This window comes from Pseudidiomarina taiwanensis (assembly GCF_003987435.1).
GTDB lineage: Bacteria > Pseudomonadota > Gammaproteobacteria > Enterobacterales > Alteromonadaceae > Pseudidiomarina > Pseudidiomarina taiwanensis.
Map to the genome: position 1 here is coordinate 114,528 of NZ_PIQG01000003.1, position 56,524 is coordinate 171,051.

Here is a 56,524-nt window from a genome sequence, read left to right on the forward strand (position 1 = left end):
CGGTTATTTATTCAATAAACCCCTAACCCCACCCAAATATTCACCGTTATCAGTGATTATATTTGATATTTCTCGAATCCACACTATAATCACCAATTATGGTGAACAATACTCAAGCAATCACAATCTTATGGCCAAAAAAGTAACCACTTCAGATATGCCAAGTACTGACTTTATCGATAGCGCAGAGATACTTGGGAAACTGATCAGAGCCAAGCGCACAGAACTCGGTATTAAACTAGCCGACTGCGCAGCGCTATGTGGGATCGGTATTAACACCTTGTCACGAATTGAAAATGGTAACGCAAATTGCACCTTGGCTGCGGTTTTCTCTGTACTGAATGGGCTGGGTATCAAACTGACATCGAAAGCGCTAACGCCGACAGCAAGCTCCTCATCAGGCGAGGAATGGATTTAAACAATGGCGAACACCAATGCATACCAACTGAATGTAAGTTACGGCGATGAAATCATAGGCACGTTGGCACTGGATCGCGTCACAAACCTATTAAAGCTCAGCTATTCGCCACAGTGGCAGCAAAACGGTTTTGCCATTTCCCCTCATTTGCCGCTGAACAATCGGCATGCGCCAGAGGTCGCCTACAACTATCTTGATAACGCCTTACCTGAGGGTGAAGCACGCAAGCTGCTGGCTGAAAACTTGGGGGTTTCAGAAAAAAACGTGTACTCGCAAGTACGTGCTATTGGTAACGATTTAGCCGGAGCGGTGACTTTTAAACCGGCACAAGAAAATCAGGTAGAAGAGTCACAACCCCTCTTTAGGGCTCTTGAAGATGCAGAACTCATTAAAAGGCTCGATAACAAGGAAGAGTTTGGTCTGCTGACATGGGATGACAAACCTCGGCTTAGCGTTGCGGGTGTGCAAGACAAGCTGAATGTATTTATTGATGCAGCTGGGCAAATTGGATTTGGCGACGGTTCTTTGTGTTCCACCCATATCCTGAAGTTTGAAAAGAAAAACTGCGCCAACCTCGTATTGAACGAGTTCTTCTGTATGAAGCTTTCCAGTGCGATTGGCTTACCTACTGCCAATGTAACGTTTAGACGTTTTGGCCCTCATCCGGCACTTATCGTTGAACGCTTTGATCGCAAATATGTGAGTGACAAAAACAAAGTGTTAAGGCGACATGTGATCGATGGCTGCCAAGCTCTCAACTTATCAAGAGATCACAAATATGAACGCAACCTTGGTGATGGGCGAGATGTTCAGCACATTCGGGATGGGGCCAGTTTAGAGAAACTGTTTGCATTTTGTCAGGGCATGTCTTCACCCGTTGAAAGCACACAATGGCTGATCCACTGGCAATTATTCAATCTAATGATCAGCAATTACGACAGTCACGGCAAAAATGTCTCGATGTATTTCGATAAACATAATGTGCGATTTACGCCTGCTTATGATTTGGTGAATATCGCCCTGTTCCCACAATTTAAGCATGTGTTAGCAATGGCAATTGGGGATGAATTTGAGCCAAAGGACATTCATGCCTATCAACTGGCGGACTTTGCTGAAACGTGCAACATCGACAAAAGGTTATTGTCGAGACTATTGATTCGACTCGCGGATAGAGTACTGAGCCAACTTTCTGGTCGTGTTTTTATCAACGACCTGAAAGAACAAGCGTATGTCACGGTCGAGGACATCCCGTATTTTGAGGCATTACGTGACAACATTGTCGCAAGAACTGAATACTTAAAAGCACAGGCAGCAGATATTCCTACTATCACTGTGTAAAGAAGTGAGATTAGCGGCGGTCACCGGCAGAAGTTATGCTTAGCACGACAGCCATTGTCGTGCTACCCCTTTACTCTAACTCCCTAACGTTTGATCTCATCGTGAAGGAGTCACTATGAAACGCCCACAACCCTCTCTTAATGATTTGCTCGGTATGTATCTTGAGCGCTATGTGCATGTGAAGGTTTTCCCGGAAGAATATGATTACGGTTACGATTCTCGTGCGGAAGCCAGTGATCGTAAACAGGGGATTAACCCGATGGCGCAAGACTATACCACGCGCGTGAATGCCCGCCGCGAGCAACTTGGAGTAACGCCCCTTGCCGAAGATGGCACGGCTGCCGATAACAGCAGCAAGCAAGTGGCTGCAAAGCTTGCGCAAGAGCTGTTGCTTAAAACGCAAGATGAGTTACCAAGCTATGTTGGCAAAACCCTAACCGAGCTGGATATCGCCAAGATTTGCGCCGCCGATGACGATTGTCACAGCACCTATGCTGAAATTGCCTCCGCCGCAGTCGCTGCAGCGCAAGCAGGTCAGCCATTTGCTGATGCCATTCGTGAAGAAATCATTCAACGCTTCGGGCGCAATATTGCCGAGCCACGCACCCTTTTCACCCTCGGCGACACACTTGCGAAAGCCGTTGCTTTAAAGCTGACCAATGCATTCTTACCTGAGTTGGTTCCTTTGGAAAATTAAACTTCCCAAACCCGCTTGACCCGTCTATAACTTCATAGTTTATCGTCACTAACGATCGGTCCCTGTGAACCGGCTATGGAGTTCTCTGTGTATCGTATTTCTGAGCTTGCTGAAAAAGTCGGCTTGTCGCGCTCGACCTTGCTGTATTACGAGAAGCAGGGGCTGTTACAAGGCAAGCGCCAAGAAAATGGTTATCGGGTTTACTCTGAGAAAGATTTACAACGCTTGCTGTTGTTGCAGCAATTGCAAGCCGGTGGTCTGACGTTAAAGGAATGCCGAGCTTGCCTAGATAGTAAAATCAAGCGCTCTCTGCTGCAGCAACGACTTGAGCAATTAAACCATGAGCTGGAACAAAAACAACGTGCGCGTGATCTACTGGCGGCGTTACTTGGAGAAGCTTCGCTACGCAGCTGGCATGAATCGATCGATCAATTGGCTCCAGACGCACATCTGGATTGGTTAAAACAGCAAGGATTTAGTGAAAAACAAGCCTTGCATTTGAAATGGTTGTCGAAAGATATGAACGAACATGAACAGTATATGGCCGACTTTATGACGGTATTTCGCGGGTTAGAGCGCTGGGGGCCAGGCTCTGATGACGATACCTTAAAAGCCTTGTCGCTGGTACCGAGTCAGCCAAACCAGGTGATCGATATTGGTTGTGGCAAGGGCTTCTCAACTAGCGTGTTAGCGCAGCACACTCAAGCACACATTACTGCGGTCGATAATGAGCAAAGTGCTCTTGATGCGCTCGGTCAACGTCTTACCGATGAAAACCGAGCAGACCGAGTGACGCTAAGCTGTGCCAGTATGACCGAGCTACCCTTTGCACCAGCAAGTTTTGATCTTATCTGGGCCGAAGCGTCCGCTTATGTGATGGGGGTTGAGCAGGCATTACAACAGTGGCGCCCTTTACTTAAGCCCAATGGTTACATGGTGATAAGTGACTTAGTCTGGTTAAGCGATAACCCAAGCGCGACGGCGCAAGCGTTTTGGAAGGGTGAATATCCTGATATGCAAACGGTTGCTACACGACTGACTCAAATGGAACAAGCGGGCTTTAAGCTCATCGATCACTTCACCCTAAGCGAGCAGGCTTGGCGTGATTACTACCAACCACTCAAGGTACGCGTCGCTGAGCTTAAATCGAGCATGCCTGATTCAGCAGCTCTTGCGGACATCGAGCATGAGATAGGTATTTATGAAGATCACCTCGGCGAATTCGGCTACCACATGTTTGTGTTACAAAAAGGGTGATCAGCCTCGTATCCGAAACTCACTGGCTGTATCACAATCAGCGAAACTGATGCGGTTAGGGTAATCAATATATCGCCATAGTCTCGGCTTGCAAACCAATTACGGCTTCTCTTCGTACTAAGAGGCAACTTAATTTGGAGTAATGCAGATGTTTGGATTGTTTAAGTCGAACCCGACCAAGAAAATGCGTAAAGAGCTCGAGCGCTTGCAAGAAAAAGCGATGCAAATGCAGCGTAATGGCGATATTCGCGGCAGCTCATTTGTCAGCCAAGAAGCCGATGAGCTATGGCAGAAAATCCAAGCGATTGAGGCGCAGCAGAAGGCTCAAGCGAAATCGCTTAAGCGCTGATCCCGTCTATTTTTTCAGCCCCAATAAAAACCGGCTCGCGGCCTGCGATACAAATGGTGTAACCGCGCACTTGCACACGATGTCCTAAAGTGTCAAACAAGGCTTCAGCTAGCACCTCTGCTTTTTCTTCGAGTTGCTGCTTCGCCCGCTCGAGTGAATGGCCGCTGGTGGCCAAGTCGATACGCGAAAAGCGGTTCAACACCATGCGCGACAGACCTTGTAAACGCTCTGCCGGAGCGATGTGATCTTGGCTTAAATGGACGATGGCATGGGTGGGGTAGAAGCTCGCCTTTAAAATGTCTTGATAGCGGTCGCTCAGTTTTTTTGCAACGTCATCACTTAAGAGCCCAAGACTACGCAGCAAGGTCTCGACAAAAGCATAGCTTGAGTAATGATAATCATAGCTGGCTTTATCAAGCTCCAAACACTTGCTGTTCATCACCCGATTGAGTCGATCAATAAACAGCGAAAACTTGCTGTACCCCATAGTTTCAGAAAGTTTGCTATAGGACGTATTCTCAAGCGCTGTTGCAATTTGCCGTTTTAAATCTTCAAAAAAATGGTTCCGCATCGCATGTCCTCCATGTTACGGAACGATTTTAATCAGCGAATGTGACAATTTGTGTCGCGCTTAGCTTAAATTGAAAGGTATTGTCGATCACTGTAACCATTTTCTCTATTCTTAATCGAGAAACACCAAAGGTGCGAGCCAAATCGCCACTAAAGTCAGCAACACCATACCGATTAAATTGAGCATCGCCCCGGCGCGGACCATATCCGGTATCTTTAATTTACCCGAAGCGAACACAATGGCGTTCGGCGGGGTTGCGACGGGCAGCATAAAGGCACAACTAGCGGCCAGAGTAATCGGAACACATAGCAACAGCGGCGATACCCCAAGCTCGAGTGCGACAGCTGCGACTACAGGTAAGAAGGTTGCTGCAGTGGCGACGTTTGAGGTCAGCTCGGTTAAGAAGATCACTAAGCCAGTTGCTGCTAGCACTAAGGCAATCACCCCAAGTGCACCAAGTGGCATGAGGCTGCTGCCAAGCCATTGCGCCAAGCCGGAATCGGATACGGCTGCCGCTAAGCTCAAGCCCCCTCCGAAAAGAATGAGCACGCCCCAGGGCAGGCCTTGCACATTCTCCCAGGTGAGAAGCTGGTGTTGTTTGTCACTGCCACTAGGAAGGAGGAACAACAATAGAGCAGCTGCCATCACAATCCCGGTATCGGTGAGGAAGTCGATGCCAAACCAAGCAGAAATCGGCCGGCGTAGAATCCAGAAGGTCACGACCAACAAAAAGACTGCAGCAACGCGAGCTTCGGCTTTGCTCATGGGGCCAAGATCAGCAATCATTTTCTTAATATGATCGTTTACTTCGGAGTTTTCAGGTATCTCAACCTTATAGCTGATATGCGTCAACGAGTACCACGCTAATGGCAGCATCACCAGCATCACCGGCACCCCAACCAGCATCCAGTTGGCAAAGGTGATGTGAATATCATAGTTTTCGACCAAGAACGCAGCCAGAAGCGCATTGGGTGGGGTACCAATCAAGGTTGCCAAACCACCTATAGTCGCAGCATAAGCAAGCCCTAATAGCATGGCTTTTTGAAATGACTTCACTTGCTGGTCGGTAAGATGGCTGTTCTCTTCAGCGATCATATTAGCGACGGATAGCGCAATCGGCAGCAGCATCATGGTGGTTGAGGTGTTAGTCATCCACATCGAAAGCAATGCAGCAACCACCATAAAACCAGCAATCAGAAACTTCCCATCGGTACCTGTGAGCGACAGAATTGTGAGCGCAATACGCTTGTGTAATTGCCACTTTTCGATGGCAATCGCCAAAATAAAGGCGCCGAGGAATAGATAAATAATGGGGTTGGCATAATGGCGCGTGGTCTCGGCTATGGATGCGACCTCCAAAAATGGAAACATCACCATAGGTAAAAAAGCTGTCGCCGGGACTGAGACCGCTTCAGTCGCCCACCAAGCCGCCATCCATAAACCGACCGCAGCAACGCGCCAAGCGCTTGGGTCCATGATGGTTTGGCTACTGTCGAACAGCATCATTAAAAAGAATATGGCTGGCCCGAGCAACAGGCCAACGTTTTGATAATGCGCCCTTTCTAGGCCGCGTGAGTCGACTTCTTGCATTGTTATGCTCGCTTTAAGTTAGCTATAAACTCTAATTAAAACCGTGCACGTACGTCAATGTAGAAACTGCGAATTTGGTTATCAGTCATTGATTTTGCCAAATCACTCATAGCTGTATAGTCATGAGTAGTGATCACTAGTTCTATTTTGCTACGTACGTTATCGGTATCCAACATAATGTATAGAGTGATATCTATATGACGCCAAACAGTCTTGAGAATGATGTCCGAACTGATGACCAATAAGTGTTATATCGGTATCGATGTCGCCTGTGGGCGCAACAAGCCGTTGCCGATTTGTGTGGGCGTGCGTGAGCAGGGCAGATTTGTCCCCTTGCCCTTGCTCGATTTGCCCTTTAAGCCACCGCGTGGCCGCGGTAACTTGGCGACCTTGGTCGCCGCTGAAAATGAGGCTTATGCTGCTGAAGTTCGGGAGTATATCGAGCAGGTTTGTCAGTTTTATGCGCTCCAGCCTGCGGTGATTGCACTCGACTCGCCGCTCCAACCTCGTGCAGATACATTAGACTTTCGCCTCGCCGAACGGGCCTTGCTCGACGCAGGTATCCGTTGCTATAAAACCCCATCCGCCAGTGAGTTTTCTCGCATCATCGAGAAGGGGCAGCCCCTCGTCGCTGCGGGCGGTCCCGCCACCAAAGTTCCACACCCGATGCAACTGTTCATGTTGGCCGGATTCGCGATAGCAAAGGCTTTGCGCGATGTGGCCGAAGTCATCGAAGTTTTTCCGCAAGCAACCATTCGCACTCTTTGGCCCGACGCCCCACACAAATCAGGGGAGGGGCAGCCCCTCCTTCAGTTAGCCAGGATCGCACAACTATCGGGGTGGCCAGCTGAGGATGATGATCGTGAAATACTGACGCGAATTAGTGCTGGTCGCCTACATGATAAAGTCGACGCATATAGTGCCGCGTGGGTCGCAAGTTTGCCTGAATCTCAGTGCGAGGTTTATGGATCGGTGGCGGATGAGGATGCGATTTGGGTGCCGCGGGTTTCCGTTTAGCCGAGCAAGGTCAAAACCAACTTCCGTGGTCCCCCATGGTCGCGATGCTCGCATAGATAAATACCCTGCCAGGTGCCGAGGTTGAGGTGGCCGTTGGTCACGGGGATGGTGACGCTGGAGCCTAAGATACTTGATTTTAAATGGGCTGGCATATCATCAGGCCCTTCATAAGTGTGCCGGTAATACGGAGCGTTTTCCGGCACCATCTGGTTGAAGTGGCTCTCGAAATCTTGGCGTACGGTTGGGTCGGCGTTTTCGTTAATGGTAAGCGATGCTGAGCTGTGCTTAATAAACACGTGAAGGACGCCAGTCTCATTACTGGTCAGCTCCATCATGCCGCGCTGAACGTCTTCAGTGATCAGATGAAAACCGCGCGGTTTGGCGTCGATGGTAATTTGAGTCTGGCGCATCCTGGTTCCTTATTTAGTTCTTTGCTGCAAAATCACTCGCGCTATGTCTTTCCGCTAATTGTTTATCTTCATCGCCCCAAGTCTTATTCACAATGCGACCGCGCTGCACTGCTGGACGCTCCGCGAGTTGCTTAGCCCAGCGTAAGACATGGGGGTATTCTTGCGCGTTAATAAACTCCGCAGCGTCGTACACTTGATTGGTGACTAGGGCACCATACCAGGGCCAAATTGCCATATCCGCAATCGTATAGTCATCACCTAGCATATAAGTTTTATCCGCCAAATGTTGATTTAACACGTCGAGCTGGCGCTTGATTTCCATCGTGTAGCGGTTGATGGGGTACTCGTATTTTTCCGGCGCATAGGCATAAAAGTGACCAAAGCCGCCGCCGAGAATCGGCGCGCTGGCCATTTGCCAGAATAGCCAATTTAGGCATTCAGTTCGGCCATGGTGGTCGGTTGGAATAAATTTTTGAAATTTGTCGGCGAGATACAGCAGCATGGAGCCAGACTCAAAAATTCGGGTTGGTGGCTGCGTGCTGTGGTCCATCAATGCGGGGATCTTCGAGTTAGGATTCACTGCGACAAAGCCGCTGCCGAACTGATCACCTTCTAGAATATTAATCAGCCAAGCGTCATATTCTGCTTCTTTTACGCCCGCTTCGAGTAGCTCCTCGAACATCACGGTCACCTTCACCCCGTTCGGCGTGCCCAAGGAATATAGTTGAAATGGATGTTTGCCAATTGGGAGTTCCTTTTCAAACTGCGCGCCTGCTGTGGGGCGGTTAATATTGGCAAATTTGCCGCCGTTATTCGGGTCCCACGTCCAAACTTTAGGTGGGGTGTAGGTGTTATCGGACATTTAAAGCCTCCAAGAGTGCTTTTGACTGAACAATACATGAATAAATGGATGATTGAAGTTTCGCATTTTTGCAGGGCTGGGACAAAGGTCTGCAGGGTTTTCAGTAGGTCCAGGAAAATAATTGATACCTTAAGGTTGCATAATGATACCTAAAGGTTATATGATGACACCCATAGGTATCAAATATTGTTATTCACTAATTGAGAGAAATTAAAAATGGCCAAATGGAATCCCGAAGCACAGCATACGTCTTTAAAGTACAATGCTTACATCTATTTACTCCAAGGGCTTTTCTTCAGCGCTTTGCTCGGAAACTCGCTTGCTGAAAACTATGCACTTGATCTTGGTTGGTTAGTCGACGGTGTGGTGATCACTTTAGTCGCGGTGTTCATTTACTTTACGGCTCGATTAGCACGAAATAATCACCGTTGCTCGGGTGGTTGGCGTGAGATGTTGGGGCTGTACGACGACGAATATATGCGGGACGTGGTCCGAACGGCTAATAGTTGTGCATTATTAGCCTTGTTGGTGACCATTTTTATGGGATTACTTCTTGGCGGTGCAGACAAATTAGGATTTGAGCAAAACTGGCTCTCACTTGGGCGTTTTACCATGCTACAAATAGCTATTGGATCAATCACTTGGGCGATGACAATATTAGTAAGTTTGCGCGATGGAGCTGAGGAATGAGTGCACCAGTAACCAATTCGATTGCGCTTTTGCGGGCGCAAAAGGGGCTATCACAACAAGAGTTGGCCGATGCGATCGGGGTATCGCGCAAAACAATCAGCACAGTTGAGACTCGAAGATTTGTGCCCTCGGTCGTTATCGCCCTGCAGTTGGCGCGCTATTTTGGGGTTACCGTCGAAGAGATATTTTCACTTGATGAGGATGCTTAGGCGTCCTCTGTTTCTTGCCACAGTGGGCTGTCTTTTTTCTGTAGTATCAGTAGTTGTAAGTCCAGTGCGGCAGCGATTCGAAGCAGGGTATCGATGCGCCCTTCACCGTAATTTTCGAATTTAGAGATAACAGCTTGAGTGGTTTGCACGCGCTGCGCGAGCTCAGTTTGCGACCATTTGAGGTGCTGCCGAGCTTGTTTAATGGCGTGGGCGATATCTAAGCTTTGATTCAGTCGCATAGGTTATTTTTTTATATTTAAACGAATATAATCAATATATATCTAAATAAATATATTTCAAGTTTTCTGTTTTATAGAACGCGATCTAGCGGCAGTAGGCTGAAAAATTCCAGTAAAATTCGTTCCAGCAAGGTCGAATCGGGCTCTTTAGTGAGAGTTTCGATAGAGCCATCGGCATTTTGCCGAAGCCATTGTAGGTGACCATCTTCATCAAGCTTGAGCCGAAACGCATAGTTGGGGACGATATCTTCAATTTGTTGTTCGAGATATTGTGCTATCTCGGGGTGTTCGATGACAAATCCCATCTCGGTGTTGTAGTGAATCGAGCGCGGGTCGAAATTAAAGCTACCGATAAACAAGCGTTGGCCATCAACGATAAAGGTTTTTGCATGCAGACTTGATCCGGAGCTGCCCATCCAGCTACTGATTTGCTCTTGATCGGTTTCACCGTTGACGTCATCTTCGTCGTTTTCACTTTCCGCAACGGGATTCCCTTGTTCGCGGAGTTCGACTAACTCAATACCTCTTTCGAGGAGGGGCTTGCGATACTTTTTATACCCAGCATGAACAATCGCGACATCGGTTGCTTTAAAGCTATTGGTGTAGATTTTAACGGACACACCTTGCTCGACCATTTGTGCGAACGCCTCCACTCCAGATTGGCCGGGAATAAAATACGGTGAAACCAGAACGAGACGGGTTTCGGGCATACCGAGGACTTTTTGTAACTGCGGTAAAATGGCTTGAGCTTCATCTTCTGCAGCAAATATTTTGAGTGGATCATCGCTCACTAAGTCAGTTTTAGCCCATGTCCACGGGTAGTTGCCGCTTAAAATATCTTGCACTTCGGTACTCTGTGCGAGCTGCCAGCGATAATCGCTGCTGTAAGGATTTTGATTCGCGAGCAATAAGCGCCGCTTTAAGTCTTCCAATCTGCGCGGACTTGGCGCTTGAATCAATTGTGTGATCGGATAGCTTGCTGCGCTTTCCCAGTATCGGTCAAAGTCCTGCGATGTTTCTTGCACTATGGGACCGACTGCCATGACATCGAGATCAGCGAATATCGTCCCCCCATTGGCTGCGAAATATTCATCCGCGATGTTGCGGCCGCCGGTAATCGCCACCTGGTTATCAACGATAAATGCCTTGTTGTGCATCCGTCGATGTACTCGTTTGGCGTCGGTGATGAAATCTAGAATCTTATATTTACGCTGGTAAAAGGGGTTGAACAGCCTTACTTCTACCTGCGGATATTGAGCGAGTGCGTACAGCTCCTCGTCAAGACCGTGGGTGCCATTATCGTCGAGCAATAAACGAATTCTTACATTCCGCCGTGCTGCGTCCTCTAAAGCACCAAGTAATAAACGTCCAGTGATGTCATCGCGCCAAATATAATATTGTAGGTCGAGACTTTTCTCGGCCTGCTGAATAAGGTGCAGGCGCGTTGCAAATGCGTTGACGGGTTCTGCTAGCAAGGATACACCACTGAGTGGTGCGTTACTGGCGATTGCGCTTTGCAGCGCTTGACCTAACTGGGTTTGCTTCGCTTGCTCTTGGCTGATCGCTTGGCTCGATTGCCGCGCCTCTAATTTCGGCAAAGTCGAACAACCACTCACGCCAAAGCTGAATGTTATCAATACGCATAGCGTAATTAAATGTCGGACGTTACTGTACATAAACGAAGTATGCACCGCCCCCGCCCCCCGCGCAAACCCGAAAATATGAGGAGGGGCAGCCCCTCTGTTTTTGAATTTTTTTGGCTTTACTTATCAGATGGTTGGGGTATCTTGGCTCAATAAATATACAAAAAATCAGCAGGGGCTGCCCCTTTTTGTTAAAGGGAGGGGCTGCCCCTCGTTGCGACAGGGTGTGACGCGATGTTTGAGGTCATCATAATTGGCAGTGGGTTTGCTGGGCAGTGTGCGGCGGCGCACTTGCAGCGGCTGGGGATAGAGAATTACCGTATTCTCGAGCGCCGCGACTTTATGGGCGGAACCTGGTGCCAAAATGCCTACCCCGGTGCCGCGGTTGATGTGCAATCGCCGTTATACTCATTTTCATTCGCCCCCTATGTTTGGACGCAAATGTTCGCGGAACAAAAGGAGCTCGAAGGCTATACAAATTATGTCATCGAGCGCTTTAAGCTGCGTGAAAAGACCGAACTAAATGCTGACGTGAGCGAGCTGCGGTGGTTGGCGAACGAACAATGTTGGCAGGTGAGCACCCGCAAAGGGCAAGACTTTAAAGCACGGTTTGTGATCAACGCCAGTGGCCCTCTAAGTCAGGCAGTGATTCCCGAGTTTAACGGGCAGCAAAGTTTCCAAGGCGAGCAATTCCATACCAACGCTTGGCGTCATGATGTTGATCTAAAAGATAAAAAAGTCGCAATTATCGGTAGTGGTGCAAGTGCCGCGCAGGTGATTCCGGCGATTATTGATCGGGTCAAATCCTTACATGTTTTTCAGCGCACGCCACACTGGGTGATTCCCCGCCCTGATTATAAATTTAACCGTTTCGAGCGCTGGTTGCTGGGCTTTAAACCCCTTTACCACCTGCTTCGAAAGGCAATTTATTGGGCGCTCGAGCTGCGCATTGTCGGCTTTAAATATTCTGACTGGATGCGTAAGGTTATTGCTGAAAACAAAGCTAAAAAATTCCTACAAACAGCGATTAAAGACCCTGAACTTAGACAAAAGCTTACCCCAGATTTCACCATTGGTTGTAAGCGCGTCATCATTTCGAGCACTTTGTATCCAGCCCTCAGCCAACCCCATTGCCATGTACATGGCAAAGAAGATGGCATTGCGGGAATCACTCCAACCGGGATCAAAACGACCACGGGTCAGCATATTGACGCTGATGTGATTGTTTACGCCACGGGTTATGCGACCACCGATGGACTTATTCCGTACCCTGTAATTGGCGAAAATGAGCAGACGCTTGAAGCAACTTGGGCGGAATATCCTCGTGCATATCTCGGCACTATGGTGCCGAACTTCCCGAATTTATTCCTAATGACTGGACCGAATACGGGTATCGGTCACACGTCAGCTATTTTCATTATCGAAGCGCAGATGGAATACATCGATCGCTGTTTGAAAGCAGTGCGCGAGAAGCAGGCACAAACTATTGCAGTCACGACCGAAGCAGAAGCGGAATACACCGATCATATTCATCAAGAAATGCTGAAAACCGTGTGGCATAAGGGCGGATGTAACTCCTGGTACAAGAGTAAAAGCGGCAAGGTGATCGCTATTTATCCTGGGTTTAGCTTTATTTATCGCTGGCTGGCGAAGCGCTTCAAGCCAGCTCATCATTTATTCAATGGAGTGAGACATGAGCGCTAAGTTAGGGTTAAAACTTTATGATGCTGTGATGGCTTTTGAGGCCAAATTATATGGTTTCAAAAAGGCCCAAGTGCAAACCAAAGACCTAAAGCTTAGTTATTATATTCGCAGCCCACGTGGTGCCAAACAGACCCTTTTATTGTTGCACGGCTACACCGCAAGTAAGGAACTCTGGCTGCGTTTTGCTAAGCAATTCAATAAGATGACGGATAATCGCTTCCAAATCATTATCCCTGACTTGGGCGGTCATGGTGAGAGTGATTACGACCCTGAGCGCTCGTATACGCCGAAAGCGCAGGTCGAGCGTCTGTGCGATTTGCTTGATGCGCTTTCAATAAAACAGGTGAGTGTCGCGGGCAATTCGATGGGTGGACTTATCGCCGCGAATTTCGCGCTATTTGAAGCAGAGCGGGTGGAGCAGGTGATTGCAATTGATCCTGCCGGGGTGAAAACTCCAGAACCGAGTGAAGTTCAGAAGCTTTTTGAGCAGGGTAAGTCGCCCTTTTTGATTCATTCAGAGGAAGACTTCCGCCGGTTTTATCCATTGACCATGGCGCGTCCACCTTGGATGCCTGATATGTTTTTGCGCGGTATGGCGCTTCGCTATCAAGCACGGCGCGAGGCCTACGTTAAAATTTTCCAGGACTTCTTCGCTAACGACCAGTTAGATAAGCGTTTAACGGACATTACTTGCCCGACCATGGTTATTTGGGGCGAGCAAGACCGCATTATTGATGTTAGCGGGGCAAAGCGCTGGCGAGAATTACTTACAAAGGAGGGGCTGCCCCTCCCTCGCGTTGAAATATTTTCCGGCTTTGGCCATATGCCAATGGTCGAGGCTCCAGCCAAGACTGCCGCGGTCTGTAGGGATTTTCTCGAGAGCTAAATCAGAGGGGCTGCCCCTCTTATTCGAATGGGCTGCCCCTCCTGTTTTAGGGGCTGCCCCCCTTGGTGCGGTCACTGGTTGTCGCGCGGGCTTGGCCATCCGCGCTGCGGGTCATATTAGGGTTGGTTTTCTCTTCGTGCTCCATCAGCACTAAAGTGAGATAAATCTTGGTGGGTAACGACAATACAATACCTACTGCACTCATCGCAGCGCCGATGATAAATCCTTGATGACCAATACTGTCGCTACTAAAGGTGATCACCAGCACAATATGCCCCAGCACCAGTAATGTGATGCCGAGGATCATCGCAGTTTTAAGCAGTTTAACTTGTGTCGCTTCAGTCATTAGTTCTCGTTGCATTCCAGTTCAGGGCTTGCCAGCGGCCATCGCGAAAGAGCATCACCCCAGTGTTTAAAAAGGTCGTCCGAGTAGTTTCTGAGCCCGAACTGTCGTGCGCAACCAAGGTAAAGTTCACTACTTTCAAACCATCAGCTAGGTCCTTCACCTCATAATCTTCCGCCGTGTACCAAGCTTGCAGGGGCGGCTCGAGCACTTTGGCGTCGGCCATGCCAGCCATCAACTGGGCTTTACCAAAGCGAGTGCCACTGGAGCTGGTGTAGGTCAGCTCATCCGCCCAGAAAGCATCATGGATGCTGGCGTCGTTGATACTCGCACCCCAGAGAAAATGGTCAATGGTCGCAGTCACTGAGTTCGCATCGTGGTCATCGGCAACGGCTACACCGCCACTTAGCAACAAAACCAACCCAAACAACAAACGTTTCATATCAACTCCTGAATAACTTATGGATACTTTAGCGTATCCTTAAATAAAAGCTTTGACCCAGATCAGGAAAGCACCAGAGCCAATGCAAGGACTAATAAACTTAAATGAATCAAGGTGACTTGCACACCGAGTACCGCACCCCACTGCCCGGGTGTTGCCACAGGTTGACGCAACTGCCACAGCCGTCGGCTAATGGGCACCAACAGCAGTAGCGGCAGTAGCGCCGACAACGCAACTGCGGGCAGCCAGCCAAACCAAACCGCCGTCATCAGCAGGTCTGCGGCAATAATATAGCCGAATAACCAGACTCCACGTGCGAACGGGAAGCTGTAGCGAATGGCTAAATGTCTCCGCCCGACTTGGCGATCGGCCTCGATATCCGGGAATTGGTTTAACAACAGCAAATTACTCACGAGCAAGCCGACATAGCTGCCAATAGCCCACGCGCCAGCATCGATGAAGCCTTGAAAAACCCAGATGGCGCCGACCACCATACAAATGCCGAAGCCCAAGCCGGGGGCAGCCCAACAGAGCCAGGCAAAACGATTAAAGTAGTTGGTGTAAAAATAAATCAGAACACAGCCAAGCAGGCCAAGCCAAATTAATTCCGAACCAAACTCTAGCGTTAAACTCAGCCCAACACCTATCACCACCACCAAGCTCGCCAGCGCAAGCCAAAGAGCTGATCTCGCCAGTTCAGGGTGACGCTCTAGGGTGCCACTGCCCCCGCTAAATTCGGTTCGTTGTGTTAAACCATCGAGCCCTGAGCGATGATCGAAATACTCGTTAAATACGTTGACGCTGATGTGAGCAGAAAAGGCAATCAGCACGACCTGCACCAGAAGCTCTAGCTCAAGCGCAACGGATTGAGCGCTATAACAGGCTGCAACAAGCAGGCAAACCAAGGTTAGGGTTAAAAATTTGGCACGGGCAATAGCCGCAAGGGCGGCGAGGCGCTGAAAAAAACTCATAGTTGTTTATTATTTCTTTTTTTGCCTATAGTTAGAGCTACTTGTAGCGCATATCGCACAACAAATCACCTCTTACCTGATTTGAAGGAATACGTATGTCATTTAAAAAACAAATACTCGGACTTATCGGCTGGTTACTTGCGTCGGTGCTAGTCTCCGTAATTGGTGGTTTAGGCTCGCTGAATGCACCGGTATTTTATCGTGAGCTGAACTTACCGAGTTGGGCTCCTGATGCTTGGTTGTTTGGCCCGGTTTGGACCAGTCTCTATACCTTGATGGCGATCGCCGCATGGTTAGTATGGCGCCAGGGTGGCTGGGAAAATGCCAAGCGTGCGCTTAACCTTAACGTAGCGCAATTAGCGGTGAACGCACTCTGGAGCTGGTTGTTTTTTGCGTGGTACCTCGGTGGTGTCGCCTTTGCTGAAATCATCGTGCTGTGGTTACTTATTGCCGCAACCATTCAGGCCTACTGGAAGCACCATAAAGTTGCCGCTATTTTACTCCTGCCATACTTAGCTTGGGTCACCTTCGCAGGCGCCCTGAACCTAAACTTATGGCTGAATAACCCGGGTGTGCTCTAAACCCGGGTATAGGGCTCGAGTAATTCTCGAATCAGTGGATGCGGGCGTTGCCTTGGCAGCGTCACGGCATAGAAATTCTCATAGACTTTCGGTAAATCAAACCAGCGCTGTAATAAGTTTTGGCGCAGCTCATCCCGCACCACGACCGCTGGCAATACGGCCAATGCCTTACTATCTCGCGCTAACAGTCGAAGCATAGCCATGTCATCTGCTTCAGCGGTGATAAAGGGCTCGATTTGTTGCTGCGCACAATAGCTATCAAAAGCAGGGCGCAGCGCTGAAGTTTGCGCGGGCACGACCCACGGGTGGCGCTCTGCAGCGAGCCGAATATCATCTAATTGTTCGAACTCAGCAGGGGCTACGACGGACACATGCTGGCGCGCCAACAACTGCGTTTGCCAAAGCCCTGCTTGTTCACTGGCAACATCAAGGTTGGTCAAAACCAAATCAAGTTGATGATGGCTCAAACTCTGCAGTAATTCGGTTTGGCTGCGGGCATACAACTGATAGGTGTGATCATGACGGTGTAAAATTGGGTCGATAAAACCTTCGATAAAGTTCCGTGACATACTGGCGAGCATGCCAATTCGCAGTGTTTGTGCACGCTCACCGCCTTGCTTGAGCATGCGCTCGAGCTCGGCCCCGCGTTGAAAGATATCCTCCGCATAGAGCAAAGTATCTTGGCCTAATTCAGTTAACACCAAGCGGCGTCCTTCGCGGCGAAAAAGTTGTGCGCCCATGCTGTGTTCGAGCTGCTTGATTTGCGCTGACAATGCCGATTGTGAGACAGCCAATTCATCGGCGGCTTGGGTCAAATGACCGAGCTTGGCCACGCGCCAAAAGTAATAAAGGTGGTGATAGTTTAAGCGACTCATGATTAATTGTTCTATAAAAAAGAATGATTAATCACAATATATGTATTTTACTTAAATGTCGAGTGGGCGCACAATGCTGCCCATAATAATTACAGGTGAGTAATCTTGATGAGCTGGCGAATCACACAATTACTTCTGAGCATACTGGGTCTTTCGGCGGTGACGATGACCTTAGTTTTCACTTTAACCGACCTGCTGCCGAGTCAGCAGCTTGCGCTATTTGGGTTTCGGTTCACCCCATTAAGCACCACTATGGTGGCGCTCATTAGCTTTATTGGCTGGGTGGTGACCCGTTATGCACAAACCCAATTTGCCGAAAGCATCGATGAGCAGCGGTTTCGCCGACGTTTATTCGCGACCATTGCGGCGATTCTATTCACCGTAATAAGTGACCACTTACTATTGTTTTGGCTTGGCTGGATAGCGGTGAGTAGCTCGCTTCACCAAATGCTGGTGTTCTACCCTGAGCGCCCCCGCGCAGTACTCGCGGCGCACAAGAAATTCATTTTTGCACGACTTGCAGAAACCTTGCTCGCCACCGCGTTTATTCTTTTTTATCTCGCTCATGGCACCGCCAGTATCGCCGAGCTGCAAACGGTCACGCTCACCCCACTGAGCTATACCGCAATGACCTTGTTGGCGATTGTCGCGCTAATGAAGTGCGCGCAACTTCCGGTGCATGGTTGGCTCTTGCAAGTTGTTGAGTCGCCGACGCCGGTCTCCGCATTATTACACGCTGGCATCATCAACTTAGGTGGTTATCTATTATTGAAGTTCTCACCTTTGTTGAGCCAAGCCATAGTCGCCCAATGGGTGCTACTCGTGGTCGCTGGCTTGAGCCTGTTGATTGCGGCGTCGGTTACCATGACTCGGGTCAGTATTAAAGTCCGCTTAGCGTGGTCAACTGTCGCGCAGATGGCGTTGATGTTGGTTGAGATTGCCCTTGGTCTCTATAGTATCGCCTTACTCCACTTACTTGCGCACAGCTGCTACAAAGCGTACGCCTTCTTGTCGGCAGGCAGCGTGGTGGACCAAGCGGAGCGTGCTACGCTAAGCGGCTATCAGTTGCCGTCTCTGGGTGCTTTTACGGTCGCCATACTGTTGAGCCTGATGATAGCGGCTGGCTTGTATGCAGTTGGCCTAATCACTGGATTGCTGGCACCTTGGTTGGCGGTCTTTATGGCACTGACCTTGTGGTTTGCAACCCAATGTCGCCGCCAGCAGCCGCTGCTTGCTCTGAAAGCAGTGTTCTGGGGCGTGTTTTGGTTGGCCTTGTATAAAGTGGTCAAGACGTTATTGGGTTACCTACTGCCAGAAGCGCAAGCTACCCTCACTGCACTGAGCGCCGCTGACCTATGGATTAGTTGGCTGCTGCTGATGGTCCTTACCGTCTACCTGGTGCTAAGTTATCAGCCCTACACAGCCTTTAGTAGCCGCTTATTTGTAGCTCTTAATGCCGGTTTTTACCTCGATGAATGGGCGACCCGCATGACCCTTTGGGTTTGGCCGATTGCCTTACCGCATCGGAGCACGCCATCCACTGAGGTCGCTTTGCACCAAAGTAATGGTGATACCCCATCACGTTCAGCAACTCAGCAAGGAGGTCACTAATATGGCATCAGCTTATCAAGAACCGGTCGCAAAGTTGCGTCACGTCGTTGCCGCGGTGGCCGCTCGGGTCGCGCCAACCTGGCCACTGCAGCGCAGTATTGCCGTGAACCCTTGGTGGGAATTCCGCGACCAAGCCATCGAGACCGTTGCGGCTGAAATGCAAGCCAGTCATCCGCTCTCAATGTTGATGCCGAGTGGTTATTTTAAGCAACAGTTCAATCAGCAAAAGATTACCGTGCAACATCTCGAAGCCGCATTTGCTGAGCAGCTGCCCGAGCAAACGTGGGGCACGGATACCTACCAGCAATTGCTTGATGCGCTCAACGAGGCACCTGAGTTCGAGCGTTGGTTGCCGCTGACAGATTTATTCGATGATGCCAACCCACGCCGTGGGGCGCTGACCTGGCACGATGAAATGGTGCATCAAGTGAGCCAGTTCTGTGCCATGTGGTGCCAATATCCAGAGCGTTTCCAGCGCGAGCAAAGTGAATTGCCTTTGGTCGAAGCTTGGCTGGATACCATTGTTCGTGACCGCGGCTTAGAGATTGTCGTCGGCGAGCGCAGTATTCGGGCGATTTTCCAGGCGGTTCCGCGCGATGCAGATAGTTTGTTTAATGTGCTGCGGAGTATGCTCCCTGAAGCAGACGAAACCTCATGGCAGCGTTATTGCCAGAGTCTGATTTTGGATTTAAACGGTTGGGCTGCAGCATTCGCATATCGGCGCTGGCAGCGCAACTTAGATGCGGCTGAAGCACCGCGCTATGACGAGGTCACTCAATTACTGCTGATCCGACTGATTTGGGAGTGGGTGTTGTGGCAATTTTTACTGCAACGCGAGGACGACTTAAGTGCGCGGGTCCGTGAGCAGTTTCAACAGCAGTTTGCTCAAGATGAGCAGCGTTTTGCTGCGATAAAATCAGCGCAGCAGCTGATGTGGGTCTGGCAACGTGCGCTAGAACTTAGTTATCAACAACCTTTTATTGAACAATTACAAGCGCTACAGCAACAGGCTAAACCTTCGCAACGTCCGAGTTTACAGGCGGCGTTTTGTATTGATGTGCGCTCAGAGCCGATGCGTCGTGCTCTTGAAGCACAGGATGAAAACATTCAAACCCTCGGTTTTGCCGGTTTCTTTGGATTGCCGATTGCGGTCGCCCAAGGCGAGCACCATGAGCGTGCCCAACTGCCCGGCTTGTTAGCGCCTCAGTTGTTAGCCAAGCAAGATATAGATAGCGCAACCTTCCAGCGCTTCCAGCGCGATGTGAGCTGGCACCGCGCTCATGATGCGCCTGCTGGCGCCTTCGGTTGGGTTGAACTGAGTGGCTTGGCGAAAGCATGGAAGATGCTGTTGAAGCATTTACGCCCAGAAGGGCAAGCGCGGGTGGGCGACCAAATTCTCCATCCCGGTAAGTGGCGCCTCGAGAAAAATGGCGAAACGCTCAACTCAGCACAATTGGCTGAACTTGCCGCCGGTATTTTAAAAGCCATGGGGCTATTTGAGAACTTTGCCCAAGCGGTATTGCTCGCGGGCCATGGCAGTTGTACTGAGAATAATCCGCATGCGGCAGGGCTTGATTGTGGCGCCTGTGGCGGGCAAACCGGCTCGGCTAACGTGCGGATCTTAGCGCAACTGCTGAATGATACAGATGTGCGCACCGAACTTGCCCAGCAGCATGGGATCGAGATTCCGAGTGACACGCGTTTTTATCCCGCCATGCATAACACCACAACCGAGCAACTTGAACTGCTCGAGGGTCGCGAGCAAGCAGCGCAATTACATTGGTATCCTTGGTTAGCGGCGGCCACTGCGGCAGCTGCGGCTGAGCATGTCGAGCGGCTACCGGCGGCTAATTCTGCAGCGGATATTTTGAAGCGCGCAGGAGATTGGGCGCAAGTGCGACCAGAATGGGGCCTTGTCCGCAATGCAGGGGTTATCTTTGCTCCGCGTCAGTTGATTAAAAGCTTGAATCTCGAAGGTCGGGTATTTTTGCATGATTATACCCACCAGTACGACGAAGATAGCAGCATTTTGACGCTTTTGATGACCGCTCCGATGGTCGTGACGCAGTGGATTAATATGCAATATATGGCCTCAATGGTCGCGCCGCGCCACTTTGGTAGTGGCAATAAGTTGCTGCACAATGTTGTTGCCGATGGCTTGGGGGTGTTTGAGGGGAATGCTGGAGATTTGCGGATCGGGTTGCCGCTGCAATCGATTCACGATGGTAAAGATTGGTATCATCAGCCGCTGCGTCTTTCGGTTGTGATTGCCGCCCCCCAAGAAAAAATCGATGCGATTATCGCTGCCCAGCCGGTGGTTGCCGATTTGGTCTTCAATGGTTGGTTACATCTATTGCAATGGAACCCAGAGACGGGCGCGATTGCGCGGCGCACGGGTCAAGGTTGGGAGCCATGGCAACAATAGCTTGGCACGGCATGCAGGTGGGTCTCTTAACCAAGCATGAAAAAGAGGCTATCATAGCGCCCATTATGGCAGAGGTGGGAATCGAATTAATTCACACTGATGCTTTTGATACCGATACCCTCGGTAGCTTTGATGGGCGCATTGAACGCACCTTGACTGCACTGGAAGCCGGCAAGGAGAAAGCGCGTCTCGCCGCTGAATTAACCGGCTGTGAAATTGGTCTGGGGAGCGAAGGAACCTTCAGTGCGGGACCGCTTGGATTAGGCCACGCACTGTATGAAATTGTGGTGGCGTATGCGCCTGCACAGCAGTGGCTTGCGGTCGGTCGAGCCTGGCAGATGCTTGAGCCACAGCCGGATCTCCGTGCGCACAAGTGCGCGCCGCGACGACCGATTATTGCCGCGGCGACGCGTGATTTATTAGTACGCTTGCAGCGTCCATGTCCGCGTTGTGGCACGCCTGATTTTAGTTTTGATGAGGCGATTGCGGGCTTACCTTGTGAAATATGTTTGTGGCCGAGTCAGCAAGCCAAAGCTTATCGAGCGAGGTGCCAGAGCTGCCAATATGAAGAATCAAAAGCCTGTGAAGGCAATGCCGAAGCGCGATTTTGTGAGAGGTGTAACCCTTAATGACCTTATTGTTGAATGCCAAACGGCAGGCGGATGTTGAACGCGCTGCGGCGATTTTACAAGCCGGTGGCACGGTCGCTGTACCGACTGAAACAGTCTATGGACTCGCGGCCAATGCTGCAGATCCAGCGGCGATACATAAGGTCTTTCAGGCAAAAAATCGGCCAACCAATCACCCTCTGATCGTCCATATTGGTACGATTGAGCAGCTGAGCGATTGGGCCTGTGAGATCCCTGAGCTTGCTTATCAACTGGCGCAACAATGTTGGCCGGGGCCATTAACCTTGCTGCTCAAGCGTCACCCGCGGGTATCCACTTTAGTCACTGGCGGGCAGGATAGCGTGGCTATCCGGATGCCGGCACACCCTGTTTTGCGTCAGTTACTTGCCGAGCATCGTTTGGCCGTGGTTGCCCCTTCAGCAAACCGCCATCAGCAACTCAGTCCAACTCGAGCCAGTGATGTGATGGCACAATTAAACGGCCGTATCGATGCGGTGCTTGATGGGGGGCAATGCCCAGTCGGGATTGAATCCACTATTCTTGATCTGCGTATGGTTGAGCAGGGTCAAGCGCCGCAAATCTTACGACCTGGCCCGTTATCGGCACGCTATTTGAGTCAGTTATTAAAGCGCGAAGTGCAGACCCTAGCCCAGCATAATGTTGCGGTTGCGGGTAATCAAAGTCGTCACTACCAACCCAAAACCCCCTTGTATTGGTGGCACCCTGGGCAAGCGCTTGAACCACGCCAACACCTTTTGAGCTGGCAGCCGTTGGCGCAAGTCGCAGCCGAACAACAAACGTGCTTAGGCAGCCAGGCGCAGGCTTATGCGCAGGCGCTTTATGCAACTTTAGCTGATTTGGACCAAGCAGAATTTGACTGCATTTGGGTGCAACCTTTACCGCTTGAGCAAGCGATTGGATCGGACCAGCAACAGATTTGGCAAGCGGTACAGAATCGTTTAGTGCGCGCGGTTCAAGCGACCGACTGAGTCTGATTCAGGCGATAGCCGACACCGCGGACGGTATCGATTTTGATGGTCGCTTCGGCATCTTCTAGTTTCACCCGCAATCGTCGAATATACACATCGACTATGTTCGTAAGTGGGTCTTTACTATCGCCCCAAACCCTATTCAATATCCGTTCACGCGAGAGTGCATGAGTTGGGTTTTGGAGGAACAAGCGCAGTAATTCGAATTCAATTTGGGTCAGCTCGAGTGGCTTTTCAGCAACCTGTGCCGTGTAAGCTTGCAGGTCAAGACAGAGATTTCCGGCCAGCAATTGCTGACTTGTTGAGTTGCCGTTGCTACCGCGGCGCCCAAGTGCATCGATGCGCGCTAGGAGTTCCTCGAAATCGAACGGCTTACCTAAGTAATCGTCAGCACCAGTGCGAAGGCCAAGAATCTTGTCATCGGTTTCAGCGAGGGCCGTCAGCATCAGCACGCGAACCTCTGGGCGTTGTTGGCGCAATTCATGTAGCACCGCTAGGCCATCTTTGCGCGGCAACATCCGATCTAAAATAATGACATCGTCGTTGCCATTTAAGGCCATTTCCAATCCAGTTTCACCGTCATATGCAAGGCGACAGGTATAGCCTTCAGAACTCAGGCCTTTTTGCAGAAAATCTGCGAGTCGTTTTTCGTCTTCAATGATCAGAATTTGCATATTAGCTCCGTGGCAACCGCACCCGCATGGTTGTTCCATGTCCGCTCTCACTGAGCGCTTCGATCTGCCCTTCATGGGCATTCACAATAGCCTTAGCAACGGCCAAGCCGAGCCCTAATCCTTGGTCGTCTGTTTTGCCCTGCTGACCTCGATAGAAACGGTCAAACACGAAAGGAAGATCATCGGCGGCAATACCAGGACCTTGATCGATGACATTTAATTCGACGGTATGCCCCTCGGCGCGGATATCTAGGGTGACGGCGGTTGCCTCAGGAGCATAGCGCAGCGCGTTTTCGGTGAGGATCACAATCAATTGGCGTAAGCGCTCACTATCGGCTGCAATACCCGTATTCCCTTGATGAGATACGTTAATGGTTTGTCCTGATTTAGCTGAGTGTTGCAGGTCGCGGGCAATATCTTCAGCCAGTTGCCCAAGATCCACGTGTTCGCGGCTTAAGCGTAAATTATTCGAATCGGCGCGCGCGATAAAAAGGAGGTCATCGACTAAACGGCTTAACGCAACCGATTGTTCAAGTACGCAAGATAACGCATCTCGATACTCATCACTGTCACGATCATCGCGGCGCAGGGCAACTTGCGCTTCACCTCGAATAATCGTCAGCGGCGTTCGCAATTCGTGGCTGATATCGGCTAAAAAGTTGCGCTTTACCATCGCTGATTTTTCTAACTCAGTATTGGCTTCGGTCAATTCGGCGGTGCGTTTAGCGACCATGTATTCCAATTCTTGCTGGGTTTGCTCACGCGATTTTGCTTGGCTTGCAAGCTGATCGGTCATTAAGTTAAAGGCCGCCGCAATTTGATCAAATTCGGCATCAAAGCCGCGCGGCACGCGATGGCTGAAGTCTCCCTTAGCGATCCGATTGGTCGCCTCAGTGAGCGCGGCAACGGGGCGACTGAGTGAACGCATCAGCCCGGAGGTTCGCACCACTGCAAATAGCACCGCCAATGCGGCAAGTGTAAAGGTGGCCCAAAACACCAGCATATGAATGTTTTCGATCCGGTCATTAAGGGTGTCGACGACGTTTGATTGGCGATTAACGGCCGTATTGATCGCCTCACGAAAAGCAATATCAATGCGTTCTTCAAGGATGAAACGGACTTGCTCGTTGTTTGCGTCGCTAGGGGTTGCTCGACTTAAATCTTCAAATTCATAAATGATGGCGTCGATGAGACGTTCTAAATCGTCGGTATCTTCAATGCTTCCTCGGGTAAACTCAGCCCCTAAAGCTTCCCGCTGCTGGACTTCTAAAACCCGAATGCGACCAAGAGATTCAGCAATCATCGCGCGCTTATTGCGCACTTCGGCTTGGTTGGCAAATTCACCAATCAGAATTTCGTCCGTGAGCTGTTTAAACAACCGATAGGAGGTGCTCGATAGCTGTAAATGCTCGTTGAGCAGCTGCTGAGCCATGTTCACTTGGCTAATTTGGCCTTGTGTGAGGCGCACAGAAATAAGCACCAGAATTGCCGCAGCAATGATGGTAGTGAGGTTGAGCACTGAGAAATGAATCAGCTTTTTCCGAAACATGAGAAATCTTTCCAAGCTGGCGCACAATCCGCTATGCTTTCGCTAGCTTTATGCAGGAATCGCAAGCGTAACCAAAAAGGTGAGTTATGTCATCTCCGACAGTAGAACAATCCGCGCGGCTGCAGCGCAGCACGTCTTTTTTTGGAGCCATTGTGCTCGGGCTCGGTTCGATTATTGGTACCGGCGCATTTGTCAGTATTGGTTTAGCAGCTGAGTTAGCGCATGGTCAATTATTAGTGGCGCTGCTGATTGCGGCTCTAGTCGCCACCTGTAATGGCTTAAGTAGTGCACAACTGGCCGCAATTCACCCAGTCAGTGGTGGCACCTACGAATATGGCTATACCTTTTTGAACCCACTCTTTGGTTTTAGTGCTGGCTGGTTATTTGTGCTTGCGAAAAGTGCTTCAGCTGCGGCCGCTGCTGTGGCCGTAGCTCATGTGACTGCCAGTTGGCTTGGCTGGGACCAAGAGTTTGTGCGGTGGATCGCGCTCGATGTGCTGTTGTTGATGACAATATTTGTTTTACTCGGACTGAAGCGCTCAAACCAGCTTAATACCGTCTTGGTGATCATCGCTATCGCTGGCCTGCTGCTGTTTAGCCAGTTTGCACTCACGGCGCCTGCGGCGCTTAAGGTGACAGCCGATTTGCAGCTCGGCCAGGTGGCTTGGAGCGATACTCTAGCCGCTGCTGCATTGCTGTTCGTTGCCTATACCGGCTACGGCCGTATCGCCACTATGGGTGAGGAAGTTCAGCAGCCACGGCGAACCATTCCACGAGCGATTATTGTCACTGTGATCGTTGTGACTCTACTCTATGGCTTGGTGGCCTGGGCCTTGTTGCAATTCCCGGATATTTTACCTGGCACCGCTAATTTAGCTGAGCGCGCGCGCGCGTTTGGTGCGGAAGATTGGCTCGTCACGAGTCTGATGATTGCTGCGACTCTCGCGATGGTTGGAGTGATTTTAAATTTGATTCTAGGGGTGTCGCGGGTGGTTCTCGCGATGGCGCGCCGCGGTGATTTACCCACGGGGTGGGCTAAGCTCAATAGCGATCGAACCTCGGCACCGCGCAGTGTTTGGGCAACCTTTATCGTGATGATCGGGTTCGCGGCAGCGAGTGATATTGCGCTGGCCTGGCAGGTCAGTGCCTTTACGGTTTTGGTCTACTACGGCATTACTAACCTAGCGGCGCTGCGGATCCCTGAGGACAAGCGTTTTGTTCCACAATGGGTGTCGATTATGGGTTTGGCGGGATGTCTGGGCTTGGCGGTGTTTATTGATCCGGTCATCCTTGCTACGGGTGGTGGTTTACTGCTTGTCGGTCTCATGTGGCATCTATTTCGGCAGCGAGCATAAAAAGGAGTCAGCCGATATGCAGTTATTCCTAGTTTATTTGGGCGGCAGTGCACCCGGAGCCCATATTGAGCTACACGATGTTCGCTTTGTGGTCGGTGAGACGATTGCAGAGACTTACCCACAGTTACGGCAGCAATGGTTCGGCAGCCAAACAGGCTTGCATATGGATAGCTATCTCGCAATTCACCATATTGACGGTTATCGGGTCAGTTTAAGAAAAGAGCCAAGCAAAGGCGATAAACGGCTGTTCTTCGTCAATTATGGCGGCTATTTTATGGGGCGCATTCCTGAGTTTCATGACTTCACGTTATGTGTGGCAAAAGATGCCGCTGAGGCAAAACAAATTGGCCGAGCCCAGGTGGCTCAGCGTGGTTTAGCGGGCGCCGACGAACTCCATAAAGATGATTTGCTCGAAGTGGATGATTGTCTGGCCTTAGATTTACTCGACGGCTGGTATGTGCACTTAGAGCACGATGGTGGCCAGCAAGCGCTGCATCCAGATTGGGCAGGGTATCAACCCTTACCCTAGAGTTAACTTATGAACAGGTTGCGGTACATGCGCTCGGCGTAATCATCGGTCATGCCGGCGATGTAGTCACACAAAATGCGATCTGCCTCAACTTGACCGCCGTACTCCATCGCCGCCTGCCAACGGGCGCGCGTATTGTGCGGCAGTAACCGTTGTGGCTCGCTGTGAAACGCAGCAAATAAATCCAGCAACATATTCTGGCTGCGATAGCGCAATTGTTGGATGTTCGGTTGATTGATGACGTGTTCAAACACCACCGCTTTCAGACTATTAAGCAAAAATTGCTGCTGCGCAGGCAAGGTGGCGTTGTAGCGGATCAGCGGCTCTTCAGCTTCCGGTAAGACTTGCTCAAGCCGTACTGCGGTAACAAAAATATTCACCAAGGCGCCAATCGCGTTCTTACGTAAGTAATGCTCACTCGCAAACAGTTGATCGCCGAGCTGTTGCATCAATCCACCCAACTCAGGCTCGAGTTGTTCGATCACATTATCAAGGTGAGCATGCCACTGCATTTCGTTTAAAGTGCCCGTGACCACTGCATCCTCGAGGTCATGCACGCCATAAGCAATATCATCAGCAAGCTCCATCAAAGACGCATCAAGTGCTTTATGGCGTGACTTCTGCCATGGTGCCTGCTCGAGTAAATCAACCTGTTGAAATAACTTGCGATCGGCCTTACTGAGTGGGGCTAAAACCCAATCGAGCAGGTCAGCATCTGCGGCAAACAGTGCTTTGGGTGGCTTCCATTGCGATAAACTGCCGGGCTTATCTAAGTTGGTCGGTGCCTCGAGCGCTGGCATCAGGACTGGATATTTGAGCAGTCCAAGCAAGGTACGGCGGGTCAGATCCATACCGTGATCAGGGTGATAGGCCTCGAGTTTGCCGACGATACGAAAGGTTTGTCCATTGCCTTCAAAGCCGCCAGAGCCAAGCATTTTAAAGTGCAGCGCGGCTTCGCCACCATGCCCAAACGGCGGATGCCCAATATCATGGGCTAAACACAGGGTTTCCATCAGGTTTAAGTCGGGGAGCAGGGCGCTCAATTCACGATCACAGACTTGCTGCAGTTGGTTAATAAGTGATGAACCAATTTGCGCAGCTTCAAGGGAGTGAGTGAGGCGGGTGCGATAAAAGTCGTTTTCGCCCACATTCATAATTTGTGTCTTTGACTGCAATCGACGAAAGGCTGCTGAGTGAAGCACTCGGGCGCGGTCACGTTGCCACGGTGAACGTAAATCACCGGGGCGTTGCAGTGGACTGTCGGAGCGGCGCTGCTGCCAAACACTCATGGTATCGGACCCCAGTTTAGTCGCGGAAGTTTTCAAATTGCAGTGGCTGTTCAATATCTGATTGCTTTAACAAAGCAATTGCGGCCTGCAAGTCATCGCGTTTTTTACCCGTTACGCGGACTTTATCGCCTTGAATGCTGGCCTGCACTTTCAATTTGTTATCTTTTAGTAACTTGATGATTTTTTTGCCCAGCGGCTGCTCAATTCCTTGTTTAAAGGTGAGTGCCAAACTAAAGGTTTTGCCGCTGTGGGTGGGCTCTGCAGGGATATCAATACCAGCCAGACTGATGTTGCGCTTGGCACAGTGGTTATTAAAAATATCCTGAATTTGTTGGACTTGGAAGTCGGATTCCGAGGTTAATGTAACCGTTAACTCTTGCTGTTCAATTTCTGCGTGAACCCCGCGAAAATCAAAGCGATTAGAGAGTTCACGGCGCGCATTATCGACCGCATTTTTAAGTTCAACTTGATCAATTTCTGAAACGATATCAAAGCTAGGCATATGATGATCCGCTTATTTTATCCTGCATAGAAGTGGTCTAAATTAGTTCTATCTTATCAAGCTATCCTCATGAACACTATGGAAAATAATGCACTCGCCACCGAAGTGGCCCAGCTTCGCGCTATCGTCGACGGTAGCCACATGGGTTCATGGATGTGGAATGTGCAAACGGGTGAAGTCGTCTTCAATGAACGCTGGGCAGAAATGTTCGGCTACACCCTAGAAGAACTCCAACCGGTCAGCTATGCAACTTGGCAAAAATTATGCTTACCCAAAGACCTCGCCATATCCGAGCAGGCGCTTGATGATTATTTCAACGGCAAAGCTAACAAGTACAGTACCGAAGCGCGCGTTCAGCATAAAAACGGTGGCATTGTTTGGATTCGTGATACTGGGCTCATCGCAACCTATACCAGCGAGGGTAAGCCAGAGTGGATGTGCGGTGGTCACGTCGATATTACTGAGTTTAAAGAAAACCGTATGGCGCTTGCTGAGTCCCGCGAGCGCTTGCAAAAAATCGCCGACAATATGCAAGGTACCCTTTACCAGTTTGTAAAAAGACCAGATGGTAATGTGGCTTTTCCGTATGCATCTTCTGGTATTAAACTCATTTATGGCGTAACTCCGGAACAAGTAAAAAATGACGCGACGGTTGTATTTAAAGCCATCCACCCTGATGATCTTGCTCGAGTCGAGCAATCAATAGAACAGTCCTATCAGACACTCGAGCCGTGGGAGTGTGAGTATCGGGTGATTGTTGAGAATCAAGTTAAATGGGTTTACGGACATTCAACGCCAGAGCGTGAAGCTGATGGTACAGTGCTTTGGAATGGTTTATTGATAGACCAAACCGAACGGAAACTGCTTGAGAAACGCCTGGCGCAAACGCAGAGTCAGCTAGAGGCGGCCCAGCGCGTTGCACACTTGGGCTATTGGCAAGCAGACGTCAATACGGGTGAGATGGAATGGTCGGAAACTCTGTTCTTAATTTTAGAGCAAGACCCACTGCGTTTTAAACCAACAGTGCATGATTTTTTAGGTTTAGTCCACGCCAGTGATCGAGACAAAGTTCGGCGAGGTTTTGAGCCAGGCTATCCAGGGCATGAATTTGATTTTAGGGTTGTGCTTAGAAATCAAGAGATTCGTTGGCTGAGACAATGGGGGCTTATTCACCAGAGCAAAAGTGATCCTCATCTCATTCGCGGTACCTTACAGGACATTACCGAACGTAAAGAATTGGAGCTAATGTTACTTGAACAGTCAACCCGTGATTCGTTGACTGGACTCTATAATCGTCGTTATTTTATGGATTTTATTGAGAAGCGGTTTAGCTCCAATCGAGCAGCGGATCAGAATATATTTAGTATTATTAGCTTCGATTTTGACCACTTTAAGCGGGTGAATGATAATTATGGTCACCTCGTGGGTGATGAAGTCCTTCGAGTCATTGGTCGGATAGTTTTCGATACCATCAGAGAAACCGAGATTGCTGCCCGTGTTGGTGGTGAGGAGTTCATGATTTATGTCCCCGGGGCATCTGCAACTGAGGCTGCCACGCTAGCTGAAAGATTACGACAAAAAGCCATGAAACACGAGTTTTTGGCGGATCAAACCAAGTTTACGGTAACGATCACTTGCGGTGTCGCAGAGCGTCAAGTGACCGAGCGTAACTTCCAAGAACTGCTCGGCCGAGCTGACCGAGCACTGTATAAAGGCAAAGAGTCGGGCCGCAACAAAGTCGTGATTGCGGAACCCTAAGTTAACTTCTGCGCCGTTTCAGCTTCTTCTCAACCTGCTGCAAAAGCGCCTGAATTTCACGCTTACGCTCTTGATCTGCAAGTGGTCGCGTGGGTCGTGCGGGGGCAGCTAAAGCACGCTGTAAGTGCTTCTTCGCAGCTTTATACTCGCCCTCTTCGTAAAGAAACTCACCGTAAAAATAGTTCGGATCGATACCATTAGGGTTTACCGCTAAGGCTTTCTCGAGATGTTCACGAGCTAAATCATCATCGCCAAAACCAAAAGGCCAACCGGGAACTTTGTAATAAAGGGTACCCAGGCTGGTATGGGCCGAACCGTCCAAGGCATTTTCGTTAAGTTGCAACGCCTGTTCGAGTGAGGATTTTGATTGCTTGGCTAAATCGAGTGCGCCGAGCCCTCCCACAACGCCAGCTTCGGTGCTTAGCACGATACCTTGCCAGATGTAGGCTTCGGCCCGATCTTGATGTTGTGAGGTAAAGCTTTTTACGCGTGCTTCGAGCTCTTTAAACGCTTGCTCTTGTGCTTCGTCGCGCAGTTGATAGTTGGCCTGAGCCCAAGCTTGTTGGATCTCAAGTAATTCAGTTTCAAAACTTTGCGGTTCTGCTTTTGCTGCACCGAAATAGCCCAACAGGGCTGCAAGTGAGAACAACACTGATTTGCGAGGGGAGATTCTAAAGTTTCTCATCATTAATGCTCCTGAGTAAGCTGGCGGACAACTGCCCGCGGTTTCTTCATTGCGCTATCGACTAAAGCAGGGAAAAGCGCATTGAGTTTGCTGAAGAATTTTTCGGGCCAGCCAATTGTTTGACGGCTTTGGCCTTGTTCGATCTGGTTAATAAAGGCTAATGCAACCTGTTCTGGATGGTCGACTTTATTGCCCAGTTGTTGGTTAAGTTGCGCCATGCGGCCGTTGTTCATTGGTGTCTCAATAGCACGCGGGGCGATATAAAAGAGCTGAGTACTCGTTGCTTCAAGCTCACGTTGGAGCGCTTCACTAAAACGCGCTAGGGCGGCTTTACTGGCACAATAACTTGCTTGCCCGGGGAAGCCGATTGCGCCAAAGCCTGAACCGACAAAACCGATAAAGCTCTGTGACTGTTGTTGTAGTTCAGGCAAGAGCGCATGGGTGATGGCCATCGGAACGATAGTATTAAGCTGCATAATGCGCGCATGGGTGGCCCACTCTAAGCTGGTAAACTCCCCAACTTGGTTGTCCCCCGCGTTGTGGATCACCGCGGTAAGTGGAAGCCCGGCTGCTTTTTGAGCAGCGCTGTATGCAAGCAGCTGAGGAAGGGCATCTGCATCGAGCAAATCAAGGCATAGAGTGCGTTGGTGCAACTTTTCAGCTTGTTGCTCAAGTGCAACTTGGTTACGTCCCACTAACGTCAATTTGGCGCCTTTGTCTGTGAGCAGCTGCGCGATAGCTTGTCCTAACCCGCCTTGCGCCCCGGTCAATAAGATATGGTGCGACGACCAATCGTGAATAAATTTTGGCATAGCCCCTCCTTATTCCGGTAGTGCTCGGAACATATCGCCATAGAGCTTGTAAACTACTTTACAGGTATGAATCACGGCTTGCTGAGCGGTCTCGTCGCTAAGCTGATTCATCAGTTCTTCAAAAAAGGCAACATGCTCTTGATCGAGTGAACCGTGTGAAGTGAGATAGCTAAAGGCTTTTGGCGGTAAGCCAAGCGCACTTTTAATCTCTCCAGCAGCTTGTGTGGCCATAGCCACACTGGTGCCCTCAAGCACGTGCACCATGCCGAAGAAGCTGGCAGGGTGGACCCGATTGATCTGGTCATACACGTAGCTCACCATCAGTTCTGTGGTGAAATGGGGTTGGCTGTAGCGAATCGCTTCCGCATCGGCCCCACAGGCTTTTAAATCATTTAAAATCCATTCGTGGTGACCATATTCTTCATCGATATATTCAACGATCGCTTTACGCAGCCACTCGTCACGGTCGGTCAGTCGCGCCCCGGCAGCCATCAGCAGTGGCACGGTATGTTTAACGTGATGGTAAGCCTGTGTTAGAAACGCCGTGTAGCGGGTTAAACTGATTTTGCCCGCAAAGGTATCGGTGATCGCCGGGGCGCTCAGCAAGTACTGTTGTTCTGCTGCTGTTGCGTTACATAGTTGGTCAAAAAATGCCATATTAGTCTCCATAAAATTGCGTGATTTCCCGGCTGTAAGTTCTTGTTATCTCGTGGCGTCTGAGCCTTTGGTTATAGGTGAGTAGGCCATTCTCTGTAGTGAACGGTTCATGGCTACTAATCCAGCCTGCGAACTGAGCATAATCAGGCAGTTGCTGGTTCAATCGATGCAGCGCGTCGGTTACTGCTTGTGGGGTTGCCTGTGGGCTTGGGGTGACAATGGCGAGTAATTGTGCTCTGCCGTCACCCACCGCAATAAATTGCTGCCAAGCAGGCTCCAAAGCGGCCAAAGCCTCGGGCCACTCGGGTGACACGTTGCGGCCAAAACTGGTGATGAGAAGATTTTTCGCGCGGCCATCGATATACAGAAAGCCATCGTCATCAAAGTGGCCCAAATCGCCTGTGCGTAACCAACCTTCATTGAATTCGGTCGTTGCACCGGAGATATAGCCGAGCATCTGCGCACCGCTGACTTGCACTTCACCCTCAACAATTCGCACTTGTTGGTGTGGCAAAGGTTTGCCAACACTGCCGCGGCGTTGTGTGGTTGGTGTATTAAGGGCAACCACTGAGCCACATTCTGAAAGTCCATAACCTTGATAAACCGGCACTTGCAGTTGCTCTGCGAGGTGAAGTAATTCTGGCGCAACATGCGCCCCCCCAACTGCGACAAAGCGCAACTCATGCTGAGTCACTTGCTGTTTTTGAATGCCTACCAGCAAGGCTTGCAATAAGGCGGGTGTGGTAATGATGCTGTGTGGCTTGGTCTGGGTAAGACATTGCCAGAATTGGCCTAAGTTAAGTTGGCTAGCGCCTTGCAAACCAATTTCTGCAGCACTTGGAATAGTGATATCAGCGCCCATCCATAGCGCTAACCAAACACCGGCAATATTCTCTAATAACACCGCCAGTGGCATGATCACCAAATGCTGTTGCGATAGTTCAGCAGGCAAGCTCGCAGCGATACTCGCAACCACGGTCAACATGTGGTCAGCGCTCAAGCAAACCCCTTTCGGGCTACCACTACTGCCAGAGGTGTAGGTGATTTTAGCCGCCTGATGAGGTTTGGCAGGATAATGTGTGCGTTCGATTCTGTCGCAACTGTAGGCGATCGCGTCAACTTCCGCATCGGCGAGCACATCCTGCTGCTGACTTGCAGTAAAAAAGGGCGGCACCGGCACTAGGGTAATGCCGGCTTTCAGTGCCGCTAAATCGATAACAAGCCAGTCGAGGTTATTCTCAAGCACTAAGCCAAGCCGCAAAATCTGCTGTTGTTGCAGGTGCTGGGTCAGCTCATCGACCCGCTCAAGCAAGGTTTGATAGCTGATGTAAGTGTGACTATCGCGCAGCTGGGCATGGCCTTGCTCAGCATGCTGTTGCAGACGTTTAAAAAACTCAGCCGGGCTCATTGCTGTAGCGCCTGTAAAAATTGTTCGCCATCGCTAATTCGACCCGCCACAACTTGTGGTTTGGTGTCGTAATACGCTCCCCAACTGCTGCGCTTAGAAACGGGTAAAGCTGTTTGTTGTGCTTCGGTGAGAACCTTAGAAGGTAACTGCATCCGCTTTAAGTGACGCCGCAGCGGTGAGGTGGCAGTGAAAATTAAATAATCGCTGCTGGTCGCCGATGTCACCTGCAGTACTGCGGTGAAAAGGGCGGCAAGATAATGATGATTCAAGCAGGCCATCGAGCCCACTTCAATCACTTGAGCGCGTGCAATCGAAGTGGCATACATCGCACTCAAGCGCTGCTCGGCAGGCTCGGTTAAATACATTTCTGAGAATAACTGTTGTAGTGTTTCACCCTGCTGCGCCGAGCTTTTTACCGCAGTAGTCAGGGCACAAGCAGCAATCAGCTGGTCTGCTTCATCGACAATATAAATCAGTTGTTCGGGTAAATTGCTTAAGCAGGCGCTGAAACTTAGCCAATAGCGTTCGCAAATAAAATATTCAATTTCACTGCGGCGCGGGTGACTGTGGTCGGCACGGGCAACGGCAAGCTGAGGAAAACCAATCAAGGCAACCGGTTGAGCTGTGAAATCTTCTAATTGAGCCATATTTTTAGCCTACTTTACTGCTATCCTAGGCATACCTTAAAGGGCATTACTTAAGTGATAATTAAGAAATCACTAAAATTTCTATTTCAGCCAATTGGCGCTGTTAAACCGGCTAATTTGTGTCAAGATAAGAGCCACTTTGATTGCTAGAAAAGTAAATCCCTATGGCATCTGTTGCACTAATTTGGGTTGGTGTAGGTCATATCGGTCAGTATTGGCTTGATCACATCGCTCAGCATTGGCCTCGTAATCATCCCCTTGAATTGCGAGCACTAGTCAGTTCACAACGTTACTTTGAGGTCAATGCAGAGTTGACTTGGCGCAGTGCGCAGCCGCTGACCGCCTTGTTTGCGCGGCGTGCGCATCAATGCTCGCATCCTGAACAACAAGTCACGGCGTGTATTACTGCCCTCAAGCAAGACTATGCAGGTGTTATTGTCATAGATGCCACCGCGTCAAAAGCCGTGAGTCGTTGTTATGTCGATTGGCTCCAAGCTGGGGCAGACATTGTCTCAGCGAACAAATATGCTGGCTCGAGTGCGAGCGATTATTACCAAGAAATTCATCAAACACTTAAGAATACAGGGCGCTACTGGCGCGCCAGTGCCACTATTGGGGCAGGTTTGCCGGTGCAAGATGTGCTGCGCGATAAGTACCAGCAGCAAGCTCCGGTTAGCGGGATAACAGGCACGTTTTCAGGCTCATTAGCTTGGATCTTTCATCACTATCGTGCCGGTGAACCCCTCTCTAAATGGCTGCTCAAGGCTGTTGATTTGGGGTTAACTGAGCCCGATCCTCGGGCTGATTTATCGGGGATGGATGTTGCTCGGAAACTTTTAATTGTGGCGCGTGAACTCGGCTGGCAACTTGAGCTGCCACAAATTGCAATTCAAAACCTGGTCCCTCCGGCTTTGCGGGAAGTCAGTTTGGATGAGTTCTGGCGGCGGATTGATGAGTTTGATCATTACTTTGAACGCTGGCGCCAGCAGACCTATCCAAGCGCTACGCGTTTGGTTTATTTGGGCCGCGTGCGACAAACTGCGGCTGGAGAGCCACAGGCGGTGGCGCAAATTGAACCACAAAGCGCTGAATCAGTGTATGCTGAGCTTGCCGATACGGAAGCTTATTTTGAGTTATTCGAGCAAGATATGACCGCTCCTAGCGTGATTATTCGTGGCCCGGGAACGGGTGCTGATGCAACCACGCAAGGCATTCAACGAGATATCGATATGATTGCGGCAAAGATCATGACGCACGCAACTGACCCAGAGAATCAACAATGAGACCTATTCACGTCATCGTATTGTTGCTTGGCGTAACGCTTGTTAGTGGCTGTAGCCAGTATATTGAGCGGCAATTATTGGCGCCCCCAACAAAAACAGGCATTCCAGTTTTAACTGCAGCGGAACTGAACGCGCTTGATATTGAACAGCGTCAGTTTTGTCTGCCACATCTTGGCGGTTGTACCGGGTATCTTTATGCGGCCGCAAAGCGGCCAAGTACCGATTTGAGTCAGTTTACTTCGGCTCCGACTCCGCAGGGTCAAACTTATCTTGAGTTTGATTTAGCGCGTGATGAGGTGCCTTATCAAGCGCGTGGAACCATTGTTCTGGTGCATGGTTATGGCGGCTCTAAGCAGACCATGGGGCAATTGACGGAGTATTTTCGGATGCTCGGTTTTGCGGTTATTGCACCAGATATGCTCGGCCATGGTGATTCGAGCGCGAAACAACCGGGTTTTGGTGTCCACGATGCTGAACTATTTAGCCAACTGATTGATAGTTTACCCCGTCGCGAAGTCCCCAAGCCGATCTGGGTCGGGGGAATGTCGATGGGGGCGACCGCAGCTTTGCATTTGGCCCAACAACGTGACGATGTGCGCGGGGCGATTTTGTTTGCTCCAATGATTAATTTTGCCGATGCAACTTTGGCGGTCCTCGAAATGGTGCGGCCAAATACTGCACAGGTCCTGCCAGAAGCAGATGTGCGAGAGGGGGTTGCCAAAGCGCTGGCGGCACAACAACTTGATGCGAGTCAGCTCGATCTTGCGACGCAAGTGCAACAAGCGGGCTTACCAACTTTAATTCTTGCCAGCGATGCGGATGCTGCGGCGCCCTATCAAACGTTTGCGAGCTGGCAACAACCGCGGCTTGAGGTGGTGCGAATTCCCAATCGCTATCATATGCTGATGGCGGTGCCTGATCGGCAAATGCACGAGGCTATCAGTGCTTGGCTGGCGCAGTTTAACTAGTGTTACGCTTTGCGTGACGTGGGCGCCGTGGTTTACCCGATCCCGGCCGCACATGGGTGGCCAGAATGCGTTTTCCTTCAGCTTTGACCCGATCGCCTTTGCGCCATGACCACAGGGTATCTCGCGCAATTTTAGCGCGCTCGGTTAAATCAATCATTGGGGTGGGGTAGTCACGGCCGAGTTGACAGTCATACAGCTGCTGCTCCATTGCGGTCATTTGCCATGGCTGTTGAATCAATTCGGCGGGAACCTGCGCAAGTTCTGGCACCCATTGGCGCACAAAGTGACCTTCTGGATCGTGCTCTTGCGCTTGTTTCACTGGGTTATAGATACGAATCGTATTGGTCCCGGTAACGCCCGCTTGCATTTGAAATTGTGGGTAATGAATGCCCGGTTCAAAATCGAGAAATAGCCGAGCCAAGTGATGGACTCCACGGCGCCAATCGATCAGCAAGTGATGACACAAAAAGCTCACCAGCATGGCGCGCATGCGAAAGTTAATGTACCCCGTTTGTTGTAAACAACGCATACAAGCATCAACCAGTGGAAAGCCCGTTTGACCTTGCTGCCATGCCTGTAAGTGTTGTTCGACCTCGGCGTCGTCGCGGTAGGGGAAATCTTCGTAAGCGCGATTGATCGGGCGCTGCTCCATCGCGCATTCACTTTCGAATTTTTGGATAAAATGGCAATGCCAATGCACTCGCGAAGCAAGCGCCACCAGCGCACGGCGCCAGCCAGGGACCGACCAATGACGCAACAACACTTGATACATCTCGCGTAAGCTTATATTGCCCCAAGCGAGATAGGGCGATAGGCGCGAGCAACTTTGTCGACTCTGGCTGGGCTTGGAAATATGATAGGGATAGTTTTTACCCCGTTCATCAAAGAAATCAGCTAAGGTTTGCCAGGCATGTTCGGGTCCACCGAGTTGCATTTGTGGGTCGGTTTGTTGCCATTCTGATGGCGCTTGCCAATCCTCGCCAGTTCGTTCAACAAAACGGACCTGCTGCCAGTTAATGGGCGTGATTTTTCGCCGCATCACTTGCTTCCATTCAGCATCCCAATTGCGTCGGTGGGTTGCCCCGCGAATGACTGCGCCGGTTGGACTTTCATGCCACTGGATCTGGTGTTGCTTGAACCAATCTTGCAGCGCCCGATCACGAGCAAAGGTGCGTTCGATACCAATTTCTTCATGACTATAGACCGCGGCAAATTGAGTGTGCTGATAAAGCTGTTGGAAGATGCTGCCAGCATCACCATGAAGGATCCACAGGTTCTCGTTTAAGGCAGGCTGACTTGGATAATCGGCTTGCTGTTCGGAGTATCTGAAACGAACGCTTTGCGTGCCATGTTTGAGTTGCTGTAAGCTCTGCCAAACGAACCGCCAATGGCGGATATCGTAGTGAGGGTCGGCGACTAATTCAGGCTCGACAATATACAGCAAGATAAGTGGACGACCGCTGGCGATAGCAGCCTGGAGAGGCTCGTGATCGGTTAGCCTTAAATCGCGTTTAAACCAAACAATCGCCGGTTGCATGACAGCTGAATTAGGGGGTAAGAGGCCAGTCTGCGGCATCAACCACGTCGAGCATGGCGTTGGGGTGTTCGCCTTGCCAAGTTGCAATAAACTCGCCCTGTGGATCATACATCCGGGTCTGTTTGGCTAAGTCAAAGCGACGATGCCCACGTGGGTCGGCACCGACCCCCGCTAAGTATTGCCAATTGCCCCAATTCGCGCCGACATCATAATCGATCAATTGGCGTTCAAAGTAGGCTGCGCCGTAACGCCAATCCAAGCCCAGCTCATGAACAAAACAGCTGGCCACAAGCTGCCGACCACGATTGGACATATACCCCGTTGCGTTGAGTTGTTTCATACAGGCGTTGACGATCGGGAAGGGCGTCTCGCCCTGACACCACTGTTGAAAGCGATGACTATAAAAGCTGGTTTGCGGACGCTTATCTTTAATCCCACGGAAGTGAAATAAACGTTGTTGATGACGTGCCGCATACCAGATGAAATATTCGCGCCAGAGCAGTTCGAAGTAGATCCAATAGGTACTTTCATTCGCACCGTAGCGCTGTTCATAAGCGTCTAAATAGGCAACAACCTCGCGTGCCGAAATTGAACCATCTGCTAGCCACGCCGAGAACTTGGTTGAGTCAGAAAAGCCATCTAGGCTGTTGCGCGTTTGTTTATAGTCACTGGCAAAGCGCCCATTGAAGTACTGTTGTAGATGGGCTTTGGCGGCGGAACTCCCCCCATGCAGTAATACTTGTTCATGGTGCGGTAAAGTTGGCAGTTGGCTGCGCGCTTGTTGTGAGAACGGTGCGGGCGGTAACTGTGTTGGCACTGATAATACGGGGCGGATGGCCTCGCGTAAATTAGGTTTTTCAACTTTGCGCCGAAACTTCGAGAAAGTATCCGGCAGTTCATCTAAGGCAAAAGGGAGCTGAGCTAAATCGAACAGCGTTGAACTGTCCTCTTCATGGTAATGCAAGAACGGATAACGTTGTTGCAAGATCGACCAATACTGGTTTTCGTAATACCCATGCTGACGACTACGATAGATGGCATCAACGCCGTATTGACCAATCAGTTCAGCCATTGCGTGCAACGGCGTTTGTACCCTTACTAGCAACTGATTGCCGAGCTTGTGTAACTGCTGCTCAAGGTCCGCCAAGCTTTGCTGCAAAAATTGCCAGCGGGCAGCGCCTATACTGGTGAGCCCATAGCGGTTCGACTCGAACCATTTGGGGTTCACACAGAACAGACAAATCAATTGCTCACATTCTTGCGCCGCTTGCGTCAGCACGCGCTGGTCGCTGCTGCGCAAGTCGTTTTGAAACCAAATGAGTCCGAGTCGATGCTTCATAGTGTCACTGGCCTAGTACAATTGCTGCAGTGAGGCTTTACTAAACGCATCAACCTCATCTTCGCGCCCTTCGCGGATTTTCTTAACCCAGTCTGGATCTTGTAAGAGCGCCCGACCAATGGCGATTAAGTCGAATTCATTTGCCGCCATGCGGGTCATCAAATCATCGATACCGCGGGTTTCGACCGCTGGCTTATCACTGGCAAAGGTACCGCTGATGAAGTCTTCGGTGAGGCCGACAGAGCCGACTGAAATCGCTGGCTTACCGGTTAGCTTTTGGACCCAACCGGCGAGGTTGAGATCGCTGCCTTCGAATTCTGGCTCCCAGAAACGACGTTGTGAGGCGTGGAAAACATCTACTCCAGCATCGCTGAGCCAACTTAAGAAAGTTTCAAGTTGCTCAGGGGTTTCACACAAACGGGCATCATAATCTTGCATTTTCCACTGTGAGAAGCGGAATACGATGGCTTTGTCCTCACCGATGGCAGCGCGGACAGCGCGCACTAATTCGATGGCGAAACGGCAACGGTTTTCAAACGAGCCGCCGTATTCATCATCGCGTTGATTGGTCCCGGCCCAGAAGAATTGATCAATAAGGTAACCATGCGCACCATGAATCTCGACCCCATCAAAGCCGACTTCGATGGCACGTTTGGCGGAATGAGCAAAGCCTGCAATCACCTCATCAATATCCGCTTTGGTCATTGCTTTGCCATTCGGTTTACCCGGTGCGTACAGACCTGATGGGCTATAGGCTGGTGCAGCATCGTCAGACTCTGGTTTACGAACGGCGCCAACATGCCAGAGTTGCGGAATAATTTGACCGCCTTCGGCATGGACCGCATCGACAACTTTTTTCCAGCCCGCCATGGCTTCATCGCCGTAGATGTGCGGCACGTTAGGGTAGCCGCTGGCGCCTTCATGGCGAATTTCGGTCCCCTCGGTCACGATTAAGCCAACTTCACCTGCAGCACGACGGGCGTAATAAGCAACATTGTCATCGTTGGGGACATTGCCCGGTGAGAAACTACGGGTCATAGGTGCCATTACAGTGCGGTTGCGCAACTTCAGGCTTTTACATTCAAAGGGCTTAAATAAAGGGCTCACATCAATCGCCATAATTACTCCATGGTTTTAGTTCAAAACAGATTACGCCGGAAGGCGCTGTTTAGATCGCGAGAAATTCGTCGGGTAACGGCGCTTCGATACAAGCGCATAAAATCGCAATTAATTTTCGTTCCGTCTCCGATACATGGTCATCCGCATGGACGGTTTCAAGCCACGCTTGAACAATTTGCTGGCGCGCAGCCGGTGGCTCATGTTGGTGGGTATTTAAGGCAAGCTCGAGTTGGCTACGGTCAAGGGCTTGTTGTCGCTCGGCTCGCTCTAGGGCTTGGCAAGAAATGGCTAACGCCTGCTCGCGCTTTAAGGTTTGACTAAAGCGTTTGGGCGGTAGCAGTTGGCGTGCGATCAGTTGATAGAGACCCCAGTGAAAAAGATCTTGGCTAGCGGCGAGTTGCTCTAAATCTTGCAACAGCGCCAGGCGTTTCGAATCAGGCGCAATGCGCAGTGCCGGCAGCGCGATCTCGACTAAAGCAAATTGCTGGGTTTCGCTAAGTTGACGCAATGCTTGAGCCAGCTCAGTGGGCTCTGAACTCAGCTGATTGACGACCAGTTGCTGAACCAATTGTGGCGCTTGTTCGCGACTTCGTGCCTGCTCAACAAGTAGCATCGGCAGTGCCAGCGCAGCCAGTCGATCGAGCGGTGTCGTTTCGCGAGCCGCGGCTTTGACCTCCGCCTCAGTAGCCTTGCTATGCGCTTCTTGTGGCAGTGGGTAGCGCCCATTCCAACTCGGCTCGAGTCGTTTGATGCGTTTTTCTAGTGGCGGGTGAGTGGCCATCAAAGTAAACCATTTACTTAGCGCCTGGGAAAAGAACAAATGCTCGACTTGGTCCGCATTGGGATGCTGCATCCGACTGCCGTGCTGACGCGCGCCAATTTGCTGCAGTGCGGCTGAAAGAGCTCGCGGATTTCGAGTGAATTGCACTGCGGCCGAGTCGGCCAAATATTCTCTTTGGCGGCTGACTGCCGCTTTAATTAAGTTGCCAAAAAACACGCCAATAGCGCCAATAAGCAAGAGAGCTAAACCAAGTAGCGGCAACGCATTGTTATTTTTACCGCGGCTGCGGAAGCGGGCGCTTTGCAACAACACACGACCTAGATGGGCAAAGGCAAGAATACCTGCAAGTGCTGCGATTAAGCGCAGGTTAAGGCGCATATCGCCATTTAGAATATGACTGAACTCATGGGCAACGACGGCTTGCAGCTGCTCTCGATTAAACGTCTCGACCGCGCCTCGGGTTAAGCCAATCACGGCATCCTGAGTGGTGAGACCTGCCGCAAAGGCATTGATTGCGCTCTCGTTGGGAAGGAGATAGACCGTTGGGACGGGCATATTGGCAGCAATCGCCATCTCTTCTACTACGTTAAGAATACGGCGTTCGAGTGGGTCACTGCTATCTGGCGCGAGGGCTACACCCCCTAAACTCTCGGCAACCACACTGCCACCGTGGCGCAGTTGCGACCACTTGAACAACATCACTATACCAATTGCGACGGCAATAATTGCGCAAATGAAAATCAGCAGCTGAGGTTCAATCACCACAGTTTGCTGGCCTTGTCGCTGCACCGCTCCCATGATGATCGCAGCCAGTCCAGCGACTAGCGCCATAATCGCAATAAATGCCAAAGCGAACAGCAACACGAGCAGTTTAGTGTTGCGCTTCGCTTGTTGTTGATGTTCGAAAAAGTTAACCAATTGGACCGCTTCCGCGTGCGTTTAAAAACTAACTTTAGGAGCGGCTTGGATGGCGGCACTGTCTTCAAATTCGAGCAGTGAAGCATCGCTGGCGTGACCAAACATGCCTGCAAAAACCACCGGCGGGAAAGATTGCCGGTAGGTATTATAATTCATCACCGCATCGTTGTAGGCTTGCCGCGCAAAAGCAACGCGGTTTTCGGTGCTGGTGAGCTCTTCCGATAATTGCATCATATTTTGGTTTGCTTTGAGGTCAGGATAGGCTTCCATCACAACATTTAAGCGACCTAGCGCATTCCCTAATGCCCCTTCGGCTTGCCCCAGCTGACTCATGGCACTGGCATCGGTCGGATTTTGTTTGGCTGCGGGCAGGGCTTGAGCGGCCTGATTGCGGGCAGAGATGACCGCTTCAAGGGTCTCGCGTTCGTGGCTCATATAGGCTTTCGCAGTCTCAACCAAATTTGGAATCAGGTCATAGCGACGTTTAAGTTGCACTTCGATTTGCGCAAAGGCATTGGCAAACTGATTTTTCAGTTGTACCAGACGGTTATAGATGCTGATGACATAGATAAACAGTACCACCAGGACGATAAGGACGATCCAACCTGTAGCCATAACAAAACTCCTTCTGTGTCGGTTGTTTAACATGCTATGATCGGTCGTCATTAGCAAGCAAACTAAAAACTGTAAGCGTTCATGACCAACATCGAGCAACATCCTCAAGCCAAGACCGCCGGCAACTTGTTTATCATTGCTGCTCCAAGTGGAGCGGGCAAATCTAGTTTAATCAAAGCATTGCTCGCGCGCCATACTGACGGTTCCATGCAAGTTTCCGTGTCGTGTACAACCCGTCCTGCGCGTCCAGGCGAAGAAGATGGGGTGCATTATCACTTTATCGATGAAGCCACCTTTCAAGCCAAAATCGAAGCGCAGCAGTTTTATGAGTGGGCGCAGGTTTTTGGCAATTATTACGGCACCTCACGGGTGGTTATTGAAGAGACCCTGCAAAGCGGTGTGGATGTCTTTCTTGATATCGATTGGCAGGGTGCTCGCCAGGTTCGCGAGCATTATCCGAGTGCGCGAGCTATTTTCATCGTGCCACCGAGCATTGCAGTACTCGAACAGCGTTTGCGTCTGCGTGGTCAGGATTCGGATGAGGTGATTGCGGAGCGGATGGCAAAGGCGCAAGCAGAAATGTCGCATTATCACGAGTTTGATTACTTGCTGGTGAACGATGAATTCGAAACGTGCCTCGCCGATCTCGAGCACATTGTATTGGCTGAAAGACAGCGGATGGCGTTGCAGCAGCAGCGACATGCCGCTACACTCAAAGATCTGTTGGCGAAACGCGGTTAAATCCGTATAATTTCCCACCCATTTTGTTAGTGCTGGAGAAAACATGGCTCGCGTAACTGTTGAAGATGCGGTTGACCGCATTGGTAATCGTTTTGACTTGGTCCTTGTCGCTGCGCGTCGCGCGCGTCAGTTAGCGACTCAGGGTAAAGAATCTTTGGTCCCATGGAAGAGTAACGAGAAAGCGACAGTGGTTGCTTTGCGTGAAATTGAAGAAGGCCAGATCGATGCGGCCCGCCTAGATGCAGAAGAGCGTACTGAAGCTGCGCGTCGCGATGCCGAAGAGCTCGCTGCAGTTGATATTCTGCGTGGCATCGAGTAACTCGTGTGTATTTATTTGAAGGGCTCCGTCAGCAACTAAGCGAATATTTACCTGAAGCACAGGTAGAGCAAGTTGCTGCGGCCTTCGTCCTTGGGGCTGATGCCCATAAGCTGCAAAAACGCCATTCTGGCGAACCCTACATCACTCACCCTGTTGCCGTTGCCGGTATCTTGGCAGAAATGCGCCTCGACCATGAAACCATCATGGCTGCGATTCTGCATGATGTCATTGAAGATACGGTTTATACCCAAGAAGACCTGGCTGAGCGTTTCGGCGGCACTGTTGCTGAGTTGGTCGAAGGGGTTTCAAAGCTCGATAAGTTGCAGTTCAACTCGCAAGAAGAAGCACAAACCGAAAACTATCGCAAAATGATTATGGCGATGGTGCACGATATTCGGGTGATTCTAATTAAACTCGCCGATCGCACCCATAACATGCGAACCATCGGCCACCTCCGCCCTGATAAACGCCGCCGCATAGCTCGTGAAACACTTGAAATTTATGCGCCACTTGCGCACCGGCTCGGTATTCACGATCTGAAAAATGAGCTCGAACTGCTGGGCTTTAAAGCACTTTATCCATGGCGTGCCAAATTACTTGAATCACAAGTTAAAAAAGCTCGCGGTAACCGCCGAGAGTTGCTCGACCGAGTCCATCAAGAGATTGAAAAGCGGCTTGACGAAGTCGGTATTAAAGCGCGCGTATTAGGTCGCGAAAAGCATCTTTACAGCATTTACCAGAAGATGCTGCGCAAAGAGCTGCAATTTACCGAGGTTATGGATATCTATGCGTTTCGAGTCATCGTCGATGAGCTCGATACCTGCTACCGAGTGCTTGGTGCGCTGCACAATTTGTATAAGCCGATTGAAACACGCTTCAAAGACTACATTGCGATTCCTAAATCGAACGGTTACCAGTCACTGCATACGAGTTTGAAAGGGCCCCACGGAATTCCGGTTGAGGTACAAATTCGTACCGAAGAAATGAATCTGATGGCAGACCGCGGGGTCGCCGCACACTGGCTGTATAAAACCGATGAAAATACCGGAACCACAGCGCAAGTGCGGGCGCGGCGCTGGATGCAAAGTTTGTTGGAGATTCAACAAAGCACTGGGAATGCTTACGAGTTCGTTGAAAACGTTAAACAAGAGCTGTTCCCAGAAGAGATTTATGTATTTACTCCGAATGGACGCATTATCGAGCTACCGCAAGGTGCCACTGCAGTTGATTTTGCTTATGCGGTACACACGGATATTGGCAATACCTGTATCGGAGCTATGGTTGATAAGCGCGTTTATTCACTCAGTAAGCCGCTAGAAAACGGTCAAACCGTTGAAATTAAAACCGCCAAAGCATCACGCCCTAACATTGCTTGGTTGAACTTTGTTGTAACCGGCAAGGCGCGGGCGAAAATTCGTCAATATCTGAAGGGACAAGAATCTATTGAAGCGGTGCAATTAGGCGAACGCCTCTTGCGCGCGGCGCTTGGACCGGTCAATTATACAGATATTCCAGAGCACGACTTTGCTCGAGTGCTGGATGAGACCAAGCTCGAAAATAAAGAAGCACTGCTGCGCGAAATTGGTCTTGGCAATATGATGTCGGTGGCGATTGCGAAACGCTTGCTCGGCGAATTGCAACAGTTAAACGAAGAAGACATTGTCAGCCCCAGTTCCAGCAACCGTAGCTTGGCAATTAAAGGTGCAGATGGCCTGTTGTTGAGCTTTGCTAAGTGTTGTCGCCCGATTCCGGGTGATGACATCATCGCTCATGTAAGTCCAGGTAAAGGGCTGGTGGTGCACCGGCGCGAATGTAAGAATGTGCGTGGTTATCTTGATGAGCCGGGCAAATACTTCCCGGTCCAGTGGGATGAGCGTTCTGATGCTGAATTTATTACCGAAGTGCGGGTTGATGTGGTCAACCATCAAGGCGCACTGGCCAAACTAACTTCAGCGATTTCGGCAGCGGGCTGTAATATTCATGGTCTCAATACCGAAGAAGTTGATGCGAATATTTACTACATTGATATCGCCCTCACGGTGCATGACCGCAAACAACTTGCGGATGTCATTCGGCACCTACGGAAAATGCCGAACGTGCAAAGAGTATCAAGGTTAAGGAAATAACATGTCAAAAGTGATTGTAAACACAGATCAGGCACCGGCCGCGATCGGAACCTATTCGCAAGCAGTTAAAATAGGGACCACGGTTTATTTGTCTGGGCAAATCCCTCTTGTTCCCGCAACCATGGAAATGGTCAGTGACGATTTTCGTGCGCAAGCCGTGCAAGTCTTTAAAAACTTGAGCGCCGTTTGTGAGGCCGCGGGGGGAGAATTACAAGATATGGTCAAAGTGCAGATCTATCTTCCTGACTTAGGTCAGTTTGCCATCGTCAACGAGGTGATGGCGGAGTTTTTCGAACAACCTTATCCGGCGCGCGCTGCCATCGGCGTCCGTGCGCTCCCGAAGGGCGCACAGATCGAAATCGATGGCATTATGGAGCTACCCAGCACTAACTAAGCGGCAGGCTCTGTCGCCGTCCGACTCTCTAGGGGTTTGCGCCAAATAATCATGGCAAGCGCAACCCCTGCCAAAATAAATCCATAATAACTATGTACGCTGATACTTAAGGGCGAGAGCGCAAAGCTCGCGCCCATGAACAGGGCTTGTGCGCCGTATGGCAATGAGCCCTGCACCACACACGCAAAAATATCCAGCAAGCTGGCGCTTTGCCGTGGTGATAAATCCCCTTCTTCGGCAAGTTTTTTACCCACTTCACCTGAAAGTAAGATGGTCACTGTGTTATTGGCGACGGCAAAGTTGGTTAAGCCAGTTAAGCCAGCGACGCCAAACGCTGCGCGCTGTTGCTTATCTTTGAAGAGTAATTTAGTGATTCTGCTTACTGCTTGCGCCAAGAAAGCTAGCCCGCCTTGTTGGCGAATCAGCGCTGAAAGCCCACCAATTAAGAGTGAGAGCAAGAAGATTTCTTGCATACTGGTAAAGCCTTCATAGATGTCTTTTGCGAGTGCGACCCACTCATAACCAACTGCGACCATGCCAAACGCCGCGGCTAAAATAATGCCTAGTGTTAGCACTGCAAATACATTTAGCCCCATGACTGCAAGGATAATGATCATGAAATACGGCAGGCTTAGCCATAAATTTGCTTCAGGAATAGTGGGTGGAACAGCGGCGCTATCGTAACTCATTAACCAGAGAATGGTGATAATTGCCGCTGGGATCGACAGCTTCAGGTTGGCCCGGAATTTGTCGCGCATTTCGCAGCCTTGGGTGCGAGTTGCGGCAATGGTGGTATCGGAAATAATCGACAGGTTATCGCCAAACATAGCGCCGGAAATCAGCACCCCAGCTAACAAGGGCAAATCAATGCCGGCAGCTTGTCCAAGTCCTAGCGCAACTGGCGCTAGGGCACCGAGTGTTCCCATTGAGGTACCCATCGCGGTTGAGATAACGGCCGCGATAATAAATAAGCCGGGCAATAGGAAGCTCGTAGGAATGACTTGTAGCCCCAAGGCAACCATGGCATCAACGCCACCGGTCGCTGCGGCAACGGTCGAGAAGGCACCGGCGAGTAGATAAATCATGCACATGGTCACGATATTGCGGTTGCCGACTCCTGCGACAAAGGTATTGATGCGCTCTTCAAACGCCTCGCGGCTGAGTAAAATGGCTAAGATGATGGCTGGAAAAATCGCGACCGGACTCGCCAGTTGATAAAAAGCGTAGTCCACCCCACTCAGTTGGAAATAAATTCCAGTGCCCAAAAAGAGCGCTAAAAATAGTCCAAGTGGGAGCAACGCTCGAGCACTGACAGCTGTTGGCATAACACATCTATCCTTTTTATTTTTTAGACGTCCAGAAGTTTATACATCTAATGCCGCAGGGGCAAGACCTGCGCTCAACTTTATCGGGTTGCCTTTATTGGGCAGTCCGTCATACTTTATGACATACCTTAATAGAACATGCGAGCGGTAAAGCCATGACACCCGATGAACTGCACCTACAACTCCGTAACTTGCGGCAGGAAGATTATCCACAATTAAAAGCGCTGATGGATCGCGTCTATCCGGATATCGGTGGCGCCTGGGGTGAGCACACGATTACCCGATTGATCAAAGAGTTTGAAGAGGGCCAGCTGTGCTTAGAAGATAATGGTCGTATTGTCGGTGTAGCCTTGACCGTACGGGTTAAATATGGACGTTTTTCCAACCCCCATACCTATGATGATTTGATGGATGCGCGGGAAAATATTTTGAATGACCGCAAGGGTGATGCCTTATATGGTTTGGATGTTCTGATTGATCCCGACTACCGCGGCTATCGCCTTGGGCGTCGTCTTTACGATGCGCGCAAAGAGCTTTGCCGCCAACTGAATCTCAAAGCAATCTTAGCCGGTGGACGCATTGTCAATTTCCATAAGTATGCCGATGAACTGACCCCTGGTCAGTACATTGAACAAGTGCATCGGCGCGAAATTTATGACCCCATTTTGACCTTTCAATTGGCCAATGATTTCACCGTAAAACGGTTGCTTGGAAAGTATTTACCAGAGGACAAACGCTCAGTTGGTTTTGCCACGCTATTGGAATGGGATAACTTTTTATATGAGCCATCTGACTCGGTGATTAGTAGCCGCAGTCGTAATGTCCGTGTCGGTGCAGTGCAATGGCAGATGCGCGAAATTGAATCGGTCGATGAGATGCTCAAGCAAGTCGAATATTTTGTCGATGCGATTTCAAGTTATCAGAGTGATTTTGCGGTTTTCCCTGAGTTTTTTAATGCGCCTTTGATGGGTTTGACGGATCAAAGCCAGCAGAAAGATGCGATTCGTTTTCTGGCGGGCTTTACTGACCAGTTTAAACGTCACATGTCGCAATTAGCGGTCAGTTACAACGTTAATATCATTACTGGTTCAATGCCGATTAATGAAGACGATACGATCTACAACGTCAGTTACTTATGTCGTCGTGATGGCACCATCGAAGAGCAACGGAAGATTCATGTGACGCCACATGAAAAGCGTGACTGGGTGATTGAAGGTGGCGACAAGGTCCAAGTGTTTGATACGGATGCTGGGCGAATCGGTATTCTTATTTGTTACGATGTTGAGTTTCCTGAGCTAGGGCGGTTAATGGCTGCTGAAGGATTGGAAATTCTCTTCGTGCCGTTTTGGACTGATACTCGCAACGCTTATTTGCGCGTGCGTCATTGTGCCCAAGCGCGAGCGGTAGAGAATGAATGCTATGTGGTGCTTTGCGGCAGCGTTGGTAACTTGCCACAGGTTGAAAGCTTGGATGTGCAATATGCCCAATCCGCGGTCTTTTCACCGTCGGACTTTGCCTTCCCGCATGATGCAACCACAGCCGAGGCAACCCCGAATACCGAGCAGCTTATTTTCTCAGATTTAAATCTAGACGAGCTGCGTTATCTTCATCATGAAGGGTCCGTTACCAACCTTAAAGATCGCCGTACAGATTTGTATGAAGTGACTCGAAAGTGGGGCCTCGACTTTACTGATCCTGAGCAAAAATGATGTGAATTGGGAACTCCAAGGGCTTACTGTCATCAAAATTTGAAGTTTAACCGTATTCTAAGAATATCAATAAGAACAACGAGGAATGCTATGCCGGTAAAAACAATCAAACCAACAGCAGATGCGTACCAGTATCCGCTGTTGATAAAACAATTACTTCTCTCGAGTCAGCGTTATGGTGGCGACAATGAAATTGTCGGGGGTAACAATGGCAAACGTTACAGTTATGCTGAGTTCTATCAGCGCGTGCAGCGGCTTGCGAATGTACTTACTGAAGCCGGCGTGAAAGAGGGCGATACCGTCGCTGTGCTTGATTGGGATACGCCACGCTACCTCGAGTGCTTTTTCGCGATTCCGATGATTGGCGCGGTGTTGCATACGGTGAATGTTCGTCTTGCTCCTGAGCAAATCGTCTACACCATGAACCATGCCGAAGATGACATTGTGTTGGTGCATGATGATTTTGTCCCTTTGCTGGCTCAGGTTAAAGACCAACTGACGACGGTGAAAGGATATATCCAAGTCACCGATCAAGAGCAGGCAGTCGAGGCACCGTTTGAAGTGCTCGGCGAATACGAGCAACTGCTTGCTGGTGCGCTCGCTGAATTCGATTTTCCTGATTTTGATGAAAATGCGGTGGCCACGACCTTCTATACCACGGGGACGACCGGTAACCCGAAAGGGGTTTTCTTTACCCATCGTCAGCTGGTTCTGCATACCATGACGTTAGCGGCCACGACCAGCATGAATGACTCGATGCAAATGTTGCAGGCAAGCAGTGTCTACATGCCAATCACGCCTATGTTCCATGTCCATGCTTGGGGTGTGCCTTATGTGGCAACTATGATGGGCTTGAAGCAGGTTTATCCCGGCCGTTATGACCCAGCCACCTTGGTGAAATTATATTTGACCGAGAAAGTGACCTTCTCACATTGTGTACCGACGATTTTGCAGATGATTGTCAGTAATGAAGGCGCACAGAATATCGACTTCAGTGGCTGGAATGTGTTGATTGGTGGGAGTGCCCTGACTGAAGGTCTAGCGTCAGCAGCGCTTGATCGGGGCATTCAGGTCTACACGGGGTATGGTATGTCAGAGACCTGTCCGCTGCTGAGTACCTCTTGGTTGCCGATTAATGCGAATGACTTGAGTCACGATGAACAAGTTGCGCTGCGCACTAAGGCGGGCAAACCCGTGCCATTTGTGGATATGCAAATTATTGACGCCAATGGTCGTTTCTTGCCGCATAACGGTGAAGATATGGGTGAGGTTGTTGTGCGCACTCCGTGGCTTACTCAGGGCTATTTAAAAGAGCCGGAGAAAGGCGCTGAGCTGTGGGAGAACGGCTGGCTGCACACCGGTGATGTGGGTTCGATTGATGCCGACTACACCTTGCAAATCCGTGACCGCATAAAAGATGTGATCAAAACCGGTGGCGAGTGGGTGTCGTCGCTCGATATCGAGAACCTGATTAGTCAGCATCCTGATATCGAGCTGACCGCAGTAGTCGGTTTGCCTGATGATGAGTGGGGCGAACGTCCGCACGCAATGATCAGTGTGCGTCCGGGCAAAGATATTAATCGCGATGTCATCGCTTCGCATTTACAGCCCTTTATTGATGCGGGGCAGATTGAGAAGTGGGCGATTCCTGATACCGTCACTGTAGTTGAGGATATCCCGCGTACTAGCGTTGGCAAAATCGATAAGAAAGTCATTCGGCAAATGTTGCAAAGCTAACGCGGCTTCAAACCATCAAAAAGGCGACCTTGCGGTCGCCTTTTTTATTTCAAGCAAAATTAATTTTTGACTGCATTAGGGTAGTCGAGAACCCAGTTCACATACAGTTCAGTGCCGGTTTTCAGTGCCGCTTCATCGACATAGAAAAACGGTGAATGATTACTCGGTGCTGCGAGTGGATCTTGGTCTGGCGGAGTAATGCCTAAAAAGACGAATAACCCCGGAGTTTCAAGCGCGTAATAAGAGAAATCCTCAGCGCCGGTCACCAATGGATTCACTTTCACTTTACCGGCCCCAGCGACCCGCTCCATCGTCGGCAACATGGCCCGCGTCAGCTCTGGATTATTGATGGTTACTGGATACCCTTCATCAATATGTACATGCGCTTCGGCACCGCTCGCTTGGGCGGTCATCTCCGCAGTCGTGGTCAGATTTTTGAAGATCTGCTGGCGGTTATCCATGTCAAAGTTACGAATCGTTCCTTCAAGATAGACTTCATCAGGGATAATGTTATTGCGCACGCCGCCTTCAACAATACCAAAGCTCACTACCGCTGGCGCTTTAGTGATATCGATTTGGCGCGCAACGATGGCTTGTGTATTGCTGATGATTTGGCCCGCAGCAACAATAGGGTCAACCCCACCCCAAGGCCGAGAGCCATGAGTTTGACGCCCTTTAACATGAATTTCGAAACGGTCTGATGAGGCCATCAATGGACCTTCACGATAACCAATTTCACCCGTATTTCCTGCGGACCAAACGTGGATCCCAAACACGGCATCAGGTTTCACGTCGGCAAATAGGCCTTCTTTGAGCATTAATTCTGCCCCACCTTCTTCACCTACGGGCGCACCTTCTTCTGCCGGTTGGAAGATAAACATCACATCGCCCACGAGTTGATCTTGTAGCGCGACCAATTGCTCCGCAGCCCCCATTAACATGGCAACATGAGTGTCGTGACCACAGGCGTGCATGACTCCGACTTCTTTGCCGCGATAGGTTGATGTGACTGTCGATTTAAACGGCACATCAGTTTGCTCGACCACCGGCAAGGCATCCATATCTGCCCTCAGAGCGATGGTTGGGCCGGGTTTGGCACCACGCAACATAGCAACTACACCCGTGTGGGCAACGCCAGTTTGAACTTCTAGACCGAGCGCTTGCAGATGTTCAGTAATCACTTTTGCCGTACGAAATTCGCGGTTACTCAATTCAGGGTTTTGATGCAAATCACGGCGCCATTCGATGACCTTCTGCTCAAGTTCAGGCGAAATAGTAAGCCGCTCTTGCGCGACTGCGGTGGAATCTGAAAGCCCAGTTGTGGCTAACAGTAGGCTAAGCGCGATGGCATGTTTTTTCATGAGGACCTCTAAGCGATGCAAGACAGAAAATTCAGTATGGCAAATAAACCTCGCTTGAGCTACTCAGACTTTTGGCCAAAGCTAACCTGCGACTATGGATTCGCAACAGTTCTCGTTATACTGGCAAAATCGAACAAAATTACGGATAACCTTATGTCGCCCGAGCGTTTTGCGCGTATTAACCAATTGCTTGACCAACGTCAGCCTGACCTGACTTTAGTGCTTGAGAACTTGCAGAAACAGCATAACCTTTCGGCACTGGTTCGGAGCGCTGATGCGGTGGGTATTCACGCAGTTCATGCGATTTGGCTGGACCGGCGTGGGCGCATGAGCAAAGGGGTGGCTGCCGGCAGTCAAAAGTGGGTTAAAGTGCATCATCATGACAGCACCGAGGCGGCAATCTCCGCCGTTAAGCAGCAGGGCATGCAGGTATTGGTGACCAATTTATCCGAGCGTGCAGTCGATTTCCGCAGCATTGATTATACCCGCCCAACCGCAATTTTGATGGGACAAGAGCGACAAGGCGTTACCGCCGAAGCGCTGGCCTTGGCAGATCATGAAATTATTATTCCTATGGTAGGAATGGTGGAGTCGTTGAATGTCTCAGTTGCCGCTGCGACGGTGCTCTACGAGGCACAGCGGCAGCGTGCCAATGCCGGCATGTACCAGCAGCCACGATTAGCTGAGGCAGAACGTCAGCGCGTTTTGTTTGAAGGGGGGCACCCTATTTTTGCGCGCATTTGTCAGCGTATTGGGCTCGCTTACCCAGCTCTAGATGAGGCTGGTCAGATCGTTGCTGATGAGGCCTGGTGGCAAACTATTCGAGCGGCGGGGCGGTAGATGCGGACGAGTCTCAGTAAGATACCTTTGACCACCTTAAAAGGGGTGGGTGACAAAATGGCCGAGAAACTGGCTAAATTGGGGTTGGTCTCACTCCAAGATTTACTGCTTCATTTACCGCTACGATATGAAGATCGGTCTCGTATTTACACCATTGCTGATCTACCTCAAGGCGCGTCGGGCACGGTCGTTGCTGAGGTGGTCAAAGCTGAAGTGGTGTACGGCAAACGGCGCATGCTGAAAGTGCGCGTCAAAGATGCGAGCGCGATTATGACGCTGGTGTTTTTCCAATTCAGCGCAGCTCAATTAAAACAATTCAGTGCGGGGACGCAATTACAACTTTTCGGTGAGGCCCGCCGCGGTATGCAAGGCCTCGATATGGTCCATCCTGAGTATAAGGTGTTGTCAGGAGCGCTACCTGAGCTTGCTGAAACCACGTTAACACCGGTTTATCCGACCACTGAGGGGGTGCAGCAGACACTGTTGCGGAAACTCACAGAGCAAGCTTTAACTTACTTGAATCCGAGTGTGCTGCCTGAATTAGTGCCAGAATCACTGCGCACCGAGCGTATTGCCTTGGCGGATGCGATTCAACTACTGCATCGACCGCCTCTTGATGTCAGTCTTGAGCAACTGCAGTCGGGCCAGCACCCAGCCCAACGGGCGCTTGCCACGGAAGAATTGCTTGCGCATCAATTAAGTCTGCTCAAGCTCCGCGCGCAAAAGCAGGCGCATGGCGCACATCCACTGCCTGGCTCGTCGACCTTGCAAGCACAGTTCTTAGCCTCGTTACCGTTTCAACCAACCGCAGCGCAGCAACGCGTGGTGCGGGAAATCCAGCAGGACTTGGCGCAGGCTATGCCGATGATGCGCTTGGTCCAGGGGGATGTCGGCTCGGGTAAAACCTTAGTTGCTGCCCTAGCTGCGCTCACTGCAATTGCCGAGGGCAAACAAGTCGCTTTGATGGCACCGACAGAAATTCTCGCAGAGCAGCACGCGTTAACCTTTCGCCAATGGTTCGCGCCGCTGGGTATCGAAGTAGGTTGGTTAGCCGGCAAGCTCAAGGGGCAACAGCGACAGCAGAGCCTTGCGAGCATTGCCGATGGCTCAGCTATGCTAGTCGTCGGCACCCATGCGCTATTTCAAGCTGAGGTGCGCTATCACGATTTAGCCTTAGTGATTATTGATGAGCAGCACCGCTTTGGTGTGCACCAGCGGCTGGAGTTGCGCGAGAAGGGTGTTGCCGGTGGCACTTCACCGCATCAATTGATTATGACCGCAACGCCCATTCCGCGGACCTTGGCGATGACCGCTTATGCCGATTTAGCCACATCAGTGATTGACGAGCTACCACCCGGACGGACTCCGGTGACGACGGTTGCCATCCCCGATAGTCGCCGCGAACAAGTGATCCAGAGAGTCTATCAAGTCTGTACTGAAGAGCAGCGGCAAGCCTATTGGGTCTGTACCTTGATTGAAGAATCAGAGGCATTGCAATGCCAAGCGGCAGAGGATGCTGCGGCGGAGTTGGCAGCGGCGTTACCGGACTTACGCATCGGATTAGTTCATGGGCGCTTGAAAGCAGCCGAAAAAGACGCAGTGATGCAGGCGTTTAAAGCGCATGAGCTCGATTTGTTGGTGGCGACAACTGTGATTGAAGTCGGTGTCGATGTTCCCAATGCCAGTTTAATGATCATCGAAAATCCAGAGCGACTTGGCCTGTCTCAATTGCACCAGTTGCGTGGACGAGTTGGGCGTGGGGCCGTCGCCAGCCATTGCGTATTGTTGTATCACGCGCCGCTTTCGAAAACCGCAACTCAACGTTTAGCGGTATTGCGAGAAAGTAATGACGGCTTTGTGATTGCGCAGCGCGATCTTGAATTACGCGGACCAGGTGAGCTATTGGGTCAAAAGCAAACGGGCTTAACCGGAATGAAGGTTGCTGATTTAGTCAAACATGCCGACTTAATCGAGACCGTACAGCGGTTAGGGCAGGAATTATGGCAGCGATCACCACAACAGGCAGAGGCCATCATTGAACGCTGGCTACCAAGGCGAGATCACTACGCCCAAGCCTGATTTCGTAGTACACTCTACAACCATGATTGAGCGATAAAGCAGAATAGGTAGTAAAGGCCATCTTATGAGCGATGCGAAAGACACCATTGATTTTGGTTACAAGCAAGTCAAAAAAGAAGAGAAGCAGGGCTTAGTCGCCAATGTTTTCAACTCAGTAGCACAAAAATATGACGTCATGAACGACGTCATGTCATTCGGTATTCATCGTTTGTGGAAGCGCTATACGATTGATTGTAGTGGTGTTCGACCTGGCATGCGGGTGCTTGATTTAGCCGGTGGGACGGGTGATTTAACCGCCGCCTTTTCGCGCCGAGTCGGGCCTACCGGTGAAGTAGTGCTATCGGACATTAACCAAGCCATGTTGGATGTTGGGCGCGATAAGTTGCGCAATAAAGGCATCGTCGGCAATGTCACCTATCAGCAAGCAAACGCAGAAGAACTGCCGTTCGAATCAGATTCATTCGATATTATTACCATTGCTTTTGGCTTGCGTAATGTGACCGATAAGCAAAAAGCATTGGAATCGATGTATCGGGTGTTGAAGCCAGGCGGTCGGTTGTTGGTACTTGAATTCTCTAAACCCGTGCAGCCAATGTTATCGCAAGCTTACGATTTTTACTCGTTTAACGTCCTGCCGAAAATGGGACAGGTCATCGCTAACGATGCTGAAAGTTATCAATACTTAGCCGAGTCGATTCGGATGCATCCCGACCAAGATACGC

General features: G+C 50.4%; 55 protein-coding genes (1 of these 55 running past the window's edge). 29 read left to right on the forward strand and 26 right to left on the reverse strand.

The window, feature by feature from the left end; genetic code table 11:
- Window positions 1–130: 130 nt before the first annotated feature.
- From CWI83_RS07290 to CWI83_RS07310, 5 genes are all read left to right on the forward strand, one after another.
- A complete protein-coding gene (locus CWI83_RS07290) occupies window positions 131–418 on the forward strand; it encodes a helix-turn-helix domain-containing protein (RefSeq protein ID WP_126827622.1) in 288 nt (95 codons plus the stop codon).
- Window positions 419–421: 3 nt separating this feature from the next.
- Window positions 422–1,756, forward strand: coding sequence for a HipA domain-containing protein (locus CWI83_RS07295; RefSeq protein ID WP_126827624.1), 1,335 nt, complete (start codon window positions 422–424; stop codon window positions 1,754–1,756).
- 115 nt (window positions 1,757–1,871) lie between these two features.
- Complete coding sequence (locus CWI83_RS07300; RefSeq protein ID WP_126827626.1) at window positions 1,872–2,453, forward strand: hypothetical protein; 582 nt, start codon at window positions 1,872–1,874, stop codon at window positions 2,451–2,453.
- 87 nt (window positions 2,454–2,540) lie between these two features.
- On the forward strand, window positions 2,541–3,710 hold the full coding sequence (locus tag CWI83_RS07305; protein ID WP_126827628.1) for a MerR family transcriptional regulator: 1,170 nt from the start codon (window positions 2,541–2,543) through the stop codon (window positions 3,708–3,710).
- Between the two features lie 148 nt (window positions 3,711–3,858).
- Complete coding sequence (locus CWI83_RS07310; protein WP_126827630.1) at window positions 3,859–4,059, forward strand: DUF6435 family protein; 201 nt, start codon at window positions 3,859–3,861, stop codon at window positions 4,057–4,059.
- On the opposite strand, the gene CWI83_RS07315 is transcribed toward CWI83_RS07310, so the two are convergent.
- Entirely contained in the window at window positions 4,049–4,630 is a 582-nt protein-coding gene (locus tag CWI83_RS07315) for a hypothetical protein (RefSeq protein WP_126827632.1), read from the reverse strand. The genes CWI83_RS07310 and CWI83_RS07315 overlap by 11 nt on opposite strands.
- Before the next feature lie 111 nt (window positions 4,631–4,741).
- Window positions 4,742–6,220 carry an SLC13 family permease gene (locus CWI83_RS07320; protein ID WP_126827634.1) on the reverse strand — a complete coding sequence of 493 codons (1,479 nt, stop codon included), beginning with the start codon at window positions 6,218–6,220 and terminating at the stop codon, window positions 4,742–4,744.
- 219 nt (window positions 6,221–6,439) lie between these two features.
- On the opposite strand from CWI83_RS07320, the gene CWI83_RS07325 reads away from it, so the two are divergent.
- A complete protein-coding gene (locus tag CWI83_RS07325; protein ID WP_126827636.1) occupies window positions 6,440–7,237 on the forward strand; it encodes a DUF429 domain-containing protein in 798 nt (265 codons plus the stop codon).
- Here CWI83_RS07325 and CWI83_RS07330 read toward each other — a convergent pair.
- Together CWI83_RS07330 and yghU are read right to left on the reverse strand one after the other, a co-directional pair.
- Window positions 7,234–7,647 carry a secondary thiamine-phosphate synthase enzyme YjbQ gene (locus CWI83_RS07330; protein ID WP_126827638.1) on the reverse strand — a complete coding sequence of 138 codons (414 nt, stop codon included), beginning with the start codon at window positions 7,645–7,647 and terminating at the stop codon, window positions 7,234–7,236. The two genes, CWI83_RS07325 and CWI83_RS07330, sit on opposite strands and share 4 nt — an antisense overlap.
- Window positions 7,648–7,660: 13 nt before the next feature.
- Window positions 7,661–8,509, reverse strand: a complete 849-nt coding sequence (gene yghU, locus CWI83_RS07335) for a glutathione-dependent disulfide-bond oxidoreductase (RefSeq protein ID WP_126827639.1) — start codon at window positions 8,507–8,509, stop codon at window positions 7,661–7,663.
- 216 nt (window positions 8,510–8,725) lie between these two features.
- Between yghU and CWI83_RS07340 the strand changes: the two genes are divergently transcribed.
- Complete coding sequence (locus CWI83_RS07340) at window positions 8,726–9,199, forward strand: hypothetical protein (protein ID WP_126827641.1); 474 nt, start codon at window positions 8,726–8,728, stop codon at window positions 9,197–9,199.
- Complete coding sequence (locus CWI83_RS07345) at window positions 9,196–9,408, forward strand: helix-turn-helix transcriptional regulator (RefSeq protein WP_126827643.1); 213 nt, start codon at window positions 9,196–9,198, stop codon at window positions 9,406–9,408. Before CWI83_RS07340 ends, CWI83_RS07345 begins: the two co-directional genes overlap by 4 nt.
- Here CWI83_RS07345 and CWI83_RS07350 read toward each other — a convergent pair.
- Together CWI83_RS07350 and CWI83_RS07355 are read right to left on the reverse strand one after the other, a co-directional pair.
- On the reverse strand, window positions 9,405–9,647 hold the full coding sequence (locus tag CWI83_RS07350) for a helix-turn-helix domain-containing protein (RefSeq protein ID WP_126827645.1): 243 nt from the start codon (window positions 9,645–9,647) through the stop codon (window positions 9,405–9,407). The genes CWI83_RS07345 and CWI83_RS07350 overlap by 4 nt on opposite strands.
- Window positions 9,648–9,718: 71 nt before the next feature.
- Window positions 9,719–11,245: a phospholipase D family protein gene (locus CWI83_RS07355; RefSeq protein WP_198677264.1), complete on the reverse strand. Its 1,527-nt coding sequence runs from the start codon at window positions 11,243–11,245 to the stop codon at window positions 9,719–9,721.
- 279 nt (window positions 11,246–11,524) lie between these two features.
- On the opposite strand from CWI83_RS07355, the gene CWI83_RS07360 reads away from it, so the two are divergent.
- On the forward strand, window positions 11,525–12,994 hold the full coding sequence (locus CWI83_RS07360) for a flavin-containing monooxygenase (RefSeq protein WP_126827647.1): 1,470 nt from the start codon (window positions 11,525–11,527) through the stop codon (window positions 12,992–12,994).
- Entirely contained in the window at window positions 12,984–13,880 is an 897-nt protein-coding gene (locus CWI83_RS07365; protein WP_126827649.1) for an alpha/beta fold hydrolase, read from the forward strand. Before CWI83_RS07360 ends, CWI83_RS07365 begins: the two co-directional genes overlap by 11 nt.
- Window positions 13,881–13,926: 46 nt before the next feature.
- Here the strand turns inward: CWI83_RS07365 and CWI83_RS07370 are convergent, their stop codons facing one another.
- The 3 genes from CWI83_RS07370 to CWI83_RS07380 form a co-directional block, all read right to left on the reverse strand.
- Window positions 13,927–14,226, reverse strand: coding sequence for a hypothetical protein (locus CWI83_RS07370; RefSeq protein ID WP_198677265.1), 300 nt, complete (start codon window positions 14,224–14,226; stop codon window positions 13,927–13,929).
- Window positions 14,219–14,665 (reverse strand): nuclear transport factor 2 family protein, encoded by a 447-nt coding sequence (locus CWI83_RS07375; protein WP_126827651.1) that lies wholly within the window; start codon window positions 14,663–14,665, stop codon window positions 14,219–14,221. Before CWI83_RS07375 ends, CWI83_RS07370 begins: the two co-directional genes overlap by 8 nt.
- 62 nt (window positions 14,666–14,727) lie before the next feature.
- Window positions 14,728–15,636 (reverse strand): prenyltransferase, encoded by a 909-nt coding sequence (locus tag CWI83_RS07380; RefSeq protein WP_126827653.1) that lies wholly within the window; start codon window positions 15,634–15,636, stop codon window positions 14,728–14,730.
- Window positions 15,637–15,731: 95 nt separating this feature from the next.
- On the opposite strand from CWI83_RS07380, the gene CWI83_RS07385 reads away from it, so the two are divergent.
- Entirely contained in the window at window positions 15,732–16,217 is a 486-nt protein-coding gene (locus tag CWI83_RS07385) for a TspO/MBR family protein (protein WP_126827655.1), read from the forward strand.
- Here the strand turns inward: CWI83_RS07385 and CWI83_RS07390 are convergent.
- The gene (locus CWI83_RS07390) at window positions 16,214–17,092 is read right to left on the reverse strand and encodes a LysR family transcriptional regulator (RefSeq protein WP_126827657.1); all 879 of its coding nucleotides are present in this window, start codon (window positions 17,090–17,092) and stop codon (window positions 16,214–16,216) included. The genes CWI83_RS07385 and CWI83_RS07390 overlap by 4 nt on opposite strands.
- Window positions 17,093–17,200: 108 nt before the next feature.
- Here CWI83_RS07390 and CWI83_RS07395 point away from each other — a divergent pair, with 108 nt between their 5' ends.
- From CWI83_RS07395 to CWI83_RS07410, 4 genes are read left to right on the forward strand one after another with little or no spacing between them, the layout of a single operon-like run.
- Entirely contained in the window at window positions 17,201–18,703 is a 1,503-nt protein-coding gene (locus CWI83_RS07395) for an NADH-quinone oxidoreductase subunit L (RefSeq protein WP_126827658.1), read from the forward strand.
- A gap of 1 nt (window position 18,704) precedes the next feature.
- Window positions 18,705–21,128 (forward strand): DUF2309 domain-containing protein, encoded by a 2,424-nt coding sequence (locus CWI83_RS07400; protein WP_157980381.1) that lies wholly within the window; start codon window positions 18,705–18,707, stop codon window positions 21,126–21,128.
- A complete protein-coding gene (locus CWI83_RS07405; RefSeq protein ID WP_126827662.1) occupies window positions 21,116–21,757 on the forward strand; it encodes a DUF6671 family protein in 642 nt (213 codons plus the stop codon). The genes CWI83_RS07400 and CWI83_RS07405 overlap by 13 nt, the downstream gene beginning before the upstream one ends.
- The gene (locus CWI83_RS07410) at window positions 21,757–22,746 is read left to right on the forward strand and encodes an L-threonylcarbamoyladenylate synthase (protein WP_126827664.1); all 990 of its coding nucleotides are present in this window, start codon (window positions 21,757–21,759) and stop codon (window positions 22,744–22,746) included. The genes CWI83_RS07405 and CWI83_RS07410 overlap by 1 nt, the downstream gene beginning before the upstream one ends.
- Here the strand turns inward: CWI83_RS07410 and CWI83_RS07415 are convergent.
- On the reverse strand, window positions 22,731–23,420 hold the full coding sequence (locus tag CWI83_RS07415) for a response regulator transcription factor (protein WP_126827666.1): 690 nt from the start codon (window positions 23,418–23,420) through the stop codon (window positions 22,731–22,733). The genes CWI83_RS07410 and CWI83_RS07415 overlap by 16 nt on opposite strands.
- Before the next feature lies 1 nt (window position 23,421).
- The gene (locus CWI83_RS07420; RefSeq protein WP_126827668.1) at window positions 23,422–24,969 is read right to left on the reverse strand and encodes a sensor histidine kinase; all 1,548 of its coding nucleotides are present in this window, start codon (window positions 24,967–24,969) and stop codon (window positions 23,422–23,424) included.
- Window positions 24,970–25,055: 86 nt separating this feature from the next.
- On the opposite strand from CWI83_RS07420, the gene CWI83_RS07425 reads away from it, so the two are divergent.
- A complete protein-coding gene (locus tag CWI83_RS07425) occupies window positions 25,056–26,324 on the forward strand; it encodes an APC family permease (protein ID WP_126827670.1) in 1,269 nt (422 codons plus the stop codon).
- Between the two features lie 16 nt (window positions 26,325–26,340).
- Entirely contained in the window at window positions 26,341–26,853 is a 513-nt protein-coding gene (locus tag CWI83_RS07430; RefSeq protein WP_126827672.1) for a DUF1543 domain-containing protein, read from the forward strand.
- A 2-nt stretch (window positions 26,854–26,855) separates the two neighbouring features.
- Here CWI83_RS07430 and CWI83_RS07435 read toward each other — a convergent pair whose 3' ends face one another.
- Window positions 26,856–28,142 carry an anti-phage deoxyguanosine triphosphatase gene (locus CWI83_RS07435; protein ID WP_126827674.1) on the reverse strand — a complete coding sequence of 429 codons (1,287 nt, stop codon included), beginning with the start codon at window positions 28,140–28,142 and terminating at the stop codon, window positions 26,856–26,858.
- 16 nt (window positions 28,143–28,158) lie between these two features.
- Window positions 28,159–28,644, reverse strand: a complete 486-nt coding sequence (locus CWI83_RS07440) for a YajQ family cyclic di-GMP-binding protein (RefSeq protein ID WP_126827676.1) — start codon at window positions 28,642–28,644, stop codon at window positions 28,159–28,161.
- A 69-nt stretch (window positions 28,645–28,713) separates the two neighbouring features.
- On the opposite strand from CWI83_RS07440, the gene CWI83_RS07445 reads away from it, so the two are divergent.
- Window positions 28,714–30,402, forward strand: a complete 1,689-nt coding sequence (locus CWI83_RS07445; RefSeq protein ID WP_126827678.1) for a sensor domain-containing diguanylate cyclase — start codon at window positions 28,714–28,716, stop codon at window positions 30,400–30,402.
- Window position 30,403: 1 nt separating this feature from the next.
- Here the strand turns inward: CWI83_RS07445 and CWI83_RS07450 are convergent, their stop codons facing one another.
- From CWI83_RS07450 to CWI83_RS07470, 5 genes are read right to left on the reverse strand one after another with little or no spacing between them, the layout of a single operon-like run.
- Window positions 30,404–31,087: a tetratricopeptide repeat protein gene (locus CWI83_RS07450; RefSeq protein ID WP_420849393.1), complete on the reverse strand. Its 684-nt coding sequence runs from the start codon at window positions 31,085–31,087 to the stop codon at window positions 30,404–30,406.
- Window positions 31,088–31,089: 2 nt separating this feature from the next.
- Window positions 31,090–31,899 (reverse strand): SDR family oxidoreductase, encoded by an 810-nt coding sequence (locus CWI83_RS07455; RefSeq protein WP_126827680.1) that lies wholly within the window; start codon window positions 31,897–31,899, stop codon window positions 31,090–31,092.
- Between the two features lie 9 nt (window positions 31,900–31,908).
- Window positions 31,909–32,556 carry an iron-containing redox enzyme family protein gene (locus CWI83_RS07460; protein WP_126827682.1) on the reverse strand — a complete coding sequence of 216 codons (648 nt, stop codon included), beginning with the start codon at window positions 32,554–32,556 and terminating at the stop codon, window positions 31,909–31,911.
- Between the two features lies 1 nt (window position 32,557).
- Entirely contained in the window at window positions 32,558–33,964 is a 1,407-nt protein-coding gene (locus CWI83_RS07465; RefSeq protein WP_126827684.1) for an AMP-binding protein, read from the reverse strand.
- Complete coding sequence (locus CWI83_RS07470) at window positions 33,961–34,611, reverse strand: thermostable hemolysin (RefSeq protein WP_126827686.1); 651 nt, start codon at window positions 34,609–34,611, stop codon at window positions 33,961–33,963. The genes CWI83_RS07465 and CWI83_RS07470 overlap by 4 nt, the downstream gene beginning before the upstream one ends.
- Before the next feature lie 164 nt (window positions 34,612–34,775).
- Here CWI83_RS07470 and CWI83_RS07475 point away from each other — a divergent pair, with 164 nt between their 5' ends.
- Window positions 34,776–35,894 (forward strand): hypothetical protein, encoded by a 1,119-nt coding sequence (locus CWI83_RS07475; RefSeq protein WP_126827688.1) that lies wholly within the window; start codon window positions 34,776–34,778, stop codon window positions 35,892–35,894.
- The gene (locus CWI83_RS07480; protein ID WP_126827690.1) at window positions 35,891–36,862 is read left to right on the forward strand and encodes an alpha/beta hydrolase; all 972 of its coding nucleotides are present in this window, start codon (window positions 35,891–35,893) and stop codon (window positions 36,860–36,862) included. The genes CWI83_RS07475 and CWI83_RS07480 overlap by 4 nt, the downstream gene beginning before the upstream one ends.
- Here the strand turns inward: CWI83_RS07480 and CWI83_RS07485 are convergent.
- The 5 genes from CWI83_RS07485 to CWI83_RS07505 are packed head-to-tail and all read right to left on the reverse strand — an operon-like array spanning window position 36,855 to window position 43,171.
- Entirely contained in the window at window positions 36,855–38,438 is a 1,584-nt protein-coding gene (locus tag CWI83_RS07485) for a cryptochrome/deoxyribodipyrimidine photo-lyase family protein (protein ID WP_241969907.1), read from the reverse strand. The genes CWI83_RS07480 and CWI83_RS07485 overlap by 8 nt on opposite strands.
- Entirely contained in the window at window positions 38,410–39,738 is a 1,329-nt protein-coding gene (locus tag CWI83_RS07490; protein ID WP_126827692.1) for a DASH family cryptochrome, read from the reverse strand. The genes CWI83_RS07485 and CWI83_RS07490 overlap by 29 nt, the downstream gene beginning before the upstream one ends.
- 12 nt (window positions 39,739–39,750) lie before the next feature.
- Window positions 39,751–40,857 (reverse strand): NADH:flavin oxidoreductase, encoded by a 1,107-nt coding sequence (locus CWI83_RS07495; protein ID WP_126827694.1) that lies wholly within the window; start codon window positions 40,855–40,857, stop codon window positions 39,751–39,753.
- Window positions 40,858–40,906: 49 nt separating this feature from the next.
- On the reverse strand, window positions 40,907–42,556 hold the full coding sequence (locus CWI83_RS07500; protein ID WP_126827696.1) for a M48 family metallopeptidase: 1,650 nt from the start codon (window positions 42,554–42,556) through the stop codon (window positions 40,907–40,909).
- Between the two features lie 21 nt (window positions 42,557–42,577).
- Complete coding sequence (locus tag CWI83_RS07505) at window positions 42,578–43,171, reverse strand: LemA family protein (protein WP_126827698.1); 594 nt, start codon at window positions 43,169–43,171, stop codon at window positions 42,578–42,580.
- 81 nt (window positions 43,172–43,252) lie between these two features.
- Here CWI83_RS07505 and gmk point away from each other — a divergent pair, with 81 nt between their 5' ends.
- From gmk to CWI83_RS07525, 4 genes are read left to right on the forward strand one after another with little or no spacing between them, the layout of a single operon-like run.
- Window positions 43,253–43,912 (forward strand): guanylate kinase, encoded by a 660-nt coding sequence (gene gmk / locus CWI83_RS07510; protein ID WP_126827700.1) that lies wholly within the window; start codon window positions 43,253–43,255, stop codon window positions 43,910–43,912.
- A 43-nt stretch (window positions 43,913–43,955) separates the two neighbouring features.
- On the forward strand, window positions 43,956–44,231 hold the full coding sequence (gene rpoZ / locus CWI83_RS07515; RefSeq protein WP_126827702.1) for a DNA-directed RNA polymerase subunit omega: 276 nt from the start codon (window positions 43,956–43,958) through the stop codon (window positions 44,229–44,231).
- A gap of 5 nt (window positions 44,232–44,236) precedes the next feature.
- A complete protein-coding gene (gene spoT / locus CWI83_RS07520) occupies window positions 44,237–46,357 on the forward strand; it encodes a bifunctional GTP diphosphokinase/guanosine-3',5'-bis pyrophosphate 3'-pyrophosphohydrolase (protein ID WP_126827704.1) in 2,121 nt (706 codons plus the stop codon).
- Window position 46,358: 1 nt separating this feature from the next.
- Window positions 46,359–46,751 (forward strand): Rid family detoxifying hydrolase, encoded by a 393-nt coding sequence (locus CWI83_RS07525; RefSeq protein ID WP_126827706.1) that lies wholly within the window; start codon window positions 46,359–46,361, stop codon window positions 46,749–46,751.
- Here CWI83_RS07525 and CWI83_RS07530 read toward each other — a convergent pair.
- A complete protein-coding gene (locus CWI83_RS07530) occupies window positions 46,748–48,076 on the reverse strand; it encodes a Na+/H+ antiporter NhaC family protein (protein ID WP_126827708.1) in 1,329 nt (442 codons plus the stop codon). The genes CWI83_RS07525 and CWI83_RS07530 overlap by 4 nt on opposite strands.
- Window positions 48,077–48,231: 155 nt before the next feature.
- On the opposite strand from CWI83_RS07530, the gene CWI83_RS07535 reads away from it, so the two are divergent.
- Both CWI83_RS07535 and CWI83_RS07540 read left to right on the forward strand, forming a co-directional pair.
- Window positions 48,232–49,785 carry a bifunctional GNAT family N-acetyltransferase/carbon-nitrogen hydrolase family protein gene (locus CWI83_RS07535; RefSeq protein WP_126827710.1) on the forward strand — a complete coding sequence of 518 codons (1,554 nt, stop codon included), beginning with the start codon at window positions 48,232–48,234 and terminating at the stop codon, window positions 49,783–49,785.
- Between the two features lie 90 nt (window positions 49,786–49,875).
- Window positions 49,876–51,522, forward strand: a complete 1,647-nt coding sequence (locus tag CWI83_RS07540; protein WP_126827712.1) for a fatty acid--CoA ligase — start codon at window positions 49,876–49,878, stop codon at window positions 51,520–51,522.
- Window positions 51,523–51,581: 59 nt separating this feature from the next.
- Here CWI83_RS07540 and CWI83_RS07545 read toward each other — a convergent pair whose 3' ends face one another.
- A complete protein-coding gene (locus CWI83_RS07545; protein ID WP_126827714.1) occupies window positions 51,582–52,883 on the reverse strand; it encodes an amidohydrolase in 1,302 nt (433 codons plus the stop codon).
- A 153-nt stretch (window positions 52,884–53,036) separates the two neighbouring features.
- Between CWI83_RS07545 and trmH the strand changes: the two genes are divergently transcribed.
- From trmH to ubiE, 3 genes are all read left to right on the forward strand, one after another.
- Window positions 53,037–53,723, forward strand: a complete 687-nt coding sequence (gene trmH, locus CWI83_RS07550; protein ID WP_126827716.1) for a tRNA (guanosine(18)-2'-O)-methyltransferase TrmH — start codon at window positions 53,037–53,039, stop codon at window positions 53,721–53,723.
- Window positions 53,724–55,802, forward strand: coding sequence for an ATP-dependent DNA helicase RecG (gene recG, locus CWI83_RS07555; RefSeq protein ID WP_126827718.1), 2,079 nt, complete (start codon window positions 53,724–53,726; stop codon window positions 55,800–55,802).
- Window positions 55,803–55,866: 64 nt separating this feature from the next.
- Window positions 55,867–56,524: the 5' portion of a bifunctional demethylmenaquinone methyltransferase/2-methoxy-6-polyprenyl-1,4-benzoquinol methylase UbiE gene (gene ubiE / locus CWI83_RS07560; RefSeq protein WP_126827720.1), read on the forward strand. The gene runs 95 nt beyond the window's last position; the window shows 658 of its 753 coding nt (coding positions 1–658); its start codon is at window positions 55,867–55,869; its stop codon lies beyond the right edge, outside the window.

Excerpts from the sequence above, each read along its gene's own strand:
- CWI83_RS07290 (WP_126827622.1), top strand. The coding sequence starts at position 131 with ATGGCCAAAAAAGTAACCACTTCAGATATGCCAAGTACTGACTTTATC.
- CWI83_RS07295 (WP_126827624.1), top strand. The coding sequence starts at position 422 with ATGGCGAACACCAATGCATACCAACTGAATGTAAGTTACGGCGATGAA.
- CWI83_RS07300 (WP_126827626.1), top strand. The coding sequence starts at position 1,872 with ATGAAACGCCCACAACCCTCTCTTAATGATTTGCTCGGTATGTATCTT.
- CWI83_RS07310 (WP_126827630.1), top strand. The coding sequence starts at position 3,859 with ATGTTTGGATTGTTTAAGTCGAACCCGACCAAGAAAATGCGTAAAGAG.
- CWI83_RS07315 (WP_126827632.1), bottom strand. The coding sequence starts at position 4,630 with ATGCGGAACCATTTTTTTGAAGATTTAAAACGGCAAATTGCAACAGCG.
- CWI83_RS07320 (WP_126827634.1), bottom strand. The coding sequence starts at position 6,220 with ATGCAAGAAGTCGACTCACGCGGCCTAGAAAGGGCGCATTATCAAAAC.
- CWI83_RS07325 (WP_126827636.1), top strand. The coding sequence starts at position 6,440 with ATGATGTCCGAACTGATGACCAATAAGTGTTATATCGGTATCGATGTC.
- CWI83_RS07330 (WP_126827638.1), bottom strand. The coding sequence starts at position 7,647 with ATGCGCCAGACTCAAATTACCATCGACGCCAAACCGCGCGGTTTTCAT.
- yghU (WP_126827639.1), bottom strand. The coding sequence starts at position 8,509 with ATGTCCGATAACACCTACACCCCACCTAAAGTTTGGACGTGGGACCCG.
- CWI83_RS07340 (WP_126827641.1), top strand. The coding sequence starts at position 8,726 with ATGGCCAAATGGAATCCCGAAGCACAGCATACGTCTTTAAAGTACAAT.
- CWI83_RS07345 (WP_126827643.1), top strand. The coding sequence starts at position 9,196 with ATGAGTGCACCAGTAACCAATTCGATTGCGCTTTTGCGGGCGCAAAAG.
- CWI83_RS07350 (WP_126827645.1), bottom strand. The coding sequence starts at position 9,647 with ATGCGACTGAATCAAAGCTTAGATATCGCCCACGCCATTAAACAAGCT.
- CWI83_RS07360 (WP_126827647.1), top strand. The coding sequence starts at position 11,525 with ATGTTTGAGGTCATCATAATTGGCAGTGGGTTTGCTGGGCAGTGTGCG.
- CWI83_RS07365 (WP_126827649.1), top strand. The coding sequence starts at position 12,984 with ATGAGCGCTAAGTTAGGGTTAAAACTTTATGATGCTGTGATGGCTTTT.
- CWI83_RS07370 (WP_198677265.1), bottom strand. The coding sequence starts at position 14,226 with ATGACTGAAGCGACACAAGTTAAACTGCTTAAAACTGCGATGATCCTC.
- CWI83_RS07375 (WP_126827651.1), bottom strand. The coding sequence starts at position 14,665 with ATGAAACGTTTGTTGTTTGGGTTGGTTTTGTTGCTAAGTGGCGGTGTA.
- CWI83_RS07380 (WP_126827653.1), bottom strand. The coding sequence starts at position 15,636 with ATGAGTTTTTTTCAGCGCCTCGCCGCCCTTGCGGCTATTGCCCGTGCC.
- CWI83_RS07385 (WP_126827655.1), top strand. The coding sequence starts at position 15,732 with ATGTCATTTAAAAAACAAATACTCGGACTTATCGGCTGGTTACTTGCG.
- CWI83_RS07390 (WP_126827657.1), bottom strand. The coding sequence starts at position 17,092 with ATGAGTCGCTTAAACTATCACCACCTTTATTACTTTTGGCGCGTGGCC.
- CWI83_RS07395 (WP_126827658.1), top strand. The coding sequence starts at position 17,201 with ATGAGCTGGCGAATCACACAATTACTTCTGAGCATACTGGGTCTTTCG.
- CWI83_RS07400 (WP_157980381.1), top strand. The coding sequence starts at position 18,705 with ATGGCATCAGCTTATCAAGAACCGGTCGCAAAGTTGCGTCACGTCGTT.
- CWI83_RS07405 (WP_126827662.1), top strand. The coding sequence starts at position 21,116 with ATGGCAACAATAGCTTGGCACGGCATGCAGGTGGGTCTCTTAACCAAG.
- CWI83_RS07410 (WP_126827664.1), top strand. The coding sequence starts at position 21,757 with ATGACCTTATTGTTGAATGCCAAACGGCAGGCGGATGTTGAACGCGCT.
- CWI83_RS07415 (WP_126827666.1), bottom strand. The coding sequence starts at position 23,420 with ATGCAAATTCTGATCATTGAAGACGAAAAACGACTCGCAGATTTTCTG.
- CWI83_RS07420 (WP_126827668.1), bottom strand. The coding sequence starts at position 24,969 with ATGTTTCGGAAAAAGCTGATTCATTTCTCAGTGCTCAACCTCACTACC.
- CWI83_RS07425 (WP_126827670.1), top strand. The coding sequence starts at position 25,056 with ATGTCATCTCCGACAGTAGAACAATCCGCGCGGCTGCAGCGCAGCACG.
- CWI83_RS07430 (WP_126827672.1), top strand. The coding sequence starts at position 26,341 with ATGCAGTTATTCCTAGTTTATTTGGGCGGCAGTGCACCCGGAGCCCAT.
- CWI83_RS07435 (WP_126827674.1), bottom strand. The coding sequence starts at position 28,142 with ATGAGTGTTTGGCAGCAGCGCCGCTCCGACAGTCCACTGCAACGCCCC.
- CWI83_RS07440 (WP_126827676.1), bottom strand. The coding sequence starts at position 28,644 with ATGCCTAGCTTTGATATCGTTTCAGAAATTGATCAAGTTGAACTTAAA.
- CWI83_RS07445 (WP_126827678.1), top strand. The coding sequence starts at position 28,714 with ATGAACACTATGGAAAATAATGCACTCGCCACCGAAGTGGCCCAGCTT.
- CWI83_RS07450 (WP_420849393.1), bottom strand. The coding sequence starts at position 31,087 with ATGAGAAACTTTAGAATCTCCCCTCGCAAATCAGTGTTGTTCTCACTT.
- CWI83_RS07455 (WP_126827680.1), bottom strand. The coding sequence starts at position 31,899 with ATGCCAAAATTTATTCACGATTGGTCGTCGCACCATATCTTATTGACC.
- CWI83_RS07460 (WP_126827682.1), bottom strand. The coding sequence starts at position 32,556 with ATGGCATTTTTTGACCAACTATGTAACGCAACAGCAGCAGAACAACAG.
- CWI83_RS07465 (WP_126827684.1), bottom strand. The coding sequence starts at position 33,964 with ATGAGCCCGGCTGAGTTTTTTAAACGTCTGCAACAGCATGCTGAGCAA.
- CWI83_RS07470 (WP_126827686.1), bottom strand. The coding sequence starts at position 34,611 with ATGGCTCAATTAGAAGATTTCACAGCTCAACCGGTTGCCTTGATTGGT.
- CWI83_RS07475 (WP_126827688.1), top strand. The coding sequence starts at position 34,776 with ATGGCATCTGTTGCACTAATTTGGGTTGGTGTAGGTCATATCGGTCAG.
- CWI83_RS07480 (WP_126827690.1), top strand. The coding sequence starts at position 35,891 with ATGAGACCTATTCACGTCATCGTATTGTTGCTTGGCGTAACGCTTGTT.
- CWI83_RS07485 (WP_241969907.1), bottom strand. The coding sequence starts at position 38,438 with ATGCCGCAGACTGGCCTCTTACCCCCTAATTCAGCTGTCATGCAACCG.
- CWI83_RS07490 (WP_126827692.1), bottom strand. The coding sequence starts at position 39,738 with ATGAAGCATCGACTCGGACTCATTTGGTTTCAAAACGACTTGCGCAGC.
- CWI83_RS07495 (WP_126827694.1), bottom strand. The coding sequence starts at position 40,857 with ATGGCGATTGATGTGAGCCCTTTATTTAAGCCCTTTGAATGTAAAAGC.
- CWI83_RS07505 (WP_126827698.1), bottom strand. The coding sequence starts at position 43,171 with ATGGCTACAGGTTGGATCGTCCTTATCGTCCTGGTGGTACTGTTTATC.
- gmk (WP_126827700.1), top strand. The coding sequence starts at position 43,253 with ATGACCAACATCGAGCAACATCCTCAAGCCAAGACCGCCGGCAACTTG.
- rpoZ (WP_126827702.1), top strand. The coding sequence starts at position 43,956 with ATGGCTCGCGTAACTGTTGAAGATGCGGTTGACCGCATTGGTAATCGT.
- CWI83_RS07525 (WP_126827706.1), top strand. The coding sequence starts at position 46,359 with ATGTCAAAAGTGATTGTAAACACAGATCAGGCACCGGCCGCGATCGGA.
- CWI83_RS07530 (WP_126827708.1), bottom strand. The coding sequence starts at position 48,076 with ATGCCAACAGCTGTCAGTGCTCGAGCGTTGCTCCCACTTGGACTATTT.
- CWI83_RS07535 (WP_126827710.1), top strand. The coding sequence starts at position 48,232 with ATGACACCCGATGAACTGCACCTACAACTCCGTAACTTGCGGCAGGAA.
- CWI83_RS07540 (WP_126827712.1), top strand. The coding sequence starts at position 49,876 with ATGCCGGTAAAAACAATCAAACCAACAGCAGATGCGTACCAGTATCCG.
- CWI83_RS07545 (WP_126827714.1), bottom strand. The coding sequence starts at position 52,883 with ATGAAAAAACATGCCATCGCGCTTAGCCTACTGTTAGCCACAACTGGG.
- trmH (WP_126827716.1), top strand. The coding sequence starts at position 53,037 with ATGTCGCCCGAGCGTTTTGCGCGTATTAACCAATTGCTTGACCAACGT.
- recG (WP_126827718.1), top strand. The coding sequence starts at position 53,724 with ATGCGGACGAGTCTCAGTAAGATACCTTTGACCACCTTAAAAGGGGTG.